Source organism: Streptomyces sp. SCSIO 75703 (assembly GCF_036607905.1).
GTDB lineage: Bacteria > Actinomycetota > Actinomycetes > Streptomycetales > Streptomycetaceae > Streptomyces.
Genome location: NZ_CP144555.1, coordinates 57,672 through 114,300, shown reverse-complemented (window position 1 = coordinate 114,300; position 56,629 = coordinate 57,672). Strand labels below are relative to the sequence as shown.

The window sequence follows — 56,629 nt, the reverse complement described above, 5'->3', positions numbered from 1 at the left end:
CGGTGCCCAGGTCACCACCGTCACCGGCGAGCGCGGCTCCACGGACTTCGTGCTGGTGCGCGTCCCGGGCCGCCACGGGCGCGCGAGCGGCGGCACCGCCCGCACCCTCGGCGTGGTCGGCCGCCTCGGCGGCATCGGGGCCCGCCCGGAGGCGGTCGGTCTGGTCTCCGACGCCGACGGCGCCGTCGCGGCGCTCGCCACCGCCGCCAAGCTGCTCGACATGCGCCGGCGCGGCGACGTCCTGGACGGCGACGTGGTCGTCGCCACGCACATCTGCCCGGACGCCCCCACCGCGCCGCACGACCCGGTGCCCTTCATGGACTCCCCGGTCGACATCGCCACCATGAACCGGCACGAGGTCACCGCCGACATGGAGGCGGTGCTCTCCATCGACACCACCAAGGGCAACCGGATCATCAACCACAAGGGCCTCGCCCTGTCGCCCACCGTCAAGGAGGGCTGGGTGCTCAAGGTCAGCGAGCGGCTGGGGGAGCTGCTCGCCGTGGTGACCGGTGAGCCGTTGGTCACGTACCCGGTGACCACCCAGGACATCACCCCGTACGGTAACGGTGTACACCACATCAATTCGATCCTCCAGCCGGCCACGGCGACCGCGTCACCGGTCGTCGGCCTCGCGATCACCTCAGCGGCGGCGGTCCCCGGCTGTCAGACGGGCGCGAGCCACGAGACGGACATCGCGGCGGCGGCCCGGTTCGCCGTCGAGACCGCCAAGGCGTACGGCGGCGGGCTCCTCGACTTCCACGACGCCGTGGAGTTCGACGCGCTCGTGAGCCGCTACGGCTCACTGGCCCACCTGCAGACCTTCGGCCGCGCCCCCAAGGAGTCGTGATCGTGGCCCAGCACAAGAACACCACCGCGGCCGAGGGCGGCGCGAGAGCCGTCGGCAGCGACGACTACGCCCTCTCCCGGGTCCCGCGCGACCAGCGCCTCGGCTTCTGGACCATGCTGCTGCAGTGGCTCGCCCAGTCCGGCTCGATCTCCCAGTTCACCCTGGGCGCCACCATCGGCGTCGGCATGTCCTTCGGGGACGCCTTCCTCGCCTTCACCCTCGGCGCGGTGATCCTCGAGGTCGTGATCTTCGCCATCGGCCTGGCCGGTATGCGCGAGGGCCTGGCGACCCCGCTGCTCACCCGCTGGGTCGGCTTCGGCCGCAACGGATCGGCCCTGGTCAGCCTGGTCATCGCCATCAGCCTCGTCGGCTGGTTCGGTGTCCAGAACACGATCTTCGGGGACAGCGTCTCCGCGCTGGTCGGCGGCCCGTCCTGGATGTGGTGCGCCATCGCGGGCTTCGGCATCACGGTCCTGGTCATCTTCGGCTTCCGCTACATGGCCGTCTTCGCCAAGATCGTCACCCCGCTGTTCTTCGCCATGGTCGCCTGGTCGGTCACCGACGCGCTGAGCGACCACTCGCTGTCCGAGCTGATCCACTCCCCGGCCCCCGGCCAGGCCATCCCGCTCTCGGTCGCCGCCACCGCCATCGCCGGCGGCTACATGACCGGCGCGATCGTCTCCCCGGAGATGACCCGCTACAACAGCAAGAGCAGCCACGTCTTCCTGCAGAGCGCCTCGTCGATGATCCTCTCCGAGTACATCGTCGGCCTCACCGGCGTCCTGCTCGGCCACATGGTCGGCAGCGGCCAGGTCTCCCAGATCGTCCTGTCCACCTCCGGCGTCTTCGGCGTCCTCGTCGTCCTGATGTCCACCGCGAAGATCAACGACTGGAACCTGTACGGCTCCTCCCTCGGCGTCGTCAACTTCTTCCAGGTCGTCTTCCGCAAGCGGCTGCACCGCGGCGCCGTCACCATCGTCCTCGGCATCGCCGGCACCCTGCTCTCCGCGGTCGGCATCATGACCCACTTCACCGACTTCCTGTCGGTGCTGGGCGTCGCCATCCCGCCGATCGGCGGCATCATCGTCGCCGAGTACTGGGTGGTGCGCCGCATGCGCGCCCCGCTGGACGCCACCCGAGAGGCCGGCACCCTGCCCGCCACCTCGCCGACCTGGGTGCCGATGTCCCTGGTCATCTGGGCCGCCGCCTTCTGCGTCGGCAAGTTCTACGACGGCGGCATCCCGGCCCTGAACTCCCTGCTGACCGCCTTCGTCCTCTACTGCGTCCTCGGTCTCACGGGCCTGGTCAAGACCTACGGCACCTCGACCCTCGACGACGACGGCACGGTCGGCCCGGACCCGGCCGCCGCCCCCGGCACGGCCACCGTAGGAGCATCATGAGCACCACCGCCCCCGCCCCCGTCGCCGCCTCCGAGGAGGCACAGCGCGAGGTCGTCGACCTGTGCGCCGAACTGATCCGCTTCGACACCTCCAACCCCACCAGCGACGAGCGGGCCTGCGCCGACTGGGTCGTGGCCCGCCTCGCCGAGGCCGGTATCGCCTCCGAACTGGTCGAGAGCGCCCCCGGCCGCGCCAACGTCGTCGCCCGCATCGCGGGCGCCGACCCGGACCGCGGCGCCCTGCTGGTCCACGGCCACCTCGACGTGGTCCCCGCCGACGCCGCCGAATGGCGGGTCCCGCCCTTCTCCGGCGAGATCCGCGACGGCTACCTCTGGGGCAGGGGCGCCATCGACATGAAGGACACGGTGGCCGTCATGCTGGCCACCGCCCGCCACTTCGCCCGCACCGGCACCCGGCCCACGCGCGACCTCGTCCTCGCCTTCCTCGCCGACGAGGAGGCGGGCGGCGCGTACGGCGCCCACTGGCTGGTCGAGCACCGGCCCGACCTCTTCGCCGGGGTCACCGAGGCCATCGGCGAGGGCGGCGGCTTCAGCTACGCCCTCGACGACAGCCGCCGCCTCTACCCCATCGAGAACGCCCAGCGCGGGATGGCCTGGATGGAGCTGACGGCCACCGGCCGGGCCGGGCACGGCTCCTCCCCGAACGACGAGAACGCCGTCACCGACCTCGCCGAGTCCCTCACCCGCATCGGCCGCCACACCTTCCCCGTCCGCCTGATCGCACCCGTACGCGCCCTGCTCACGGAGGCCGCCCGCCTCCAGGGCGTCGACCTCGACCTGGACACCGAGGACCCCGACGCCCTCGACGCCGAACTGGCCAAGCTCGGCCACGTCGCCGACTTCATGCAGGTCGTGCTGCGCAACTCGGCCAACCCGACCATGTTCTCGGCCGGCTACCAGACCAACGTCATCCCCGGCAAGGCCACCGCCCGCGTCGACGGCCGCTTCCTGCCCGGACACGAGCAGGAGCTGACCGACACGATCGACGCCCTGCTCGCCCCCTCCGTCACCCGCCGCTGGGTCAACCACGACATCGCCATGGAGACCGCCTTCGAGGGCCCCCTCGTCGACGCCATGTGCGACGCGGTGCGCGCCGAGGACCCGGACGGGCACCCGGTGCCCTACTGCAACCCGGGCGGCACCGACGCCAAGGCGTTCACCAAGCTCGGCATCCGCTGCTTCGGCTTCAAGGGCCTCAAGCTCCCGCACGACCTGGACTACGGCCGGCTCTTCCACGGTGTCGACGAGCGGGTCCCGCTGGAGGGACTGCGCTTCGGCGTACGGGTCATGACCAGGCTCTGGCAGAGTTGCTGACCAGGGACGGCGGTCCGCCCCGGCCCGGGAATGCGGGACCGGCCGCCGGTGTTGACCACCCCGTCCGGCCCGCGCGGACCGGCACCCGGGTCCCGCGCACCGGGCGGGAAGGAGTACCCGTGGCCCGCAGCACCGCACGCCCGGTGGTCCGGCTGAGGTCGACCGCCGGGACCGGCGTCACCTACGTGACGCGCAAGAACCGGCTCACCCACCCCGACCGGCTGATCCTCACCAAGTACGACCCGGTGGCCGACGCGCACGTCCCGTTCCGCGAGGAACGCTGACCCGCGCCGCCCGCCCCGCGCACCGGCCCGGCCCCGTGACCCCGGGGCCGGGCCGGCGCCGTCCGCGGGGACCCGCGCCCCGGACCGGGGGCGCGGCCTGGCACACTGCTCGGGCGCACCGCACCCCGGAGCAGGAGGCACCGCCATGTCCGAGCAGTTCGCGGCCCGCGCCGCCGGGTACGAGCGGCACTTCCGCGCGGTCTTCGAGGAGTTCTTCGCCACCCTCGGCACCACCCTGGAGGCGCCCGCCTTCAGCCGCTTCACCCCGGAGTGCCTGGAGCTGCTGCGCGACCTCTCCCTGCGCGGCGGCAAGCGGATGCGCGTCGTCCTGCTGCACGAGGCCGCCCGCCTGGTCACCGACGCCCCCGTCGACGGGCTCGACGCCGCCGCGCTCAGCATCGAACTGCTCCAGACCCACGGCCTCGTCCACGACGACCTCATCGACGACGGCGCCACCCGACGCGGCGGCCCCTCCACCTACCACGCCTACCGCGCCCGCCACCCCGACCACCCCCGCGCCGCGCTGGGCCTCACCGTCCTCGCCGGGGACCTCGCCCTCGCCCTCTCCCTGCGCGTCCTCCTCGACGCCGATCTGCCCGCCGCACTGCGCCGGGCCATGGCCGAGGTGCAGACCCGCGCCGCCGCCGACACCTTCGTCGGCCAGATCACCGACCTCGAACGGGACTTCGCCGGCCCCGTCGACGAGGAGGTCCTGCACCAGGTGGCCGACCACAAGACCGCCCGCTACTCCGTCCTCGCCCCGCTGCGCCTCGGCCTCCTCGCCGCGGGCACCGACCCGGCCCCCCACGACGGGGAACTGCGGGCCTACGCGCGCCTGGTCGGCATCTGCGGCCAGATGCGCGACGACCACCTCGACCTCTTCGGGGACGCGGCCCGGCTCGGCAAACCGACCGGCGCCGACCTCCGCGAGGGCCGGCGCAGCTACACCGTCGTCCGCCTCCTGGAGGCCGCGCGCGGCACCGAACGCCGGGTGGTCGAGGACGCCCTCGGCGACCCGCACTGCACCCCGGAGACGGTCGCCGCCGTCCGCGAGATCGGCGAACGCCTCGGGGTCGACGCCGCGATGGAACGGGAGATGCGCCGCCACGCCGAGCGGGCCCGCGCCCTCGCCGCCGGCTGGCGCCCGCGCTGGCGCGCGGACGCCGTCGCCTTCTTCGAGGACGTCCCGCTGTGGAGCGTCGAACGCACCCGCTGACCCGGTGCCTCACCCGGCGGCGGCCGGTACGGGCGCGTCCGCGCCGGTGAGCAGGGCCGCCGCCCCCTCCAGCCGCCGCCGCAGGTCCGCCGTGTCCGGCGCGAGGGCACCCACCAGCACCCCGCCGCCGAGGTCCATCACGGCGGTGCCCGGACCGGCGAGCGCGCCGCGCGCCCGCTCCGCGGACACCGCGCCCGGGTCGACGACCAGCAGGGTCCCGGCCGTACGGTGACCGCCGGTGACCGCCGGCCCGTCCCAGCCCGGCGCCCCGGGACCCACCGCCAGTTCCTGGTCGTGGAGCGGTCCGGCCGGGGTCTCCACCCGGATCCGCTGCCGGAAGCGGCCCGGCGTCTCCCCGTGCCGGCCGAACAGCACCTCCTCGCGCATCACCAGCCGGGCGTCCCGCGCCAGCGTGATCCGCACGTCGGTGCGGTGCCGGCAGTCCCGTCCGGCGATCACCAGCTCGGGCAGCCAGGCCAGGCACCCCCCGGCGTCGACCCGCACCCGCACGTCGAGCCGGGACTCCTCCCCGTACGTCCCCGGCAGCAGCAGGGTCGGCGCGATCTCGCCCAGCACCAGCGCGCTGCCCTCGCCGACCCGCACCTCCAGGCGGAGCAGGTCGCCGCCGAGCGGGCCGGCCGCCCCGGCCGCCAGATGGACCCGGGCCGGCTCGGCGGACCGGCCGGCCCAGTCGGTGACCGGCGTGGGGGCGAGCGCGGCCGTGCTGCGCAGCATCAGCGGCCAGCCCGAGCGCAGCACGCAGACGCGGGTGGCCGCCCGGCCCGACGCCGGGCCGGGGGCGCGTTCGGTGGCCAGCAGGGCCGTCGCGGCGGTCACGGCCGTCCCCTCAGCCGCCCTCGGCCAGGCGTTCCCGCACCCAGGAGGTGACCTCCCGCGCGGCGGGGTCCTCGACGAGGGAGAGGAAGCGCACGGGCCGCTCGCCCCGCTTCTCCTTGGCGTCCCGCGCCATCACCGACAGGTCGGCGCCCACCTGCCCGGCGAGGTCGGTCTTGTTGACGACGAGCAGATCGGAGGCGGTGACACCGGGGCCGCCCTTGCGGGGCACCTTGTCGCCCCCGGAGACGTCCACCACGAAGATCTGGTGGTGCACCAGCCCGTGGCTGAAGGTGGCGGTGAGGTTGTCGCCGCCGCTCTCCACCAGCACCAGGTCCAGCGGCGGCAGGCTCCGCTCCAGGTCCTCCACGGCCTCCAGGTTGGCGGAGATGTCGTCGCGGATCGCGGTGTGCGGACAGCAGCCGGTCTCCACCGCCCGGACCCGCTCGGCGGGCAGCACGCCGTTGCGCAGCAGGAAGTCGGCGTCCTCGGTGGTGTAGATGTCGTTGGTGACCACGGCCAGTTCGGCCTCGCCGGCCAGGGACCGGCACAGCGCCGCCACCAGCGCGGTCTTGCCGGAGCCGACCGGCCCGCCCAGGCCGATGCGCAGCGGGCGCCCCGGGGTCCGCGGCAGCCGGCCGGCGGCGGTGGGCTCCGAGTGGTCGTGCGGGGGCCCGCCGGCGGCGGACACTCCCTCGCTCTCGTGCGGGTCAGGACGCAAAGAGACGCACCTCCCAGGTGGCGTGCAGTTCGGCGGCGATGTCGAGCAGTGGAGCGCCGTACGAGGGGAGCCGCCCGGCGGGCGTGTCCGCCTCGCCGGCGGCCCGGACGGCGAGCCGGTCCAGTTCCGGCGCCAGCCGGGCGAGGACCGCGTGCACGGCGAACGGGTCGAGGCCCAGCAGGCGGACCGCCGCCGTCGCGGGGCCCGTCGCCGCGTCGTGCAGGGCGGCCGAGGCCGCCTCGCCCGGCCCGAGTCCGAGGGCGCGGGCCGCCGCGCCGAGCGCGACCGGCTGGTGCCAGCCGCCGGGCAGCGCGTCGGCGAGCGCGGTGAGTCCCGGGTGCGGACGGACCGCGCGGGCGGCGCGCAGCATCTGGCGGCCGAGCCGGCGGGAGGTCTCGCGCAGCGCGGGCGAGGGGGTACGGGCCTCGAACTCCCGGTCCAGTGCCGCGATCCGGCCGCGCCCGCCCCCCGCCGGATCGTCGCCGCCCTTCACCGGGCCGTCACCGGCCCCCGCCGGATCGTCGCCGCCCCGCTCCGCGCCGTCGTCGAACGCGGCGCACGCGGCGGCGGCGAAGGCGGCCGTGGTGGCCCCGGTGGTGGCGACCCTGCCCCGCAGGAACGCCTCCAGACCGCCCGTGTCCCGCACCCGGCCGGCCGCCACGGCCGCCTCCAGGCCGCCGGAGTGGGCGTGGCCGCCCGCCGGGAAACGGCCGTCCGCCAGCATCAGGAGCCCCGCCGCGCCGACGGCCGGGGGCCGGGTGCCGCTCAAAAGAGGAAGTACCGGTGGTTCATGGGCAGTTCGGTGGCCGGCTCGTGGTCGACGACCTCCCCGTCGATGCGGACGGTGTACGTGTCGGGGTCGACCTCGATGTGCGGCAGCGCGTCGTTCTCCGGCAGATCCGCCTTGGTCCGCCCGCGCACGCTCTCCACCGGCACCAGCCGCCGTTCGATGCCCAGCCGGTCGGCGAGCCCGTCCTCGATCGCGGCGGGCGCGACGAACGCCACGCTGGTCGCCGCGGCGGCCTTGGTGTGCACGTTGTAGCCGAGCCTCGGCAGCACCGGCTGCGGCGTGGGCACGGCCGCGTTGGGGTCGCCGAGGAGGGCCATCGCCGCCATGCCCGACTTGTAGACCGCCGTCGGACGCACCCCGAACAGCGCGGGCTCCCACAGCACCAGGTCGGCGAGCTTGCCCGGCTCCACCGAGCCGATCTCGCGCTCCAGGCCGTGGATCGTGGCGGGGACGATCGTGTACTTGGCGACGTAGCGGCGGGCCCGCCGGTTGTCCGCCGGACCGTCGCCGGGCAGGGAACCGCGCAGCCGCTTCATCACGTGCGCGGTCTGCCAGGTGCGCCGCACCACCTCGCCGAGCCGGCCCATCGCCTGGGCGTCGGAGGTCATCGCGGAGATCGCGCCCATGTCCTGGAGGATGTCCTCCGCCGCCATCGTCGAGGCCCGCACCCGGCTCTCCGCGAAGGCCAGTTCGGCGGGCACGTGCGGATTGAGGTGATGGGCGATCAGGCAGATGTCGAGCTGCTCGTCGGCCGTGTTGACGGTGAACGGGCGGGTCGGCGTCGTCGACGACGGCAGGACGCACGGTTCGCCCGCGATCCGGATGATGTCGGGGGCGTGCCCGCCGCCCGCGCCCTCGGTGTGGAAGGCGTGGAAGGTACGGCCGCCGACGGTGCGCAGCAGGTCCTCCACGAACCCGGCCTCGTTCAGGGTGTCGCTGTGGATCGCCACCTGCACCCCGGCCGCGTCCGCGACCCGCAGCGCCGTGTCGATGACGGCCGGGGTGGCGCCCCAGTCCTCGTGGCACTTGAAACCGCCCATGCCGGAGCGCAGTTGCTCCCACAAGGACTCCTCGGAGACGGTGCTGCCGCGGCCGAGGAAGAGCAGGTTGACCGGCCAGGGCTCGAACCCCTCCAGCATCCGCTCCATCCACCAGCCGCCCGGTGTGGCAAGCGCCGCCTTCGACCCGTCGGTGGGCCCGGTGCCGCCGCCGACCAGGGTGGTGGTGCCGGCCTCCAGCGCCACCACCGACATGTCGGGGGAGACGAAGTGCACATGGGTGTCCACGGTGCCGGCTGTCATGATCAGCCCGCTGCCGTTGACCATCTCCGTGGACGGGCCGATCACCAGGTCCGGGTGGACACCGTCCATGATGTCGGGGTTGCCGCACTTGCCGAGCGCCACGATGCGCCCGTCGCGGATGCCCACGTCGGCCTTGACCACACCCCAGTGGTCCAGCACCACCACCCCGCCGATCACGAGGTCGGGGGTCCCCTCGGCGCGGGTGGCGTGGGACTGGCCCTGCGACTCCCGTCCCGACTTGCCGCCGCCGAAGACCGTCTCGTCCCCGCCGGCGCACCGGTCCTCCTCCACCTCGATCAGGATGTCGGTGTCCGCGAGCCGGATCCGGTCGCCCGTGGTCGGGCCCAGCGAGGCCACGTAGGTGCGGCGGTCGATCTCAGCCATCGAGCGGCCCCCCGCACTCGCCGCGCAGTCCGCGCACGACGCGCCGTCCGCCGAGCGGGACGAGTTCGATCTCCACGGTGGCGCCCGGGTCGAAGCGCACCATGCCGCCGGCCAGGATGTTCAGCCGCTGTCCCCAGGCCCGCTCCCGGTCGAACCGCAGCGCCGGGTTGACCTCGGCGAAGTGGTAGTGCGAGCCGACGCTGACCGGGCGGTCCGCGGTGTTGACCACCGAGAGCCGGGTCACCGGCCGCCCCGCGTTGATGGTGACCGTGCCGCTGCCGTGGATGATCTGCCCCGGGGAACCGGGCAGCACCGTCGAGTCGGCGCCGGGCTGCACCAGCCCGGTCGCCTCGCCCTTGCCCGAGCCGGGCACCAGTGACCTGCCGCTCCCCGGCCGCTGCTGGCGCTCGCTCACTGGATCGGCCCCTGCACCGCGATGAGCTTAGTCCCGTCCAGGAAGGTGGCCTCGACCTGCACCTGCGAGAGCATGTCGGCGACCCCGTCCATCACCTCGTCCCGGCGCAGCACCCCGCGTCCGGCGTCCTGGAGGTCGGCCTTGGTGCGCCCGTCGCGGGCCCCTTCGAGGAGGAAGGCAGAGATGAGCGCCGTGGCCTCCGGAAGGTTGAGTTTCAGGCCGCGCTCCCGGCGCTCCTGGGCGAGTCTGGCCGCCGTGTAGATCATCAGGCGCTCGCGCTCCTGAAGGCTGAGCAGCATCGCTGTCTCCCCGCTCTCTCCGGGGCCGGTCGGCGCTGACCGGCCGCATTCCGGTGTCCGGGTCTCACCGTGGCACGCGGTGCGTGCTGCCGCTCGTGCTGTTGCGCCACACGGGGGGCGTGGTGCCGGGCACAGGGGCGTGCCCCGGGACGCGGGGTCCCGGGGCACGGGGGAGCGGGTACGGGGTGTGCCTGCCGTCAGTGGGTCAGGGCACGAGCTTGAGCAGCCGGTTGGGCGATCCGGTGCCGGGGTTCGTCACCTTGCCGGCGGTCGATCCGTTCACGAGGGCGGTGGCGACCTGAGCCGGGGTGGCGGAGGTGTGGTTGGCGAGGTAGACGGCGGCGGCTCCGGCGACGTGCGGGGTCGCCATCGAGGTGCCGGAGATGGTGTTGGTCGCCGTGTCGCTGGTGTGCCAGCCGGCCTTGATGGAGGAGCCCGGGGCGAACAGGTCCAGGACGGTCCCGTAGTTCGAGTAGCTCGCCCGCGCGTCCGTGCTGGTGGTGGCGCCGACGGTGAGGGCCTCGGTGACCCGGGCGGGGGAGTAGGAGGAGGCGTTGGCGTTGCTGTTGCCGGCGGCGACGGCGTAGGTCACGCCGCTGGCGATGGATTTGCGCACGGCGTTGTCCAGGGTGGTGGACGCGCCGCCGCCGAGCGAGAGGTTGGCGACCGAGGGGCCGGAGTGGTTGGCGGTCACCCAGTCGATGCCCGCGATGACTCCGGAGGTGGTGCCCGAGCCGTTGTTGTCGAGCACGCGCACGGCCACGACCTTGGCCTTCTTGGCGACGCCGTAGGTCGAACCCGCGATGGTGGTGGCCACGTGGGTGCCGTGGCCGTTGCCGTCGGAGGCGATGGTGTCGCCGTCGACGGCGTCGTACCCGTACGAGGCACGGCCGCTGATCTGCTGGTGGGTGATGCGCACACCGGTGTCGATGACGTACGCCGTCACGCCGCCGCCGGCACTGTCCGGGTAGGTGTAGGTACCGGACAGCGGCAGGGAGGTCTGGTCGATGCGGTCCAGCCCCCAGGGGGCGTTGGACTGGGTGGTGTCGGCGAGGCGGACACGCTGGTCCTGCTCGACGGAGGCCACGGCCGGGTCGGCGGCGAGCCGCCGGGCCTCGGTCGCGGAGAGGGTGGCGGTGTAGCCGTTGAGCGCGCTGCCGAACGCCTTGCGCACCGTGCCGCCGTACCGCTCGACCAGATGCCGGCCGGCCGTCGACGACGCCTTCAGCCCGGCGTCCGAGCGGAGCGTGACGATGTAGCTGTCCTTGACCGCCGTGGGCGAGTCGGCGGCGAGGACGGTGCCCTCGGCGGGGGCGGCGTGGGCGGGCAGGGCGGTGAGCCCGCCGCCGAGGGCCAGGACGGCCGCGCCGGCGAGGGTGCCGAGCCGGAATCTCTTGCTGCGCAGTGGTGCCATGACGAGGGGTCCTCCTCCTGGCGGCGCGCGCCGGGGTGGGGCGCGCGACTGTGGGGATGTGCGCGGGGCCCGCGCACACGGCCGCGGACGCCTTTGCGTCCGCGGTCGTGGACCAGCGTCAGGGCAAATGTCGTGTCAGACAAGGGAGTTGAATGGCCGTCAACAAGTATGACATGAACACGCAATCAACGGGTGGGGGGCCAGGGTGATGTGCGGTGGTTTGCCCCGGGAAGGGCCGGTACGCGGTGGCGCGCAGACGGCGGCGTCCGGTGTCCGCGGCCGTCGCGGCACGCCGTGCCGACGGCCGGATGTGCGTCCTTGCGTTCCCCGGCCGGCCGGGTGTGCGAGGAGGCGGGCCGTGCCGCGCGGGGCCACGGCCGGGGCGCCCCGGCCGGCCGGGGGCGGCGGGGCCGTCCCGGAGGGGCCGTTCCCGCCGGTCGCCCCGCCGTCCGTCCGCCGGACCGGTGGGCCCTACGCCCGTCCGCCGCCGCGGTCGTCCGCTCGCTCGGTGGCGGCGAGGGCGCGGTTGCGGCGTACGGAGGACCAGAAGGACCAGCCGATGAGGACGACGCCGACCAGGCCGGTGATGATCTCGTTGATCTGGTACTGGATGGTGACCAGGAGGATCACGGCGAGGGCGCCGATCGCGTAGTGGGCGCCGTGCTCCAGGTAGACGTAGTCGTCCAGGGTGCCCTGGCGGACCAGGTAGACCGTGAGCGACCGCACGTACATCGCGCCGACGCCCAGGCCGAGCGCCATCAGGACGATGTCGTTGGTGATGGCGAAGGCGCCGATCACGCCGTCGAAGGAGAACGAGGCGTCCAGCACCTCCAGGTACAGGAACATGAAGAAGGCCGCCTTGCCGGCCAGGGCCGTCGCCGAGCGCGGCCTGCCCGCGCGCTCGGCCGCCTCCTCGGCCTCGTGCTCGCGTTCCTCCTCCTCTTCGAGCTTGTCCTCGAAGTACCCGGAGAGCCCGCCGACGATCATGTAGGTGATCAGGCCGGCCACCCCCGCGATCAGGACGGTCTCGGCCTTGTCGACCGTGGCCCCGCCGTGCTGGTGGGCGTGGGTGGCGAAGGTCATCGCCGAGACCAGCAGCACGACCAGCGCCACGCAGACCGACAGCATGTCGACCTTGCCCAGCCTGGCCAGCGGACGCTCCAGCCAGGACAGCCACGTGATGTCCCGGTCCTCGAAGACGAAGTCCAGGAAGATCATCAGCAGGAACATGCCGCCGAACGCCGCGATCGCCGGATGCGCGTCGGTCACCAGCTCCTGGTAGCGGTCCTTGTCGGTCAGCGCGAGGTGCACCGCCTCCCAGGGGCCGAGCCGGGCCGTGACCGCCACGATGACGACCGGGAAGACCAGCCGCATGCCGAAGACGGCGATCAGGATGCCGACGGTGAGGAAGATCTGCTGCCAGAAGGCGTTCATCTTCTTCAGGATCCCGGCGTTGACCACCGCGTTGTCGAACGACAGCGAGATCTCCAGTACGGAGAGGATCGCCACCACGCCGAGCGCGGTCCACCCCCCGTAGAAGACCGCAGCGACCAGACCGAGCGCGGTGACGGCGAAGGCCCAGCGGAACGTCCTCAGCAGCACGGGCAGCCCCATCCTGTCGTCACGTCGGCCGCGCGAGCCCTCGGGCGGGGGCCCACCACCGTTGTCTATCACGCCCGTACGGCCGGGCCGCACCCTCGCGCGGCGCTTTCCGGACGCGTGCCGGAGCCCCGCGCGGGTAACCGGGACCCGGGCAGGATGGTACGGCGGCCGGCGGCGCGGCACGGGACGGCCGCGCCGCCGGCCGCCCCCGTCCGGCCCGCCCGACGGGGGCGGCCGGCGGGGCCCGTTTGTCAGTGGCGGGTGCCAGAGTGCGGGACATGGATGAGGAGGAGTTCATGCGGGGGCGCGTCTACGGCGCCGACCACGAGGACCCGGGCCCGCGTGCCGGGCGCGTCTACGCGCAGTTGGTCGGCGGACCACTGGACGGCCTGCTCCTGGACCTCGGCGGCGACGGGCCCGCCCGGGGCCCCGGGCGGGGGGTGGCCCTGGCGACGGAACTGGGCCGTTACGGGCCCGGCGGCTCCGCGCTCTACGCGCCCCGGCCGGGCGACGCCCACCGCTTCGACTGGCGCGGCGACCTCCCGTAGCACCCGTCGTCCTGCGCGGCGTCACCCCGCCCCCTTCCCAGGCGCCCCGCCCCCTTCCCGGCGCCCCGGCCGCTTCCCCGGTGGCCGGCAGGCGGCCGGGAGGGGTCGGAAGGGCGCCCGCCGGGTAACCGCAGGACGGCGGACCCGGCGGGCCGGGAGTGGTCCGGCTCACATGGCGTACCGGGGACACCACCGACACCATGGTCTTCGTCACCGGCAGGGCTGAAGGGATCAATCAATGTTCCGCAAGGTGCTCGTCGCCAACCGCGGCGAGATCGCGATCCGGGCGTTCCGGGCGGGTTACGAACTCGGCGCCCGAACCGTCGCCGTCTTCCCGCACGAGGACCGCAACTCGCTGCACCGGCTCAAGGCCGACGAGGCGTACGAGATCGGCGAACCCGGGCACCCCGTGCGCGCCTACCTCTCGGTGGACGAGATCATCGCGGCGGCCCGGCGCGCGGGAGCGGACGCCGTCTACCCCGGCTACGGATTCCTCTCCGAGAACCCCGAACTGGCGCGCGCCTGCGAGGCGGCCGGCATCACCTTCGTCGGCCCCAGCGCCCAGATCCTGGAACTGACCGGCAACAAGGCCCGTGCCGTCGCCGCCGCCCGCGAGGCCGGCGTCCCCGTCCTCGGCTCCTCGGCGCCCTCCACCGACGTCGACGAACTCGTCCGCGCCGCCGACGACATCGGCTTCCCCGTCTTCGTCAAGGCGGTCGCGGGCGGCGGCGGGCGCGGCATGCGCCGCGTCGAGGAGCCCGCCCAGCTCCGGGAGGCCGTCGAGGCCGCGTCGAGGGAGGCGGCGTCCGCCTTCGGCGACCCGACCGTCTTCCTGGAGAAGGCCGTCGTCGAGCCCCGCCACATCGAGGTGCAGATCCTCGCCGACGGCCAGGGCGACGTGATCCACCTCTACGAGCGGGACTGCTCGGTGCAGCGCCGGCACCAGAAGGTGATCGAGCTGGCGCCCGCCCCCAACCTCGACCCGGAGCTGCGCGACCGGATCTGCGCCGACGCGGTCCGCTTCGCCCGGCAGATCGGCTACCGCAACGCCGGCACCGTCGAGTTCCTCGTCGACCGCTCGGGCCGGCACGTCTTCATCGAGATGAACCCCCGCATCCAGGTCGAGCACACGGTCACCGAGGAGGTCACCGACGTCGACCTCGTCCAGGCCCAACTGCGCATCGCCGCCGGGGAGAGCCTCGCGGACCTCGGCCTCGTCCAGGAGAACATCACCCTGCGCGGCGCCGCCCTCCAGTGCCGCATCACCACCGAGGACCCCGCCAACGGCTTCCGCCCCGACACCGGCCGCATCAGCGCCTACCGCTCCCCGGGCGGCTCCGGCATCCGGCTGGACGGCGGCACCACCCACGCCGGCACCGAGATCAGCGCCCACTTCGACTCGATGCTGGTCAAGCTCACCTGCCGGGGCCGGGACTTCGCCACCGCGGTGGGCCGCGCCCGGCGCGCGGTCGCCGAGTTCCGCATCCGCGGCGTCGCCACCAACATCCCGTTCCTCCAGGCCGTGCTGGACGACCCCGACTTCCGGGCCGGCCAGGTCACCACCTCGTTCATCGAGCGGCGCCCGCACCTGCTGACCGCCCGGCACTCCGCCGACCGCGGCACCAAGCTCCTGACCTACCTCGCCGACGTCACCGTCAACAAGCCGCACGGCGAGCGGCCCGCGCTGCTCGACCCGCTGACCAAGCTGGCCGCCCCGCCGGAGGGCGCCCCGCCCGCCGGCTCCCGGCAGCGGCTGGCCGAACTCGGCCCCGAGGGCTTCGCCCGCCTGCTGCGCGAGTCGCCGGCCATCGGCGTCACCGACACCACCTTCCGCGACGCCCACCAGTCGCTGCTCGCCACCCGGGTGCGCACCAAGGACCTGCTCGCCGTCGCCCCCACGGTCGCCCACACCCTGCCCCAGCTCCTCTCACTGGAGTGCTGGGGCGGCGCCACCTACGACGTCGCCCTGCGCTTCCTCGCGGAGGACCCGTGGGAGCGGCTGGCCGCCCTGCGTGAGGCGGTGCCCAACATCTGCCTCCAGATGCTGCTGCGCGGCCGGAACACCGTGGGCTACACCCCCTACCCCACCGAGGTCACCGACGCCTTCGTCGAGGAGGCGGCGGCCACCGGTATCGACATCTTCCGCATCTTCGACGCCCTCAACGACGTCGACCAGATGCGGCCCGCCATCGACGCCGTACGGCAGACCGGGACCGCCGTCGCCGAGGTGGCCCTGTGCTACACGGCCGACCTCTCCGACCCCGGCGAGCGGCTCTACACCCTCGACTACTACCTGCGCCTGGCCGAGCGGATCGTCGAGGCGGGCGCGCACGTCCTCGCCGTGAAGGACATGGCCGGCCTGCTGCGGGCACCGGCCGCCGCGACGCTCGTGTCGGCGCTGCGCCGCGAGTTCGACCTCCCGGTGCACCTGCACACCCACGACACCACCGGCGGACAGCTCGCCACCTACCTCGCCGCCGTGCAGGCCGGCGCGGACGCCGTCGACGGTGCCGTCGCCTCCATGGCGGGCACCACCTCCCAGCCGTCCCTGTCGGCGATCGTGGCCGCCACCGACCACACCGACCGGCCCACCGGGCTCGACCTCCAGGCCGTCGGCGACCTGGAGCCCTACTGGGAGAGCGTCCGCAAGGTCTACGCCCCCTTCGAGGCCGGACTCGCCTCGCCCACCGGCCGCGTCTACCACCACGAGATCCCCGGCGGTCAGCTCTCCAACCTGCGCACCCAGGCGATCGCCCTCGGCCTCGGCGACCGCTTCGAGGAGATCGAGGCGATGTACGCCGCCGCCGACCGCATGCTCGGCCGGCTGGTCAAGGTCACGCCCTCCTCGAAGGTCGTCGGCGACCTCGCGCTGCACCTGGTCGGCGCCGGCGTGGCGCCCGCGGACTTCGAGGAGTCGCCGGACCGGTTCGACGTCCCGGACTCGGTGGTCGGCTTCCTCCGCGGCGAACTGGGCACCCCGCCGGGCGGCTGGCCCGAGCCGTTCCGCACCAAGGCGCTGCGCGGGCGCGGGGAGGCCAAGCCGGTGCGGGAGCTGAGCGCCGACGACCGCGCCGGGCTCGCCAAGGACCGCCGGGCCACCCTCAACCGGCTGCTCTTCCCCGGCCCGGCCCGCGAGTTCGAGTCCCACCGGGGCAGCTACGGCGACACCAGCGTCCTGGACAGCAAGGACTTCTTCTACGGACTGCGCCCCGGCACCGAGTACACCGTCGACCTCGAGCAGGGCGTGCGGCTGCTGATCGAACTGCAGGCCGTCGGCGACGCCGACGAGCGCGGCATGCGCACGGTGATGTCGTCCCTGAACGGCCAACTGCGGCCCATCCAGGTCCGCGACCGGGCGGCGGCCTCCGAGGTGCCGGCCACCGAGAAGGCGGACCGGTCCGACCCCGGACAGGTCGCGGCGCCCTTCGCGGGCGTGGTCACCCTCGCCGTCGCCGAGGGCGACCGGGTCGAGGCGGGCGCCACGGTGGCCACCATCGAGGCGATGAAGATGGAGGCCGCGATCACCGCGCCCAAGGCCGGCACGGTGGCCCGGCTCGCCATCAACCGCGTCCAGCAGGTGGAGGGCGGCGACCTCCTGGTCCGGCTCGACTAGGCCCTCGCGTTTCGATCACGCCGGGCTCGCGGCGTCCGGCCTGATCCAAACGGAAGACCCCGGCACGCGCGCGGCGGCCCGGCCGGACACGGGCGGCGGCCGGGCGGTCGCCGGGCCCGGCCCGGCCGCCGCGCACAGACGGCCCGGCCGAGCCCGGCCGGGCACGGAGGTGCGGGGAGGGGCGCTCCTCCCCGCACCGTCCGCCCGGGTCCGGGCCGGGCTCCGCTCAGCCCGCCGCCGGGCCCGCCTGCTGCACGACCTCGAAGGACCACAGCGTCGATCCGCTCGCCGCCGGCTTCGGCCGCTCGGCGCCCTCGTCGCCGCCCTGGTGCGAGGACCGCATCGGGCCCTCCATCCACGCGGTGAAGGACTCCTCGTCGCGCCAGCGGGTGTAGACGAGGTAGGTGTCGGTGCCCTCCAGCGGGCGCAGCAGCTCGAACCACTCGAAGCCGTCGGAGTTCTCCACCGCGTGGGCGCGGGAGGCGAAGCGCTTCTCCAGCGTCTCGCGCTGCTCGGCCGGAACGGTCAGTACGTTGATCTTGACTACGCTCATGCGCCCATCCTGCCCCACCGCCCGCGGCGGCCCGCCCGCGCCCCGCGCTCAGCACGGCTCGCGCCACACCCCCAGCTCCGGTTCCTTCACCATGGAGGAGAGCCGCAGCCGCCGCGACTGGGCGCAGAAGTCGGCGGTGCGCTCGCTGTACTCCACGTGGAAGACCGCCTTGCCGGCCTCGACGAACGGGGTGAGCAGTTCGCACTCGCCGAACTCGGCGCACTGCTCGTTGACGGCGAAGTCGAAGTCGGCGACCAGCTCGGGGATCTGCGGCAGGTCGTTCTTGAGGCCCACCGCGAGCCCCCGCTCGTGCGCGATCCGGGCGATCATCCGGTTGTAGACGAGCTGGTCGCCGGCGGTCAGCGGGAAGCCGGTGTCCTCGTCGTAGGCGTCCACGAGGTCCGGTTCCACCGCGTCGAAGCCCTTGTCCCGGCACATGTCGAAACGCCGCTCCATGATCGGCCGCAGGACGTCGGTCCGGCGGATGTCGAGCCAGCGCTCCCCGTCCCAGCCGTTGGGCCGGCCCAGCACCGCGCGGGGGAAGTCGTCCCGGTCCGGCCGGAACTCCTCCCAGGCGCCGACGTTGACGTAGCAGATGACCTTGCGGCCGTCGCGGTGCAGCCGGGCCACGTCCGCCGCGCTGTTCTCGAAGCCGTCGATGTCGTAGACCGGCACGTCGGCGGAGGGGTCGACCCTGCCGTCGAGCTGCCACTGCCACGCCGAGCCGGGACGGGGCCGCCACCGCCCCTCGTCGCCGCCGGCGCCCGCCTCCCGCGCACCGTCGCCGGGGCCCGAGCACCCGGCCGCCACCACGGCCGCCACCACGGCCGCCACCACGGCCGCCACCACGGCCGCCGCGGCCCACCTCGCGCGCGCCATCACCGCTCCCCGGCCAGCGCGGGGGACAGGGCCGCCCACGGATTGGGCGGCTCACCGGTCACCGGGCCCGACACCGCGGCGCCCCGCTCGCGCGCCGTGCGCACCGCGAGCGGGGTCAGCGCCGCGGGCACCCCGTACACCAGGTGGCAGAACCGCTCCGGCGGATGACGCAGGGTCCACGCCGGTCTGCTGAACGCCGACACGTACGCGGACCACGGGCCCTCGAAGGTGACGAGGAGGTCGGCGATCCGGGCGTACCCCGGCGCGGGATGCACGCCCGGGTTCAGCACCACGGGCGCCGCGCCCCGCCGGCGCAGCGCCCGCACCAGCGCCCGGCACGCGGGCAGTCCGGCCGCCGCGGCGCTGACCCGGTCCAGGAAGCAGCCGTCGGCCGCGTACCAGTCCCGGTGCCGGCGGGCGTCCTCCGCGATGTCCGCCGCCGGGCGGGTGCCGTAGTCCGTGTCGACGTAGCCGAGCAGCCGGGCGCCGGCCGAGCGCAGCGCCCCGGCCGCCGCGGCGAACGCCGGATCGGGCCGCGGACCGGGTCCGCTCGCCGGGTTGAGCACCACGGCGTAGGTGCGGTCGGCGGCCCGGATCAGCCGGTGCCAGGCGCCGGGGTCCTCGGCCGGGTGGACGTAGAGCGGGATCAGCAGGCTCACGGCGCGGCCTCGCTTCGGGGCGCGGGGGTCGGTTCGGGCGGGCCGGCGGCCCACAGGGCGGCCAGCGAGTCGTGCAGTCCGTACGCGGGCCGCCAGCCGAGGGCGTCCCGGGCGGCCCGGATGTCGGAGCACTGCCAGGAGACCCGCTCCGAACGGGCGGAGCCGGACGCGCTCTCCTCGACGCGCCCGGCGAAGCCCGCGGTGTCCGCCAGCGCCCGGACCAGGGTGCGCACCCGTACGGCCCGCCCGCCGCCGACGTTGAGGACGGGCGGCAGCGGGCGGGGCGCCGTCACCGCGGCCTCCACCGCGCGGGCCACGTCCCGTACGTCGACGAAGTCCCGGTACGCGGACAGGTCGCCGAGCCGCACCACCGCGTCCGGCCCGTCGCCCGCCTCCCGCAGCAGCGCCGCGACCCGGCCCGGCAGCCCGGTGCGCGGGGCGCCCGGCCCCACCGGGTTGCCCACCCGCAGGACGACGGCGTCCAGGCCCGAGGAGGTCACCGCGACCGTCCCGGCCAGCTTCGTCGCCCCGTACGGGGCGAGCGGGCGGGTGGGCGCCGACTCGGGGGTGCGGTCCCCCGGGGCGCCCGGACCGTACTCGGCGGCGGACCCGAGGTGCACCAGCCGGGCCGCGGGCAGCGCCCGGCCGAGGGCCGCGCACAGCGCGGCCGGGCCGCGGGCGTTGGCCTCCGCGAGCGTCACCGGGTCGCCGCCCGTGGCGCCCGCGCAGTTGACGACGGCGTCCGGCGCCGCCGTCGCCAGCGCCCGCGCGAGCCGGTCCGGGGAGTCGGCCGCGAGGTCGGCGCGGACGTCGCAGCCCGCGGAGCGGCCCCCGGTGAGGACCCGGGTGCCCGGCAGGGAGCCGAGCCGCGCGGCGACGTGGCCGCCGAGATGGCCGCCGGCGCCCAGGACGAGGATGCGCATACCGGCTCAGGCTCCCTTGAGCAGCAGGGACTTGCGGCTGGTGAACTCGGCGTTGGCCCGGTCGTAGTCGTCGGGCCGGCCGATGTCGAGCCAGTACCCGTCGAAGGCGTAGGCGTACGGCGGATCACCCGCGCGCAGCAGGTCCAGCACGAGTTCGTCGAAGCCGAGCGGGAGCCCGGCGGTGTACCCCTCCAGGGTCGCCCGGGACAGCCCGTAGACGCCCATCGAGACCCGGTAGTCCAGGCTGGGCTTCTCGGTGAAGTCCACCACCCGGTTCGCGTCGGTGGTGAGCACCCCGAAGTCGATGTCCACCCGGCGCGCGTAGGTGGCGATGGTCAGCGGGGCGCCGACCGCCCGGTGCCGGCGCAGCACGTCGGCGTAGTCGAGGTCGGTGAGGATGTCGCCGTTCATCACCAGGAAGGACTCCGGCAGCCGCTCGCGCATCGTCAGCAGCGGCCCCATCGTGCCGAGCGGGCTCTCCTCCGTGGCGTAGTCGACGTGCAGCCCCCACTGGGAGCCGTCGCCGACGTAGGCGCGGATGATCTCCCCGAGATGGCCGATGGCGAGCGTGCAGCCGGTGAATCCGGCCCCGGCGAGCTGGCGCAGCACGATCTCCAGGATCGCGTGCTGGTCGCCGATGGGCACCAGCGGCTTGGGCAGCGCGGTGGTGTAGGGCCGCAGCCGGACGCCCTTGCCTCCGGCCAGGATCACTGCGTGCATGGGTTTCCCCTCGGTGGACGTGCCGGTCGTGGTCAGATGTTGTAGATGCCGGTCTTGTACCGGGCGAGGTGGGCCGGGTCGCGGAAGAACTCCACCGTGTGGGCGAGGCCCTCCTCCAGATCGTGCTCCGGACGCCACCCGGTCGCCTCCCGCAGCCGGCTCGCGTCCGCGACCAGCCGCATCACCTCGGAGGCGGCGGGCCGCAGCCGTTCCGGGTCCTCCCGGACGTCGAGCGCGGTGCCCATCACCTTGCCGATCAGCGCCACCAGGTCCCCGACGGAGATCTCGCCGCCGGTCCCGGCGTTGAAGGCGCGGCCCACCACCCGCTCGGCCGGCGCGGTGCCGACCGCGAGGAACGCCCGCACGGTGTCGGCGGCGTAGGTGAAGTCGCGGGTGGGGCGCAGGTCCCCCAGGGTCAGGACCCGTTCCCCGGCGGCGACCTGCCCGATCACGGTGGGGATCACGGCCCGCATCGACTGCCGGGGGCCGTAGGTGTTGAAGGGGCGCAGCGTCACCACGGGGGTGCCGAAGCTGGCGTGGTAGGAGTCGGCGAGCCGGTCCCCGCCCGCCTTGGACGCCGCGTACGGCGACTGGGTCTGGACCGGGTGCTCCTCGGTGATCGGCACGGTCCGCGCGGTGCCGTAGGTCTCGCTGGTCGAGGTGTGCACCAGCCGGGGCGTGCCGAGGGCGCGCACGGCCTCCAGCACGTTCAGCGTGCCGGTGACGTTCGTGTCCACGTAGCTGTGCGGGGCCCGGTAGGAGTACGGGATGGCGATGAGGGCGGCCAGGTGGTAGACGCAGTCGGCGCCCTCGGCGAACCGCCGGACCGACCCGGCGTCGCGGACGTCCCCGAGGACGATCTCGACCTGGTCCAGGACGTCGCCGGGGAGCGTCTCCAGCCAGCCGTAGGAGGAGAAGGAGTTGTACTGGGCCATGGCCCTCACCCGGTGCCCCGAGGCGACCAGCGCCTCGGTGAGGTGGGAGCCGATGAAGCCCTCGGCTCCGGTGACGGCGGCGAGCGGTGCGGTGGTCACGCGGGGGTCCTTCCGGTCGGGTGCGCGGCGGTCCGCGCGGGACGGTGACGGGTCGCCGGACGGCCGGCGCCGGCGGGGTCAGGCATGGGCGGCGGGCCGCCCCAGCAGCCACAGCGCGCCCCCGGTGAGGCAGAGCGCGGCCACCGCGCAGCCGGCGGCGAGCGCGTGCGGACCGGGGCCCGTCGGGGCGGCGGCGCCGGCCGCCGCCAGGCAGAGCAGGGCCGGCGGCCAGGCCACGCCGAACGCCTGGAGCAGCAGCGCGGTCCACAGGGTCGCCGCGAGCGCCGCCGACAGGAGCGGATCGGCGCCGGTCAGCAGCGCGGCCGGCACCAGCGGGCCGACGTAGCAGAGCAGGCAGCCGGCGAGGACGGCGCCCGCGCGCAGCCGGAACCCGGCGACGGTCCGGGCGGCCCGCAACGCGGCCACGGTCAGTCCCCGGCACCGGTACAGCAGCCACTCGGCCGGGCCCATGCTCACCGTCAGGACCACCACCCACCAGGGCTGGTGACGCCCCGCCAGCAGCACCAGCACCCCGGCGGCCAGCCCGAACAGCCCGTACGGCAGCGACGTCAGCGGACGCGGCCGGTCCGCACCCGGCACCGGCGGCGCCGCGAGCGCGCCGCGCAGCGCCCGGCCCGCGGCGGCCACCGCCCCGGCCAGCGACAGCAGCGGCAGCCCCGCCCGCACCGGGTCCCCCGGCTCCCACCAGGGCAGGGCGGCGGCACCGGCCGCCACCGGGAGCAGCGCCGCCAGCAGCAGCCGCTCCCGGCCCAGCACCAGCAGCACCCCGGCCGCCGCGAGGTACGCCGACTGGACCGCCACCGCCCCCGCGACCCGTCCCGGCCCGGCGAGCAGGGCCCCGGCGGAACAGGCCGCGGCGGCACCGAGCGGCGCCCCCTTCAGCAGCGTGCGGCCCGCCTCCCGGCTCCCGGCCGCCAGACGCAGGTACGCGCGGTGGCCCAGTGCCTGGTTCCACGCCCAGGAGACGAGCCCGGCCACCACCAGCGCCCGCAGCGCGCCGTCGGAGGGCAGCAGCCGGCCCGCCAGCGCGTAGGCCAGTCCGGGGAGCGCGAACAGCGCGCCGCGCAGCGCGCAGCGCACGTGGTCGGGCCGCCACGGGTCGGCGGGGCGCGGCGGCTCGGGGTGGGCGCGCGGCACGGAGGCGAAGAGCGCCGCGGCGAGGGAGAAGAGGTCGGGGTGACCGTAGCGGTCCCGGACCGTCTCCCCGGTCAGCCCCTCCGACTCCAGCAGCGCGGCCACCTCGTAGGGGTGAACGGCGGGCGCGATCCGGTCGGACAGCTCGGCGGCCAGCCGGTCCACCGCCTCGCGTCGCGGACCGCCGCCGGGCAGCGCCAGGGTGAGGGTGCGCGCGTCGGCGAGCCGCGGCGAGAGGGCGTCCTCCCGGGTGCCGCCGGGCCCGCCGGGCCCGCCGGGCTCCAGGGCCATGGGTCCGCTCATCCGGCCGCGCTCCCCACCCGCGTGCCGCCCGCCGACCGTACGCCGGGCACCCGCGCGCCCGGGGCGGCCGGCGGGGCGGGGGCCGACAGCTCCAGGTAGACGGCGCGGAAGGTGTCGATGGTGTGGCGCAGCGTGAACTGCTCGATGACCCGCAGCCGGGCCGCCTCGCCCATCGCCCGGCGCCGCCCGGCGTCGCGCAGCACTTCCAGCGCCGCCGCGGCCATCGCTGCCGGATCGCGCGGCGGCACCACCAGCCCGGTGTCGCCGACCGCCTCGCGGACCCCGCCCACGTCCGTGGAGACGGTCGCCCGGCCGCAGGACATGGCCTCGATCAGGGTGAAGGGGAAGCCCTCGCTGATGCTGGAGAGCACCACCACGCGGCCGGCGGCGTAGGCGTCCCGGATGTCCTCCACGCGGCCCTCGAAGACGACCGCGTCGCCGTGCCCCAGCTCCGCCGCCAGCGCCTCGCACCGCTCCCGGTACGCCTCCCCGCCGCGCGGGGTACCGCCGAACAACCGCAGCCGGGCCGCGGGGAGTTCGGCCCGGACCAGGGCGAAGGCGCGGATCAGGGTCTCCAGGTCCTTGATCGGGTCGACCCGTCCGGCCCAGCTCAGCACCGGCGCGTCCGGTTCGGGCCCGGCGGGCGGGAACGCGGCCGGGTCCACCCCGTTGTAGACGGTGCGGATCGCCTCCGGGGCCGCGCCGCCGCGCTCCTCCCACAGCCGGTTGTAGCGGTTGCCCGGGGTGATGAGGGCGGCCCGCCGGTAGGTCTCCTCGGCCAGCAGCCGGAAGAAGCCCAGCATCAGCGCCTTCACCGGCCAGCGGTAGGCGGCCGTGCGGTAGCCGAGGTAGCGCTCGCGCAGGTAGACGCCGTGCTCGGTGAGGAGCAGCGGCACCCCGTACCGCTCCCGGGCCACCAGCCCCGGCAGGGCCGCGAGCCCGCCGCTGACCGCGTGCGCGACGCCGTCGCGGGGACCCGGCGCGGCCAGCGGGCGCAGGGCGTGTTCCAGCAGCCCGGTCGCGGTGACCGCGTCGTGCAGGGTGGGCCGGGCCTCGCGGACCGGGCCGGGCCGGTTCCACACCGAGGTCAGGACGGTGATCGCCCGGTCCCCGCGCAGGAACGGACCGAGCCGGCCGTCCGCCGCGGCGTGCGCCAGCCGGTACAGCGCCGGTGCGAACCCGTCCTCGGCGCGCGGATCGAGCAGGGCCGCGAGGAAACGCTCGTAGGCCGCGGCGAGCCGGCGCCGCTCGCGGCCCCGGGGCGCACGGCCCTGCGGCGCGGGCCCCCACAGCGGCACCGTGGTGACGTGGGAGACGTGCGGCGGAAGGTCCCAGGCGAGGGGCTCGCGGCCGGTACCGGTGACCGCGAGCACGGAGAAGCCGACGTCGGGCATGCCGCGCACGAGCTGGTCGCACCAGACGCTGACGCCGCCGTGACTGTGCGGATAGGTGCCTTCGGTGAGCAGGGTGACACGCGGCGCGTCGCGGTGCCGCGCGCCGTGGGGAGGGTGCATCGATGGGCTCCACGGCCGAGGGAGGGGTGGCCGGACCCCGACGGGCCCGGCCGGTGTGCGGGATCGCCGGGGCGGCTCAGCCCGCCGGGCCGTACGGCACCGGGGCGCTCACCGCACGCGGGACGCGGGTGCGCGGCGCGGGGAGCGCCGGCGTGTCCGCAGCGCCCGGCGCGGCCGTCTCCGGCGCCGGGGCCGGAGCGGGCAGCGCCAGCGTGAGCGGCGTGCCGCCCGCCGTGCTCCAGCCGGTGCGGGCGCCCGCGTAGGCGCTCCCGAAAGCGGTGCCGCCGTGCAGGGTGCCCGTGGGCACGGTCGCCGGGACGGCGAGGCCACCGGGCGCCTCGACGGTGACCGAGGCGCCGGTCCGGTACGCGGTGACCTGCCCGGCGTCGAGCGCGGTGCGCCAGGCGGCGCGGCGGCTCAGCTCGGTGCCGATGTCGGCCATGCGCAGGTTCACCACGGGGGTGTCGGCGGCGAACAGTTCCTCGTAGGAGTCGAGGACGCCGTCGAGGACCGGGTAGGCGATGCGCTCCTCGGCCAGGTTCGACTGGTGGATGAAGTGGGGCCGCGGATCGTTGGAGAGCACGTGCCCGAGCGCGATGCGGGTCTCCAGCGGCACGATGTGCTCCGCGTAGCCGGTCGCGGTGTCCAGCGGCTCGGGCAGGCAGGTGGTGGTGGCCGGGTTGTCCTCGCAGATGCCGCTGCCGCCCTGGGCACGGCTGGTGTAGATCCAGTTGTACTCGTCGACCTGCTCGGCGGCGCGCCCGGCGTTGTAGAAGACGTTCATCGGATAGCGGGAGACCGTGGTGGCGCTGCCGACCCGGCGCTGGGCGGGGTCGCGCGAGTGGTCCGAGGCGAGCCAGGCGATGCCGTTGCCGGTGAGGGCGGGACCCAGGTGGGGGTTGTCCTCGGGCTGCTGCGGGGAGACCCGCAGACCGGAGTGCTCGCCGGTGACCAGTTCGTCGTCGCGCAGGGGCAGCCGGGCCGCCTCGCCCCAGGCGAGGTTGGCGGTGATCTCCTCGGAGATCTCGTCCTCGCCGACCCAGTCGGTGCCGCCGCCGGGGAGGGTCGCGCAGGTCCACGGGATCACGCTGGTGTCCTGGCGGCAGCCGAGGAAGGCGTGCGTGTAGGTGTGGTTGATCCAGCGGAACCGGTCGCGTGCGGCGACGAACCGGTCGGCGAGCGCGTCCGCGCCGCCGTTCGCCTCCTGGTGGTCGACGCTGCCGAAGGCGTTGTAGGCCAGGTCCAGGGTGAAACCGCGCCGGTCCTGCCAGCCGACGGCGTGGTCGACGTCGGCCGGGACCATGCGGATCGGGTCCGGCGTGCCCTCGCCCGGCGGGCAGTCCACGTCGCCGGGGGTGCAGTTCAGCTCGGTGTCCCAGCGGTCGTCGGCGGCGAGGACGTCGTCGACGTGCACCGCGAAGTGGTTGCGGTCCGTCCCCAGGTGCACCCCGTCGGTCATCCACTCCACGATGCCGCGGGCCAGCAGCCGGAACTGCTGCTGGTGCCGGTTGTAGACGAAGGTGACCACGAGTTCGCGGCGGCCGTCGTGCCGGTACTCGCCCACCAGCGAGCCCTTCGACGACCGCCCGGGTATGGACGCCTCCACGTACGGCACGAAGTCGGCGCCCGGCGCGGGCGCCGACAGGTAGGCGTAGGACTCGTCCACGGTGGGGGAGTTGTCCTCGAAGGGGACCTCCCCGGCCAGGTAGCCGAAGGGGCCCGCGAGCCCGGCCGGCGTCACCTCGGCGCGCACGCCGTCCACGCTGCCGGCCCAGCCGGCGCCGACCGCGTACTGGAGCCCGACCTCGGGACGGGCGTACGTGTAGGCGTCGACCTGCGGCACCGCGAAGGTCCGTTCGTAGTCGGCGAGGGCCGCCATCTCGGCGGAGCCCGCCGGGAACGGGTTGTCGTCGGGCAGGACGACGGCCTGGAACCGGGCGTGCGGCCGGCCCTCCGTCGTGCCGGCGAGGAATCCGGCGTCGATCACGGGCCGTCGGGCGTCCGCCAGGTCGACCCGCGTGTAGGGCGTACCCGCGGTCTCCAGCTCGGCGGCGATCGCCGCCGTGGCGGGCCCGCCGTCGCTCACGACCAGGACCCGCAGGTCGACGCGGGGCTCCGGGACGTCGGCGTGGGCCGTTCCGGCCGGCGCCGCGAGCGTGGTGAGCAGGGCGGCGGCGGTGAGCGCCGCGGTGCGCATGGTCCGCTTCATGCGGTCGGATTCCTCCCCCAGGGCAGGGGTGGACCGGCCCCCCTGGGAGCCCACCCCCTCGCCGGCCCCGCCGCCCCCCAAAGACGCGCGGCCGCCGACGAATTCGTCGTGTCACATGGTGAGGTCTGTGTGGAGCTTTCGTGTGCCTGCTGCGGAACTTGACGAAAAAGCACAGGTGTCCGGCCGGGCCCGAAGCGCACCGTTCCGGTCGGCCGCGGACCACGGGTGTACGCGGGCGGAAACCGCCGGTACGCCCGTGTCCTGCGGAGGTCTGCCGGCGCGGCGCGCGGAACTCCGCGGTCCGCACGGGGACCCGCCCGCGCGGACCGCTTCGCCCGCGCGCCCGGCCCCGGCGCGAGATCAGGTCACCGGGGCCGCCCCGGGGGGCGGGGCGGGGCCGTCAGGCGCAGGCCACGCGGATCTCGGGCGTGTGCACCGGCCCGGCGCCCACACTCGTGCCGTCACTGAACTCGGCGTAGTAGTACGAGTAGAAGCCGATGCTCCCGTTGCAGCCGGAGTCCTCGGCGACCTCCAGTGTCAGGGTCACGGTGCGGCTCTGGCCGGGCGGGACCGTGGTGCCGTAGTTGGCCCCGAGGTCGGCGGGCCCGGTGCCCGAGCACGGGACGGCGCCGCCGGCCGTGGTCAGCGCGCACCCGGTGAACGCGTAGGACAGATCGGGGCGCTGGGCGGTCAGCCAGGTCGGGTCGATCGTCTGGTACACGAACCAGACGTCGTAGGTGTGGTGGTTGGTCAGCGTCATCGACAGGTTCACCGTGCCGCCCGGCCGCGTCGTGGCCGTGTCGGTGGCGAAGGTCAGCTCGGCCCGCTCCGGGTCGGCGGCGCTCGCGGAGGGCGCCAGGCCGAACAGGGCGAGGGCGAGCGCGATGAGCGTGGCGAGACCGAGACGTCTCGTTCGTGAGGATCGCATGGCCCGGGAGACTAGGCACGCCCCCGGCACCCCGTCTGCACCGCCGGGCGGGGCCGGAGAACGGTTCGGCCGGAAGTGCCCGCCCTGTGGAGGAAGTGTGACCGGGTGTTCACGAACCGGTGCGTGGGGCTCGTTCCCGCACCGCAGGGCGCGGGTGCGCCGCCACGGCCGCCGGACCGCGGTGCCCCGCCGCACGGCCGGTGCGCCCCGGGCGGCAATGGCGGATTCCGCCCGCGTGCGCCCGGGGAGGCGCCGTGGGCCCGGGAGGTCCGTGGACCGTCCGGGGCGCACGCGGCCGTGGTGCCCGTCCGGCGGCCGGGGGCGTGGCGCGGGCCCGCTACCGCCGGACGGACAGGTCAGGGGAAGCGGGTGACCTTGGACGGGATGGTGTCCGGCCCCGAGGTGGGGGCGCCCGTGTCGTTGATCACGTGCGCGTACTGGCCCATGCCGCCCAGGGAGATCACCATCAGGTGGCGCATGGTGATCCCCGGTCTCACCGGCACCTGGAAGCCGTGGTGCTGGACGATCGACGGGTCCGAGGTGAAGTTGCAGTAGCTGCCCAGCGCCCACGCCTCGTGCCGCTGCACCGAGTCGGCGACCTTGTAGGCCGCGTACCCGACGATGCCGTCGTGGGTGACGGCGGCGGCGTTCGGGACGTCGTAGGCCTTCTCGTTCTGGAAGAAGATGGTCCGCCCGCGCTCGCCGCTCCACACCACGTCGTACTTGTTGAAGTGCTCCACGAACAGCCCCGTGACGAGCACGTCGTCGCCCTTGACGAGCATCCCGTAGTCGGCCCGGTTGGTGTCCCAGCCGACGCCCGCGCCGTGGTCCGCGCGCCAGATCCAGGTGTGGTCGACGAGCACGTCGTCGCTCTCGATCACGACGGAGTGGGTGGCGCGGCCGGGGCCCGCGCCGCCGATCCGGACGAACACGTCCTGCATGCTCGTCGGGTTGGCCGAGTGGTCGGCGCTCGCGCCGGGCGTGCCGATGCGCAGCAGGGTGTCGGAGTTGACCGGTCCGGCGTCGATGAGGAAGCCGGCCAGCCGCACGCCGTCGACGTCGGCCACGTGCATGGCGTCGACGCCGCCGTCCGGGACGATCGTCGCCAGCCCCAGACCGAGGACGACCGTGTCGGCCCGGTTCACCTCGATGGTGCGGTCCAGGTGGTAGACGCCCGGGGTGAAGAGCAGGTGCAGGCCCTGGGCGAGCGCCGCGTTGATGGTGGTCGCCGTCGCGCCCGGCTTGACCACGTAGAACTGGCTGAGCGGCAGCGAGTGGCCGCCCGCGTTGGCGGGCCAGGACACGCCCCGCGCGTGGGTCCGCTTGGCGGGCACGAACACCTTGTACTCGCTGCCGTCCAGGTACAGGAACGGCTTCTCGCGCGAGATCGGCGTGGTGTCGAGGGTGGTGTACGGGCCGGTGTCGAAGTCGGTCGCGGGCGCCCCCTGGACCCCGGTGAAGGTCATGTTCCAGACGCCGTTGGTCCAGCCGCCGACCGCACTGTCGCGCGTGTACCACTGCTGTTGCGAGTACGGGCCCACGGTGCCGTCGATCTTCGAGTCGGCGATGTAGCCGCCGGAGGCCCAGCCGTAGCCGTCGGGCGCCAGGTTGAGGCCGCCCTGGACGTGCATGCGGCGGAAGGGCGCGGCCTGCGCCACCGCCCAGCGGTCGGTGCCGTTGACCGGCCGGATGGCGAGGTTCTCGGCCGAACGCCAGAAGTTCTGGGTCGCGTTGCCGTTGAACCAGCCCGCGTCCACCGTGATGTCACCGTTGATCTGCGTGTCGTCCGGGTTGAGCCCGAGGCCCGAGACGGAGGTGTAGAAGCCGAGTTGGGCGTTGATGTCGTGGTAGGTTCCCGGCTTCAGCAGGAACTGGTAGCGCCCGGAGCCGAAGTGGGCCGCCTCCTGCCGGGCGAAGACCTGGTCGAACTTCTGCTGGAGTCCCGGCGTCGAGGGGTCCACCACGATGACGTTCGGCCCCAGGTCGCCGCCGCCCTGCACCGGGGGAGTCCCGGTGGTTCCGGTGCGGACGGCCATCTCCCAGAGCGAGTAGCCGTAGGCGGTGCCGCGCGCGGTGCCGTGGATCCGCACGTAGCGGCCCGAACCGCTCACGTCGTAGGAGGCCTTGCCGCCGGTGGCGCCGGTGACGGCGCGCAGGGTCTGCCAGGAGTTCCCGTCCGAGGACGCCTCGATCCGGAAGTCCTTGCCGTACGCCGCCTCCCAGTCGAGGTCCACCCGGCACAGGTCCCGTACCGAGCCGAGGTCGACGCGCAGCCACTGCGGGTCGGATGCCCGGCTGGACCAGCGGGTCGCCGGGTCGCCGTCGAAGGCGGCGGAGGCCGGGGTGCCGGCGTTCTCGGTGGAGGAGGCGGAGGCGGGCCGGCCGCGCGCGGCGTCGGCCGCGTCGCAGCCGTCGGGCGCGGTGCCGCCGAAGCTGCCGAAGACCTGGAACTCCCAGAGCGAGTAACCCCATGAGGTGGCCCGGTGGACGCCCAGCATCCGCACGTACCGGCCCTGTCCGGAGACGTCCAGGGTGTCGGTGCCGCCGTCGCCGCCGGTGACGGTGCGGGCGTCGCTCCAGGTGCTCCCGTCCGGCGAGAGCTGGATCGTGTAGTCCTTGCCGTACGCGGCCTCCCACTCCAGGACGACCCGGGTGACGGAGGCTGTCGCGCCCAGGTCGACCTGGAGCCACTGGTCGTCTAACGGGGCGGAGGACCAGCGGGTGGACAGGTCGCCGTCGACGGCGGCGGAGGCGGGGGTGCCGGCGTTCTCGGCCGACGAGGAGGTCGCCGGACGGCCCTGCGACAGCGGGGTCTCGGCGGCGGTGGCCGGGGACGGGGAGGGGAGGGCGACGAGCGCCGCCGTGGCGGCGAGCGCGACACCCAGGGCTCTGAGTCTCATGCGATGTCTCATGCGACCGGCTTTCTGCCAGGTGGGGTGGGATGATGGGGTGACGGATGATCCGAAACCCCAACGCGACTGCGGTGTGGCTTAGTTCAAGGTGTGATTTAAGTGATGAGGCTTCTTCTCGGCAAGACCTCGGACGTAGCCGGTTGTCCCTGCCGTACGGAAGAATGCCGTGACGAGAGATCATTCCCGGGCGGACCGGGTAGGTGCTCTCATGTCCCTGTCCCTGGAAAGGCCCCGCTGATGCCCCTCACCGCAGAGCTTCCCCCGCGTGTGTCCGGCGCGCGCCCGTACCCGCCGCTCGGTCCGGTCGCCACCGCCGTGTTGCAGATAGTCGCCGACCGCCGCACCCCGGTCTTCGCCACCGTCCACACCAGTGGCCGGCGGCGGTACGGGTACTGGCGCCCCCTGGACTCGGCCACCGGCCGGGGCGGCTGCTACGTCGCCCTGCCCACCGCCGAGTGCGACGCGCTGTACGCCACCGGGCGGATAGAGCTGGGCGAACCGGTCACCGATCCCTCCAGGACGACCTACCGGGTGCGGGCCACCGAGATACCCACGGCGGCGTCCGCGCGCGCGGCCCAGCGGTGGGCCCACGCGGCCTGAGACGCCGCCGACGGGAGCGGGCGCCACGGCGGGCGCGGGACGGACGACGACACGCCGGAAAGGGGCGGAGCGGGACGGTCGGTGCGGAGCGACGGCCTGGCCTGTACGGCCGGTTCCGGCATGTCCGGAGGACCGGCCGGTCCTCGGCGTGCCGGCGGAGGGGGCGCGGGGGGCGCAGCCCGCGGCCCGGCTCCGCCCTGCCCCGGCGCCGCCGCCGGGCACCGCGCGGGCGCGGGGAGCGTACCGGCTCACGGCGCGGGCGGGAGCACGGGGCCCGGTCGGACCTCCGCGCGGCGCCCGCGCCGCTCAGCCCGTGTCGTCCCTCGCGCGGCCCACGGGCAGCAACTCGCGGATGTCGGTGGGCAGGGCCCCGGCCACCTTCTCCATCAACTCCGGGGAGACCGCGGCGTCGAGTACCTCCAGGACGGCGGCGGACTCGCGCACGGCCGCGTCCTCGTCCGTGCCGGCCCGGCCGGCCACCCGTCCGGCGAACGTGGTCAGCCCGAACCGGCCCGAGGCGGGCCGATCGTGCCCGTCGCCGGGGGAGTCCGCCGCCTGCCGCATCGGCGCGGCCAGTTCCGGCGGCAGTTGAGCCGCCACGTGACCGGCGAGCCCCGAGGGGAGCCGCTCCGAGAGTGTCGTCAGCACGGCCAGTGTTGCCCGTTCGGCCGGGCCCCGGCCCGGCAGCCGGGCCAGCGACTGGACCTTCCCGATCATCTCGTCGTGCCGCATGGGGACATCGTCCTTCCTCGGGGGAGCGGTGCGCCGGCCGTCAGTCCGCCATGTCGCCGGGAGCGCCGTCCCCGCTCGGCGGCCGGGCCGTCTCCTCGTCGGGCCCGAAGTGGCGCGCGGGGGTGCCGGGGGTGCACAGGGCACAGGCGGCCAGCGCCAGGGCCGCGGCGACCACGTCCTCGACGGCGGCGGCCACCGGAGCGGCCGAGCGCCGGCGCCGGGGACCCGTGGTGCGCCAGCGGGCTCCCGCCAGCGCCGCCGCCAGCGCCGCGCCCGCCCCCACCGCCCCGGCGACCGGGGACAGCGGCGGCTCCGGGTCCGTCGGGGTCGCCGGCGGGCCGTGCCGCAGGGCGACGGCGGCCCCGGTGAGTGCCCCGAAGACGAGGCGCGGGACCAGCCCGGCGGGTTGGAGGCGGCTCGGGGTGGCAGGGTTCTTGTCCGCCACGAACTCGCCCGCCGCGGCGGCCAGCAGCAGCCCCCGCGCTGCGGGCCGCGCGAGCCAGGGCGGTTCCCCCGGCGGCCCGGCGGCGGCCCCGGCCGTCCAGGAGAGGGCCGCCGCACCCCACGTACTGCGCAGACCTCCCGCGGCTCCGATCAGCGCGGCGCCGGACAGCGCGCGCACCGGGCGGCTCACGACGCACGCTCCCGGTCCGCGTCGGCCGCGACGACACCATAGGTGACCAGCCCGTAGGCGAGGTGCGGGAGTGCGTCGGAGACCCAGTCGGCCGGCGACCAGGAACGGGGGTCGCTGACCCCGAGACGGGCCATGGGCGCGTCGGTCGCGGCCATGGCGAGGAGACCGGTGACGGCGGCGCCCAGCCACAGGGGCATCCGCACCCCCGTCCGGCGCAGCAGCGACACGGCGACGCCCGTGCCGGTCCCGACGGCGATGCCGGACAGCGCCCCGAGCCCGGAGAGCCGGTTGTCGCGGTCCTCCGTGTACGGGAGGGGGCGCCCGGTCCGCTCGGTGAGGGTGTCCACCACGGTCTCGGGGGCGCTGCTGGCGGATCTGCCCCGCAGCGCCATGTCGGCGTAGGTCATGGCGTTCAGCGCGGTCGTACCGGCGGCCCCCGCCGCGCAGCCGCGCAGGAAGCTACGGATCATGTCGCGCCGAGTGCCCGTGGCACCCCCCGGGCAAACCGCCACGGACCGGACGCGGGCTTCCCGGGCCCGCGCACGGTCGCGGGCGCGGTCGTACGGAAGGACGAGTGAGGTCCCCCGACCGGGTGAGCTTGGGACGGACGCGCGGGGCCCGCGGGGGCCCGAGGGCTGGCAGGCGGGGGATTACTTCGATAGCTTGCCTGCGTGGCCCCGCGTTCTCCCCCGTGCGCGGGGCCACACCAGTGCGGTCCTCGGGCGCCGGGGCGAGGCGGGCCGGCAGCCGTGATCACGCGGCTGGTAGCGTCGCCTGGCCGCGAGGTGCGGCGCGAGAGAGGTGTCGGAGCGTTGGGCGGACGTCAGGACCGTGACTGGGTGGCGATGACACCGGGCGACTTCGACCGGGAGGCCCCGCTGCGGCTGAACGTGGGGACCGGCCCGACCGCCGTCCCCGCCGAGCCCGACGAGTACGGCACCGCGCCCCTGTTCGGGGACACGACCCCCGCCCGGCCGGCGCCGCGCCGTGACCGCAGGCCCCGGGTGAGCGCCCCCACGACGGCCCAGCAGCGGCTTTTCTGACCAGGCGTCACCGGGTCACGGCGTCATCGGGTCACGGCGTCATCGGGTCACGGCGTGACCGGTCACGGTGTCCGCCGTCGCTCACGGGCGCCGGTGACGGGCACGACCGGCCCTCGGAGCGCGCTTCGCCGCCCCGCCCGGCCGGCGGTGCGGTGTCGCCCCGGTGCCCCGTCGTGCGCCTCCCGAACCCTTTCCGGAACCGCGCCCGAGCCTTCCACGGCGGGGACGTGACCGCACTGCCGCCCGCCGACCGGGAGCCGGTACCGGGGCTCGGCGGCCTCGCCCCGGCCACCCTCCTGGCCGGGGTGCTCCTCCCGCCGTGGCGCACCCGGTCGTGGGGGCCTCCCCTCTTCGTCGCCGCCCTGGCGCCGGCCGCCGCGCGCGGCCGGCGGCCCGGCACGCGCCCGGAGGCGGGGACGGACCGCCGGGTGCCGGCCGGGGTAGGAGACGCCTCCCCGGACCCTGGGGGAGCGCCGGACGCGGGGTGCCGCAGCGGCGGCCGACCGGGTGCCGGGACCGCGGGCGCCCCGGGCTCAGCTCGCCAGCACCGGCTGCGGACCCATCACCACCACCGGGGACCGCTCCGGGTCCAGCGCCAGCAGCAGTTCGCGCATGTGCTCCCCGCGCAGGGAGACACAGGCGTTGGTGGGCCCCTCGTGGTCGACGTGCAGCCACACCCCGCCGCCCAGTTCCTCGCCCATCGGCCGGGTGTTGTCGAGCGGGGTGGTGCCGGGCACCCGGTTGTAGTCGATCGCCACCACGTAGTCGAAGGAGCCCGCCAGGTCCTCGCCGAGGTGCCCGGTGCCCGTCGCCTCGAAGTCCGGGTCCTGGTCGTAGGGCATCCGGGTTCCCGGGTCGGGCAGCCGCCCGCCCGCGTCGCTCAGCCCGAACACCCCGACGGGCGTGCGCAGATCACCCGCCCGGTGGTCGTCCGACCAGCCCCGCAGCCCGTTGTGCGCGGGCCAGGGCCCGGCCACGGCCCGCCAGCCCTCCTCGGGGGACCGCTCGTAGAGCACCGCCCGCGCCCGGAACGTGTTCTCGCCCGGGCCCGTCACCACCAGGGCCTGCCGGGACTCGTCCGGCACCCGGGCCCGGGTGACCGGGCCCAGCCCCGGAAGCGGAGCCGGCGCCGCCGAGGGCCCCGGACGCGCGGACGCCACCGACGACGACGGCGGCGCGGCGGCCGGCTGCCCCGGGGCGCAACCGGTGCCGAGCGCGCCGGCGCACACCACGGCGCCGATCGCCAGGGCCAGGGCCTTGCTGACGGTCATCTCATCCTCCGGCTCGCTGCGTCGACTACTCATTGCTTGACCGCTTCCGGAACCGCTTGTGCGCCGCCCGGCACCTCTCGCCCGGATGGCGCAGAAGGGGGCGGTCACGACGGCGCGCGGGCGCCCGGAAAGGCGCGTATTCGGGTGTCCGTGCGTTCGCCCGGTCGCAACACCGTTCCCATCGACACCCCTTACTCACTGGTGGGGTGCGGTGATGCCGTGTAGCGTCAGCGGCAGATGTCGTGGTTCGACCGGACCCGCCCGCGCCGTGGTGCGGGCGGTTCCGCTGTGCACTGCCTGAGGACCAGGACGACCACCTCCGGACCCGCACGGTGCGGGTCCGACTACGGCTGAAAGGCAAAAGGCATGGCCAGCGGAACCGTGAAGTGGTTCAACTCGGAAAAGGGCTTCGGCTTCATCGCGCAGGACGGCGGCGGTCCGGACGTCTTCGCGCACTACTCCAACATCAACGCCAGCGGTTACCGCGAGCTCCAGGAAGGCCAGGCCGTCACGTTCGACGTCACGCAGGGCCAGAAGGGCCCGCAGGCGGAGAACATCACCCCCGCCTGACCCGGCGATCCGCCGAACGCGGCACGGTGCCCGCGGAAGCAACGCTTCCCGGACACCGTGCCGTGGTGCGTTTCCGGCACCGACGGGCGGCCATCACTGCCGGAAAGCGGCAGTGCGCCGCCGGGCCCTCTTCCTGCAGTCTGTACGTGCGTGCGGTGCCGCGGGGAGCGGCACCCGGCCCGCCACCCCGGTACCGCCGGCACGTCGGCGGCAGGACACGAGGAAGAGGCGGGGGCGCGATGCCGACGGCGAGGGCCGGCGAGAGACGACGTCTGGTGCGCAGGGAGCGCCGGGCACGCAGGCAGGAACTGGCCGCCGTACTGGACGCGCCGCAGGCCCCCCTGACCTGGCGGGCCGGATGGCGCGGCAAGGCGCTCGGGGCCGTGCTGTGCCTCGTCTTCGTCACCCTGCTGGAATACCCCGACGGCGCGAGCCTCGCCCACCCGCGGCCCAGCGCCCTGGTCTTCGCGCTGTGGACGCCCCTCGCCCTCGCCTGGTACTGCTGCCGCGTGGGCGTCTGGCGGATCACCGCGGACCGCGACGGGGTCCACGTGCGGCGGATGTGGCGCACCCGGTTCCTGGCGTGGTCCGTGATCCGGCACGTGGAACTGCGGCACGACGGCAGCCTGGAGTTCTTCGGCCCGAGCAGCCCGGAGCCGATGGCGGGCTCCTTCGCCCCGGCCTGGCTGGTCCGCCGCACCGGGCGGGGCACCGGCGCGGACGCCGCCGACCTGCTCACCGTCATGGCCGAACACCCTCACCTGCGCCCCGCCGAACAGGCCCCGACCGTACCCGGGTTCGCCCGCTGGGCGGTCCCGCTGGCCGTCGCGCTCTTCCTCATCGGGCAGTTCCGGACCTGGTGACCGGCCCTGGCGTGCCCCGCCGGCCGGCTCAGACGGGCAGCGGGGCGAAGGGCAGCAGGGCGTCGCCCTCCGGCCGGACGATGCCGCAACTGCCCTCCGGCACCTCGTTCCACACGCCGGGCAGATCACCCAGCGGCTCCGAGACGACGAGCCGGGTCCGGGCCGACGCCTCCCGCAGGAACGCCGTGCCGGGGTGCAGCGCCCGCAGCGTCTCCACCCGGCTGCTGTAGTACAGCGAACGCGAGGCGCCCCGGCTGGAGTAGCGGAACGTCCACAGCCGCACCCCGTCCGTCACCGCCACGGTCATCTGCAGCGGATGACGCACCCCGCGCTCCCGCCCGGCCCGCTCCACCAGCCACGCCATCCGCGCCACGGCCCCCGGCGGGTCCTCCTCCAGCCCGAAGGTGAGGGCCAGGAAGAACATCAGCTCCGAGTCGGTCGACCCCTCGATGCGGGTGAAGAGCGCGGGATCGACCGCCAGCGCCAGATCCCGCCGGACCCGGTCGAAGTCCTCCACGGCCCCGTTGTGCATCCACATCCAGCGGCCGTGCCGGAAGGGGTGGCAGTTGGTCTGCTGCACGGCGCTGCCCGTCGAGGCGCGGATGTGCGCGAAGAAGAGCGGCGAGCGGACGTGCCCGGCGATCTCGCGCAGCGAACGGTTGCTCCACGCCGGGCCGATCTCCCGGACCACCGCGGGCGTGCGCATCTCCGGCCCGAACCAGCCGACGCCGAACCCGTCCCCGTTGGTCGTCTCCACGCCCATCCTGGCGTGCAGGCTCTGGTCGATCAGCGAGTGCTCCGGCTCGTAGAGCAGCGATTCCAGGAGGACCGGTGTCCCCGAGTAGGCAAGCCATCGGCACATCGTCCGCCGCCTCCCCGGCCCCACGCCGGGCGGCGCGGGGCGTTGCGTGTCAGTCGACCGGCCAGGTGTGGACCGGGGCGTTCAGGTGCATGTACTCCATGTACTGCTGCGTCATCCGCCGCAGGCACTCGTGCCGTCCCGCGTGCGTCGTCGCGTCGATGTGGTGGAACATCTCCTTCTGCCACACCGCGCCGTTGCGGCCCGTGACGCAGCGCTGCTCGATGACACCGAGCAGGGGTTCCCGCCAGGCCGCGTCCATCCCGGACAGTTCCAGCCCCCGGTGGGCCAGCGGCAGCAGCCGCCGCAGCACCAGCTCGGCCACCGGCACCTCGCCCACGCCGGGCCAGTACAGCCGCGCCTCGATGCCGTGCCGGGCCGCCGTGTGCAGGTTGTCCTCGGCCACCGAGAACGACATCCGCGACCACACCGGCCGGTCCTCCTCCACCAGGGCGCGGGTGAGCCCGTAGTAGAAGGCGCCGTTGGCGAGGGTGTCGGCCACCGTGGGGCCGGCGGGCAGCACCCGGTTCTCCACCCGCACGTGCGGCTTGTCGTGGGAGACGGCGTACACCGGCCGGTTCCAGCGGTAGATCGTCCCGTTGTGCAGGGTGAGTTCGCCGAGGTCGGGGATGTCGCCGCGGTCCAGGGTCTCGGCCGGGTCCTGCTCGTCGCAGAGCGGCAGCAGCGCCGGGAAGTAGCGCAGGTTCTCCTCGAAGAGATCGAAGACGCTGTTGATCCACCGCTCCCCGAACCACACCCGGGGACGCACCCCCTGCGCCTTGATCTCCTGCGGCCGGGTGTCCGTGGCCTGCTCGAACAGCGGCACCCGGCTCTCGTGCCACAACTCCTTGCCCAGCACGAAGGGCGCGTTGGCGGCCAGCGCCACCTGCACCCCGGCGATCGCCTGCGCCGCGTTCCAGTACCCGGCGAAGTCCTCCGGCGACACCTGGAGGTGGAACTGCGTGCTGGTGCACGCCGCCTCCGGGGTGATGGTGTCCGCGTAGGTCCGCAGCCGGTCCACGCCGTCCACCTCGATGCGCAGGTCCTCGCCCCGCGCCGCGAACACCTGGTCGTTGAGGAGCCGGTAGCGGGGGTTCTCCGACAGTCCGGCCTCGTCGACGTCGGCCCGGCGCAGCGTGGGCAGGATGCCGATCATGATCAGGTGGGCGCCGACCGAGCGGGCGCGGTCCTCCGCGTGGTTCAGCGCGGCGCGGATCTCGCTCTCCCAGGCGTCGGGGCCGCCCGCGGTCAGCCGCCGCGGCGGGATGTCGATCTCCAGGTTGAAACGGCCCAGCTCGGTGGACCAGGCCGGATCGGCGATGGCCTCCAGGGCGTCCGCGTTGCGCATGGCCGGCTCGGCCCGCCCGTCGACCAGGTTGAGTTCGATCTCCATGCCCACCTGGGGACGCTCGGTCTCGAAGCGGGACTCGCGCAGCATCTGGGCGAACGCGTCGAGGCACTCCTGCATCTTGATCCGGTACCGGCGCCGGTCCTCGCGGGTGAAGACCAGCTCCGGGACGTCTCGTCCCATCGGCCCTCCCGGGGTCTGCCTCCGCGGCCACACTCCCTCCCAGCGTCGCACCACCGGGCGCGGGCGACCAGGCGGGACGGGACGGGCCCGCGCGGGCGGACACGGCGGCGGGCGCCGACGGGCGCCGGAGCGGCACCGCCGGCGCCCGCTGCGCCATCGGGGTGATGCGGGGTGACACGGGCCGGGACGGGCCGCGGCCGGTCAGCCGGCCGCGAGCAGCTCCAGGGTGTCGATCACCCGGTGCGAGAAGCCCCACTCGTTGTCGTACCAGGCGACGACCTTGACGTGCCGGCCGTCGACCCGGGTGAGTGCCGCGTCGAAGACCGACGAGGCCGGGTTGCCGGTGATGTCCGAGGAGACCAGGGGGTCCTCCGAGTACTCCAGGACACCGGCGAGCGGGCCCTCGGCCGCGGCCCGGTAGGCGGCCAGCACGTCCTCGCGGGTCACGTCCCGCTCGACCGTCGTGTTCAGCTCGACGATCGAGCCCACCGGCACCGGTACGCGGATCGAGTCGCCGGAGAGCCGGCCGTCCAGGCGCGGCAGCACCAGGCCGATCGCCTTGGCGGCGCCCGTGGTGGTCGGCACGATGTTCACCGCGGCGGCGCGGGCGCGGCGGGCGTCGCGGTGCGGGCCGTCCTGGAGGTTCTGCTCCTGGGTGTAGGCGTGCACCGTGGTCATGAAGCCGTGCTCGATGCCGGCCAGGTCGTCCAGGACCGAGGCCAGCGGCGCCAGGGCGTTCGTCGTGCACGAGGCGTTCGAGACGATCGTGTGCGCGGCCGGGTCGTAGGCGGCGGTGTTCACGCCGTAGGCCAAGGTGACGTCCGCGCCGTCGGAGGGCGCGCTGACCAGGACCTTCTTGGCGCCCGCGTCCAGGTGGACGGCGGCGGCCCTGGCGGCGGTGAACCGGCCGGTCGCCTCCAGGACGATGTCGACCTCCAACTCGGCCCACGGCAGCCGGGCCGGCTCGCGCTCGGCGAGCACCCGGATGCGGCGGCCGTCGACGATCAGGGTGTCCCCGTCGACGGTCACCGGGCGGCCGAGACGGCCGGCGGTCGTGTCGTAGGCGAGCAGCCGCGCGAGGGTGGCGGGCTCCGTGAGGTCGTTGACGGCGACGACCTCCAGTTCGCTGTCGCGCTCCAGCAGGGCGCGCAGCACGTTGCGTCCGATGCGGCCGAATCCGTTGACGGCGATGCGAGTCATGAGTGGTGTCCCTTCGGTTCGCCACCAGGCTCCCGCGTCCCGTACGCGGGCGGCAGCGGCGCGAGTGCCACGGTTCGCAAGGATCACGCCACGCGCGCGCCGGCTTCTTCGCCCGGCCCGCGCCGGGCGCGCTACTCGCCCCGAGCGAAGGTGCGCCGGTACTCGCTCGGCGTGGTGCCCAGGATGCGCTGGAAGTGCAGCCGCAGGTTCGCGCCGGTGCCGAGACCCACGTCGGCGGCGATCTGCTCGACGCCGCGACCGGAGCGCTCCAGCATTTCGCGGGCCACGTCGACCCGGGCGCGCATCACCCACTGCATCGGCGTGTACCCGGTGTCCTCCACGAACCGCCGGGACAGGGTGCGCGGCGACACCGCGGCGTGCCGGGCCAGGACCTCCAGGGTGAGGTGTTCGCCGAGCCGGTGCAGCGCCCACTCGCGGGTCGCCGCGAACCGTTCGCCCAGTGGCTCCGGCACGCTGCGCGGCACGTACTGGGCCTGGCCGCCGCTGCGGTAGGGGGCGGCGACCAGTCGCCGGGCGGCGTGGTTGGAGGCGGCCACACCGAGGTCGCCGCGCAGGATGTGCAGGCACAGGTCGATGCCCGAGGCCGCGCCCGCCGACGTCAGCACCCCGCCCTCGTCGACGAAGAGCACGTTCTCGTCGACCCGCACCCGCGGGTGACGCGCCGCCAGCGCGCGGGCGTAGTGCCAGTGCGTGGTGGCCCGCCGCCCGTCGAGCAGGCCCGTGGCCGCCAGCGCGAACGCCCCCGTCGAGATGGCCGCGAGCCGCGCGCCCCGGCTCCGGGCGGCGACCAGCGCCGCGACCACGCCGGCCGGCGGGCTCTCCCGGTCCGGGAAGCGGTAGCCGGGCACGAAGACCAGATCGGCCCAGTCGAGCGCGTCCAGCCCGTGGGCCACGTGGTACGAGAGCCCGTCACCCCCCGTCACCAGTCCGGGGGACGACCCGCACATCCGCACCTCGTACGGCATGCTCGCCCGGGTGGTGAACACCTGTGCGGGGATGCCCACGTCCAGGGGCTTGGCGCCCTCCAGGACGAGGACGGCGACCCGGCGCGGTCGGGGGCCCGCCGAAGCGGGCGCGGAAGGCTCGGACGACACCCGCCCAGCCTACGTGCGCCCCCGACGCGCCCGGCGGCGCCCCGGCCGGCCGCGCCCACGCCGGTGACCAGCGCGGACACCGTCTGCGCGGGCCCGCCGGAACCGGCGCGCGGGCCTCGCGAACCGGCCCCGGCGGCGACCGGGGGTGCCCGGTTTCTCACTGGTCGAGAAAGCCTGGTGATCGTCGGTCGCTTGTGGTTACCTGAGGTCATGATTGTTCTCGTGACCCGTCGCCACGTGGACTACCTGCGTGTCACGACCATGGGGTGTCCCGCCGCCCGCTGACCCGGCGCCACGGTCCCGGCCCTCCTCGCGCGCTCCGGCGCGCGCCGCGCCGGCCCGCCCCGTCCGCCGACGGGACGCTCCGGCCCCCAGGACCCCGCCCGCTGCGCGACGACCGCGGCGTACCCGCTCCCCGGGAGCCAGCCGTACGCCGCTTTTCCACGCCCGCTCACCGGACCACCCCACCCGCCCCACCCGGGCAACGCACGCGTACCAAGGAGAAGCATGAGCCAGCCGATCGACGCCGTCACCGCCGGCCACACCCCCGAGGACGAGGGCGCCGCGCCCGACACCTCGGCCTGGTCCTTCGAGACGAAGCAGCTCCACGCCGGCAGCGCTCCCGACACGGCCACCGGCGCGCGGGCGGTGCCGATCTACCAGACCACCTCGTTCGTCTTCCGCGACACCCAGCACGCCGCCGACCTCTTCTCGCTGGCCGAGCCCGGGAACATCTACACCCGCATCCACAACCCCACCCAGGACGCCTTCGAGCAGCGCGTCGCCGCCCTGGAGGGCGGTGTGGCCGCCGTCGCCCTGGCCTCCGGACAGGCCGCCGAGACCCTCGCCCTGCTCACCGTGGCGAGCGCCGGCGACCACATCGTCTCCAGCTCCTCCCTGTACGGCGGCACGTACAACCTGCTGCGCCACACCCTGCCGAAGTTCGGCCTGGAGGTGACCTTCGTCGACGACCCGGACGACCTGGACGCCTGGCGGGCCGCCGTCCGGCCGAACACCAAGGCCCTGTTCGCCGAGACCCTCGGCAACCCGCGCGGCAACGTCCTCGACATCCGCTCCATCGCCGACGTCGCCCACGAGGCCGGCGTCCCGCTGATCGTCGACAACACCGTGCCCACCCCGTACCTGCTGCGGCCCATCGAGCACGGCGCGGACGTCGTCGTCCACTCGGCGACCAAGTTCCTCGGCGGCCACGGCACCACCCTGGGCGGTGTCGTCGTGGACGCGGGCACCTTCGACTTCGGCGCCCACCCCGAGCGGTTCCCCGACTTCAGCGAGCCCGACCCCAGCTACCACGGCCTGCGCTACTGGCCGGCGCTCGGCCCCGGCGCGTACGCCGTCAAGCTGCGCGTGCAGCTCCTGCGCGACCTCGGCCCCGCCATCTCGCCCAACTCCGCCTTCCTGCTCCTCCAGGGCGTGGAGACGCTGAGCCTGCGCATGGAGCGGCACTCCGCCAACGCCCAGGCCCTCGCCGAGTGGCTGGAGCAGCGCGACGAGGTCGCCGCCGTGCACTACCCGGGGCTGCCCTCCAACCGCTGGCACGAGGCCGGGCGCCGCTACCTGCCCCGCGGCGCCGGCGCGGTGCTCTCCTTCGAACTGCGCGGCGGCGCCGAGGCCGGCAAGCGCTTCGTGGACGCGGTGGAGCTGTTCAGCCACCTGGCCAACATCGGCGACGTGCGCAGCCTCATCATCCACCCGGCCTCCACCACCCACAGCCAGCTCGACGAGGAGCAGCTCGCCGCCACCGGCGCCTCCCCGGGCATGGTGCGGCTCTCCGTCGGCATCGAGAACCTGGCCGACCTCAAGGCGGACCTCGAGGCCGGCTTCCGCGCGGCTAAGGAGGCGTCCTGAACATCACCGGAGCGCCCACTCCGGAGGCTCTCCTCCCTCCCGCCACCGGTGCGTGGCGGGAGGGGGACCCCCCAGGGCGCCGGCTCTGGTACCACCAGGCCGGCGCCCTGCCGATGGAGGCGGGCGGAACACTCCCGGACGTGCGGATCGCGTACGAGACCTGGGGGCGCCTGGCGCCCGACGGCTCCAACGCGGTCCTCGTCCTGCACGCCCTGACCGGCGACAGCCACGTCGCCGGTCCGGCCGCTCCCGGGCACCCCACCGCCGGCTGGTGGGACGCGCTGATCGGGCCCGGCCGCGCCCTGGACACCGACCGCTGGTTCGTGGTCGCGCCGAACGTGCTCGGCGGCTGCCAGGGCAGTACGGGACCGGCCTCGCCGCGTCCCGACGGCCGTTTCTGGGGTGGATCGTTTCCGCGGCTGACCCAGCGCGACCAGGTGCGCGCGGAGGCGGGGCTCGCCGACGCGCTCGGCATCGACCGCTGGGCGCTGGTGGTCGGGGGTTCCATGGGCGGGATGCGCGCCCTGGAGTGGGCCGTGTCCCTCCCGGACCGGGTGGAGGCGCTGCTGCTGCTCGCCTGTCCGGCCGCGGCGAGCGCGGACCAGATCGCCTGGGCCACGGCGCAGATCCACGCGATCCGCGCCGACCCGAACTGGCGCGGCGGCGACTACCACGACGCCGGGCCGGGCCAGGGGCCCCACGCCGGGCTCGGCATCGCCCGCCGCATGGCCCACATCACCTACCGGGGCGCCGAGGAGCTGGAGACCCGCTTCGGCAACCGCCCCCAGGAGGGCGAGGACCCCTGGCGGGGCGGCCGCTACCAGGTCGAGTCGTACCTCGACCACCACGCGGCCAAGCTGATCCGGCGCTTCGACGCGGCGAGCTACGTGGTCCTCGCCCAGGCGATGAACGCCCACGACGTCGGCCGGGGCCGCGGTGGCATCCGCGCCGCCCTGGGCCGGGTGCGCGCCCGGACGCTGGTCGCGGGCATCGACACCGACCGCCTCTACCCGCCCGAGCAGCAGCGGGAGCTGGCCGCCGGCATCCCCACCGCCGACGCGGCGCGCATGATCGCCTCGCCGTTCGGGCACGACGGGTTCCTCGTCGAGACCGGCGAGGTCTCCGCGCTGGTGCGCGAGCTGCTGGACGGGGTCCCGCAGCGGGTGACCGCCGGGGCCGGCTGACGCCCGACGGGACGCCGCACGGCGCACGCCCGGCCGGCGTCCTCGCCCGGCCGGGCCCCGTCCGCCGCGGCCCGGCGACGGCGCTCCCCAACAGGGCGCGGGCCGGAGGGCATTGCACGCTTAGGTAAGGCTTGCTTTACTGGCGTCGCTGTCCGTCCGAGGCCGTCCGCCCCGAGGAGGAACCCGTATGCGGGTCGTCATGTTCGGTTACCAGACCTGGGGTCACCGCACCCTGCGGGCCCTGCTGGACTCCGAACACGACGTGGTGCTGGTCGTGACCCACCCCGGAAGCGACCACGCCTACGAGAAGATCTGGGACGACTCGGTCGCCGGCCTCGCCGAGGAACACGGCATCCCCGTCCTGCTGCGCCGGCGCCCCGACGACGAGGAGCTGTTCGCCCGGCTCACCGAGGCCGACCCGGACATCATCGTGGCCAACAACTGGCGCACCTGGATCCCGCCGCGCGTCTTCCGCCTGCCGCGCCACGGCACGCTCAACGTGCACGACTCCCTGCTGCCGAAGTACGCCGGCTTCTCCCCCCTGATCTGGGCGCTCATCAACGGCGAGAGCGAGGTGGGCGTCACCGCCCACCTGATGAACGACGAGCTGGACGCCGGGGACATCGTCCGTCAGGAGGCGGTGCCCGTCGGCCCGTCGGACACCGCCACCGACCTCTTCCACAAGACCGTCGACCTCATCGCCCCGGTCACCCTCGGCGCCCTCGGCCTCATCGCCGCCGGCCGCAGCGAGTTCACCCGGCAGGACCGCTCCCGGGCGAGCTTCTTCCACAAGCGGTCCGACGAGGACAGCCGCATCGACTGGAACTGGCCCGCCGCCGACCTCGAACGCCTGGTCCGCGCCCAGTCCGAGCCCTACCCCAGCGCCTACACCCACCACCGTGGCAAACGGCTGGAGGTCCTCGCCGCCCGCGTCTCCGAGGGCCGCTACGGCGGCACCCCCGGCCGCGTCTTCTACCGCGAGGGCGACGGCGTCGTCATCGTCGCCGGGGCCGACGCCCGCACCGGCCGCAACCACGGCCTCGCCCTCACCCGGGTCCGCACCGAGGACGGCCGTGAGTTGGCCGCCGCCGACTACTTCACCACCATGGGCGGCTACCTCACCCAGCACCCCTGAACCGTCCGCACCCCCGCGCGCCCCGCCCCGGAGACCGGGGCGGCGGCCCGCCCCCACCCCCCGCCCATGGCGGGCCCGCCCGTCGCGGGCCCGCCGAGCCGACCGAGGAGGCCCCGTGACCAACCCCTTCGAGGACGAGGACGGCGTCTACCTGGTCCTCGCCAACGACGAGGACCAGCACTCCCTGTGGCCCGCCTTCGCGGACGTCCCCGCCGGATGGACCGTCGTCCACGGCGAGGACACCCGCGCCGCCTGCCTGGAGTACGTCGAGAGGAACTGGACCGACCTGCGTCCCCGCAGCCTGCGCGAGAGCGCCGCCGCCGACCCCGCCTGAGACCCGGCCCGCCGCCGGGCGGCCCGCGCCGGGCCGGCCGCGGCGGGCCCGCGGGGCGCTCCGCCGGGCGGGGACCGCCGGGGCTTCGTCCGGGCCCCCGGCGCGGCGGGTCCGGTGCGCGCGGAGCCGTTGAGTCCGGACGCGGGGGGTGGCAGGGTACTGCGCCGTGCGGGCATCCCGCCCCGCGCGCCCTGGGAGGAGCGAACCTGATGACGTACGGCTGCATCGCGTCGATGAAGACCAAGCCCGGTTCCCGCGACGAGGTGGCCACCCTGCTCCTGGACGCCGCCGACGGCCTGAGCGCGGCCGGCTGCGACCTCTACCTCGTGGGCCTCGCCGACGATGACGACGTGACCATCTGGGTGACCGAGGTGTGGCGGTCCAAGGAACACCACGACGCCTCGCTGACCCGTACCGACGCCAGGACCGCCATCGGCCGGGCGATGCCGATGCTGACGGGGGACTTCACCAAACAGGAGCTGTCGGTCGCGGGCGGCCTCGGGCTGCGTCCTCATCCGGCGCCCCAGTCCCACGTGTCGAAGTAGGCGGCCACGCCGGTGCGGCGGGCGTCCGCGATCGCGCGGAGCCGGGCGAAGTCCCGCGCAGGCATCAGCGGCCGCCACTCCTCCACGGCGAGGACGCGGACCTCGTCGTGCTCCTCCGGGTCCAGGACGATGTCCCGGATCCGGTCCTCGCCGAGCCGGCCCCCGTCGAACACCAGCCCCATGGTGCTGTACGGCCACTCGTCGCCGGGCAGTCCGTACACCGCCGCCAGCAGCCGGGGCGGGCCGGCGACCGTGATGCCGGTCTCCTCGCGGCACTCCCGGACCGCGGTCTGCCAGGGCCGCTCGCCGGGCTCCATGGTTCCGCCCGCCGGCTGCCACGGGTGCGCCGGGCTGTAGACCGAGTGGAGTTGCAGCGGGCGGTCCCGTTCGTCGGTGAAGTAGACACAGGCGAAGCCGGTGGCCTTCATCAGGGTTTCGGCGTACTCCTCGGGCGGCAGCCAGCCGTCCTCGTGTCCCTTCCCTGTGGCCGGTGGAGGGCAGGCGGGCCCGGCCGGGCGGGGGAGCGGGCCCGCGCGCAGCGGCCGGGCGCCCGTCACCGGCTCTCCTCGCGCCGGGGCCCCGCGCCGCGGCGCGGGGACGGGATGCCGTCCGCGGCCGGTCCGGCCAGCCCGTACTGTGCCGCCTGGGCCTCGAACATCTCCCGGTACAGCCCGCCGGGGCGCGCCATGAGCTGCGTGTGGTCGCCCTCCTCGACGATGCTCCCGCCGTCGAGGACGTAGATGTGGTCGGCCTTCGCGGTCGCCGCGAGCCGGTGGGTGACGAGGACGACGGCGTGGTCCTCGGCGGCGAGGGCCCACAGCCCGTCGAACGCCTCGATCTCGGCGCGCGGATCGAGGGCGGAGGTGGGTTCGTCCACGAGGAAGAAGGGCGCGTCGCGGTAGCGGCTGCGGGCGTTGCCCAGTTTCTGCCACTGTCCGCCGCTGAGCTGGACGCCCCGCTCGTACCCCTTGAAGACGATCGAGTCCCAGGCGTGCGGCAGCCCTTCGACGAGGGTGCGCACGTCGGCCGCCTCGGCGGCGGCCTTGACCCGGTCCATGTCGCGGGGGCGGTCGCCGGCGCCGATCGCCACGTTGGTCGCGGCGGTCATCTCCCAGTGCGGGAAGTCCTGGGAGAGCAGCCCCACGCAGCCGAACACCTGGGCGCGGTCGGCCTCCCGCAGTTCCACCCGCTCGCCGCCGGCCCCCTGCCACCACACCCGTCCCCCGGTCGGCAGCAGCAGTCCGGCGAGGACCTTGGTGAGGGTGGTCTTGCCCGAGCCGTTGGCACCGACCAGGGCGGTCACCTCGCCGCGGCGCACCCGGAGGCTGACGCCCTTCAGTGAGGGGGAGACGGCGCCGGGGTAGGTGAAGGACACGTCCTCGACGACGACGGAGCGCACCGCTTCGGGCAGGTCCCGTCCGGTGCGGGGGATGGCGTGCCGTGCCGCCAGGTCGGTCGCGTTCCTCGTGTCGGTGAGGAACAGCATCTCCTCGTACAGCCGGTTGACCTGCTGGACCAGGGAGGTGAGCCGGGCGGTGGAGGTGCGGATGGCGATGACGGCCGTGCCGCCGACGGCGAGCGGCAGCCCGCCGGTGGTCAGCAGCCACCACAGCATGCCGTAGCAGCCGAGCGAGGCGATTCCGGAGAAGGCGCCGGCGACCAGGTCGGTGTGGGCCTGCGCCCGCGCGAGGCGGCGCTGCTCGCCTTCCATCTGGCGGGACATCTCCTCGTAGCCGCGCAGGAGTTTCGCCCCGGCGCCGTGCGCCCGGATCTCCCCGGCGGCGTGCGGCCGGGTGAGGTACGCGAGCAGTGAGGCGACCGCGCGCCGGTGGTCGACCCAGTGCAGCCGCGAGGAGTACTCGCGGCGGGCCGAGCGGACCGCGCCCCAGCCCTTGGGCAGCGCGATGGTCAGCAGCATCGGCAGCAACGTCCAGTGCAGGGTGGCGAGCACCACGGCGGCGGCGACCATGCCGATCAGGACGTTGCCCACGCCCACCGACAGCCGCAGCATGTGCCGGGCCGAGTCGGTGCCGAACTTCCCGGCCTCCAGGACGCGCTGGACCTCCGGGCGTTCGGTCGCGGCCACCTCCACGCGGGTGACGGCCTCGTAGTAGCGGGCGGAGATGGCGCGCTCCACCTGCGGTTCCAGCCGGCCGGACATCGCCGTGGACCAGGCCGCCAGGACGGCCGCCGCCACCGACACCGCCGCCAGGACGGTCAGGGAGGGCAGCGCCTCCCGCAGTTTGTCGGCGGTGGGGCCGTCGGCGAACAGGCGGGTCAGGATGCCGTTGACCGCGACCAGGCCCCAGGCCGCGGTGACGCCCTGCCCGATCTGCGCGAGCACGACCCCCGTGAGCGCCCGCGGGTCGGCCTGCCATCCGGTGCGCAGCACCATGTTCGCCATCCGGGGCAGGGCGGCGGCCATCTGCCCGAACCCCATCCGGGTCAGTGCCCCGGCGTGGTGCACGAAGGACTGGTCCCAGCGCAGCCGGCCCCCGTACAGCTCCTGTTCGGCCTGGGAGACGGCGCCCTCCGGCTCCTGGCGCCTCCCGCGCGGCCTCACGGGCGACACCGCCCCGGCGCCGTGTGCTCGGCGCGGTCGTACGGGTCGTGCGCGGCGGGGCACGGCGCGGGGGCGGTACGGGAGCGGTCCCGGCGCCGGCGGGACGGGGGGCGGGTGCGGGTCAGCGGGGCGCGCGGTGCGCCGGGGGGTCGCTTCACAGTGGTGTCCTTCCTGGCACGAGAGCCCGCGGCGGCCCGGGGGTCCGCGGCGGCCTGGGGCCGTCCGGTCCGGGAGACGGTCCGATCCGGTCCGAGGTCCGAGGGGACTCCCGCGGGGCGGGGCTCCTTCTCCTTCGTGCGGCTCAACGAGCCGTGCCAGGTTTCGAACACATGTGTTTCGGCCGTGTGCCGATCCCCGGGACAGAGCGCATCGCGCGGACCGCGGCCGAGTCGGCCCTTGTGCCCCACAGGCGTCGTCATGTCCCGGCATGGCCGAAACGCCGACGATGTGCCCCGGAGCGCCCCACCTGGTCGCTGGGGCGGCCGGCCCGTCCGGGCCGGACCGGTGGAGGGGACGCGTCAGACGGCGGTGACGACGGCGACGCCCGCCTCGCCTCGCTCGGTCAGGACGAGCAGGTCCGGGAGGGTGACCGGCCCCGCATCGTGGTCCAGCACGAGCACCGGTAGCCGCCCGCCGTCCCGTCCGGCGGGGTGGAAGCCGGGCGGCAGCGCTCGGCGGAGCAGGACGACCCGGTCCTCCGGTGTGGCCGCGGCCGTCAGGGCACGCGCAGGGCGAGGACCGCGATGTCGTCGTGCTGGTCGTCGCTGAACCGGTTCAGCAACTCGTCGCGGAAGACGGCCAGCGGCTGCCGGGCCAGCGAGGCGGCCTGCTGCCGCAGCCGGGTCAGCCCCCGCCCGATGTCCTCGCCGGGCCGCTCGATCAGCCCGTCCGTGTAGAACAGCAGCGTCGACCCGGCCGGCAGCGTCACGCACGCCGTCGTCCGGCCGAGAGCGGGGTCGACGCCCAGGACGGGCGCGTGCCCCTCCTCCAGCAGGAGGGTCCGTCCGTTCGGCTGGGCCAGCAGGGGAGGCAGGTGGCCCGCGTTGGTCCAGCGCAGCCGCCAGGGCCCGGTCCCGGGCGTCTCCAGCCGGGCGATGACCGCGGTGACCAGTTCGATGGTGGTCAAGCCCTGCATCACGTTGTCCAGGCGGCTCATCACCCCGGCCGGGTCGTCTCCGCTGTCGTAGGCGAGGGCGCGCAGCATGTTCCGCAACTGGCCCATGCGGACGGCCGCCGCCAGATCGTGCCCGATCACGTCCCCGATGGCCAGGATCGCCGAACCGTCCGGCAGCGGGAACGCGTCGTACCAGTCGCCGCCCACCTCGGCCCGCTCCCGCGCCGCCACGTAGCTCGCGGCGAGCTGGAGGTGACCCAAGCCGGTCATGTCCGGCAGCAGCGAGAGCTGGAGCTGTTCCGCCGTGTACTGCTGGAGCGCGTACAGCCGCGCGTTGTCCAGCGCGAGGCCCGCCCGGTGCCCCAGGTCGGCGGCGAGCGCCTGTTCCTGCTCGTCGAAGGGCGCCGCCGGGGCGTGCCGCACGAAGGTGAGCGCGCCGAGCGTCTGCTGCCGCACGCGCATGGGCACGATCAGCGCGGACCCGGCGCCCAGCGTGCGGTACAGCGCCCACTGCGCGGCCTGGAGCGAGTCGGCCGGATCGGGGGCGGGGAAGTCGCTCACCACGAGCGGCCCCCCGCCCCGCAGCACCCGCGCCAGCGGGGCGGAGGAGTCGTCCGGGCCGGGGAGGAAGCCGCCCGGCAGCACGCGCAGCGCCCGCTCCGGATCGCGGTCCGTGACGGTGAGCCGCCGCAGTCCGTCGCCCTCGATGACGTCGACGACGCAGGCGTCGGCCAGGTGCGGTACGACCAGGCGGGCCAGCCGGCGCAGCGACTGAGCCGCGTCCAGGCTCGACGCGAGCGCCCGGGTCGCCTCGGCGAGCAGGCGCAGACGGGCCGCGGCGACCTCCGGCGAGGACGGTGACACCGGCCCCTCCGGCTGCCCGGACTCCCTCTTCGTCATACGTCGTCCTCGCCCTACGTGTCGCCGCGTCGCCCGGTGCCGGGGAACCCGCGTCGGCGTCGACGCCGGGCCGGGCCCTCTCGGCCGCGCCGCGGCGTCCACCCGACCAGGCACACCCGGGACGGTCTCCCGGGCCGCGCGCCACGCCGACCGCCGTACGGCACCGCACCACGGACTCGCCCGGCGTGTCCCGCGGCGTGTCGCCCGGTTCGGTCGACGCCGGTGAGGGCACCGCCCGCGTGTCGCGCGGTCCGCGCGGTGTGTCCCGGCGAGCCGCGGCACCGCCGTACGCCCATTGTTCCCCGGTGCGCGACACGTGCAATCCCGGGCGGCGTGCCGCCGTCCGGGCACGCGCCCGGGACCGGGGCCGGGGACGGTCACCCACACCGGTACGGGCTACACCCTCGCCGTGTGCGTCGCCGACCGCGCCCGGAACCCGGCCACCGGGCCCGGCCGCACCGGCGGCGGTCACTCCGGGCGGCCGGTCAGCCGCTCGTAGGCGTCCCGGGCCTCGTCGAGGAACTCCTCGGCCGCCACCGGGCCCTCGCAGTGCGCCACCCGCCAATGGTGGTCGGGGTCCAGCCGGTGCAGGACGACGGCGAGGGTCTCCTCGTCCGCGTGCCACTCGCGCAGCGCCACCGGACCGGTCAGCTCGGCGAAGTTGGGATCGTGCGCAGGCACGCACATCACCTCGGCCCGCGGCCGTCCGTCCACCAGGGCGTGGACCAGCGCGACCGGCCGGGCGCGCACCGTGCGGCCCGGCAGCGCGGGCTCCTCCATCAGCACCAGGGCGGCCGTCGGCTCGCCGTCCTCGGTGAGCGTGTCGTCTATGTGGCCGGCGCCGACCGGGTACCCCGTCACCCGGGTCGATCCCGCCGACACCTGGGTGTAGCCGTCCGATCCGTCCGCCGGGGCGAAGGGCGCTCCGACCGTCGCCCCCACCACCACCGTCACCTCCACCGCGGGCACCTCCCGTGGTCGTCCGTCATCCACGCAGAGGCCATCAGCACGGTGCCGTCTCGCTCGTGCGGTCGCGGCGGGCCCCATCGCCCTCGTCACTCCCAGTGTGCCCTTCCCCGGACCGGCCCAACCACGCCGCCCGGCCCCCGGCCCCACCCGGCGCCGGCCCTGCGCCGCGCCGGGCGCCAGGGCATCCGTTCACCCGGACGGCCGAGCCGGGCCCCCGGTCGGGCCGCCGGTACGGCGGCACGGGGGCGAGACTGTGAGGGCGCCGGACGCGCCGCCGACGGAATGCCGCCACCGCGGCCCGCAGCGCCGGTCCCCGGCGCGGCCGACGCGACCGGACGAGGAGCACACGGTGGAGTTCGACGTGATCGTGGAGATCCCCCAGGGGTCCCGCAACAAGTACGAGATGGACCACACCCGGCACCGCATCCGGCTGGACCGGATGCTCTTCACGTCCACCCAGTACCCGGCGGACTACGGCTACGTCGACGGCACCCTCGGCCGCGACGGCGAACCCCTGGACGCGATGGTGCTGACCGGCGAGCCGACCTTTCCCGGCTGCGTCATCCGGTGCAGGGCGGTCGGCATGTACCTCATGCGCGACGAGAACGGCCCGGACGAGAAGGTGCTGTGCGTGCCCGCGGGCGACCCGCGTCACGCGGCCGTGCAGGACATCGACGACATCCCGGACTTCGACCGTCTGGAGATCACGCACTTCTTCGACGTCTACAAGGACCTCGAACCCGGCAAGTCCGTCGAGGGCTCCCACTGGGAGGGCCGCGACGGGGCGTACGCGGAGATCGAGGCGTCCCGGGCCCGCGCGCGGAAGCCCGCCCCACATGGCTGAACCAGGGGCCGCCCCCTGTCGTCACCGCCCCTGCCCGCGTCGCCGGAGGGACCGGCGACAAGGGGCCGGCGAGACGGGCCCGGCGGCACCGGCCCGCCGGGCCCCGCACCCCTGCCCCACCCCGCCCAGAACCCCGCCAGGCATCCTGCGCCGGCCGACCGCCCGAGGCGCGGCCGACCCCCCGGGAGCGGTCGCATGTTCCGCAAGCACCCCGTACAAGAAGCCGACGAGCTGCTGGCCAGGCTCGCCTCGCTGACGGCCGAGGCGCGCGAGCTGGCGGAGCTGCAACGGACCCAGGTGGAGCTGGCCATCGCCCTGCAACGCGGCATGCTCCCCGCCGCCCTGCCCTGCGTGCCCGGCTTCCGGCTGGCCGCCCGCTACTCGCCCGCCTGCGCCGGCCTCAACGTCGGCGGCGACTGGTACGACGCCTTCACCCTGGCCGACGGCTCCCTCGGGCTCTCCGTCGGCGACGTCCAGGGGCACACCATCGACGCCGCCGCCTTCATGGGGCAGATCCGGGTCGGCCTGCGCGCCCTCGCCTCGGTCACCAGCGAGCCCGGCGACCTCCTCGCCCGCACCAACGACCTGCTGCTCGCCCTCGGCGGTGACTTGTTCGCCACCTGCACCTTCCTGCGCTTCGACCCCGCCACCGGCATCCTGCACGGCGCCCGTGCCGGACACGTCCCCTGTGTCTGGGCCACCGCCGACGGCGCGGCCGGCGTCTCCGGCGACGAGGGCGGGCCTCCCCTCGGCGTCATGGAAGGCGCCGAGTACCCCGTGACACGGCACCGGCTGACCACCGGCGGCGTCATCGTCCTGCTCACCGACGGCGTGGTCGAGGGACCGTCACTGAACATCGACGACGGCCTCGACCGCGTCGTGCGGCTCGCCGGCGCCGCCGCCGTCGCCGGCGTGGAGGCGGGCACCCTCGCGTCCTCCGTCATCGAGAACGCCACGACGGTCGGTCACGAGGACGACGCCGCCGTCCTCGTCATCGGCCACGACGGCCACGACGGCGGCGACTGCCGCCACCCGGCCCCTGCCGGCCAGGGGCCGTCAGGCCCCTCCGCGCCCGCCCGCCGGCCGGACGGCACCGCACCGGACGACACCGCTTCGGGGGACGCGCAGTAGCCCGGAGGGCGGCCCGCATCCCTTCTCGCGTGGCCGACCGGACCGTACCGGTGTCTCATGGCTGCTGTGGTGCGCATACACGGTTGGCCGCGGCCGGTCGCTCTCCTCGTGGAGACGCTGCTCGTCGCGGGCTGCTACTACGGGGCGGGACGCCTCGGCCTGTTGCTCCGGCTCGTCGTGGAGGGGGCCGTGGTCACCCCGCTGTGGCCGCCCACCGGCGTCGCCGTCGCCTGCCTGCTCCTGCGCGGCCCCCGCTGCCTGCCCGGCATCGCCCTCGGCTCCCTCCTGGTCGTCATGTCCCTCACCACACTGCGCCCCACGGCCGTCGGCATCGTCGCCGGGAACACGGCCGCCCCCGCCTGCGCCTACGTCCTGCTGCGCGCCGTCGGCTTCCGGCTCGACCTCAGCCGCGTCCGCGACGGACTGGCCCTGGTCTTCCTCGGTGCGCTCACCGCCATGGTGATCAGCTCCGCCGTCGGCGTCGGCGTCATCCACTCCACCGACCACCTCGACACCGCCCACTTCTGGACCGTGTGGCTCGCCTGGTGGGCGGGGGACGCCATGGGCGTCGTCATCGTCACGCCGATGCTGCTCCTGCTGTACCGGGCACGCTGGCCGCCGCCGACCCGGCGCTGGCGGGAGGCGGTCGGCCTCGCGCTCGTCCTGTGTGTCCTCATACCCCTGGTCACCCGCAGCTCCATCGGTCTGATGTTCCTGGTGTTCCCGCTGCTCATCTGGGCCGCGTTGCGCTTCGAACTCGCCGGCAGCATGCCCTGCGCCCTGCTCGCCTCCGTCCTGGTGACCGTCACCGCCAGCGACGGCGCCGGGGCCTTCGGGCGGCTCTCCCCGGACCAGGTGATGCTCAAGCTCCAGGCGTTCAACGGGGCCATCGGCCTGACGGCGCTCCTGCTCTCCGCCGTCATCACCGAACAGCACAACACCCGGCGCTCCGTCGAACGCGCCTGCCAGGAACTGGTCGAGGCACTGGAACACCTCTCCGCCGGCTCCGGGCGCCGACAGCCCGGCCAGGACGGCGACTGAACCACCGCGCGCGAGCACGCCCCGCGGGTGGCACGGCGTGCGCCCGGCGCTCCCGCCCCACATCCTGAGGACATGCTCCAAGACCAGCCCGTCGTCGTCTACCCGCCCGGCGAGGACGGAGGACGCCGCATCCGGTTCGACGGCTCCTTCGTCGGCCTGGCCTACACGCTCCTCGACATCGCCGAGTTCCTGCGCCGCGCCGGACTGGAGGACGTCGAGACCTCCGACGTCGAGTCGGCACCCTGGATCGAATGGCGTGGCGGAGGCCCGCACGAGTGGACGTACTGAGTCTCCCGCGCCTCCTCGGACCCGCGCCCCGCGCTTCCTCGGACCCGCGCCCCGCGCTTCCTCGGACCCGCGCCCCGCGCCGCGTCGGACCCGCGCCCCGCGCCGTCCCGGCCCCGCCCGGGGCGGCAGATCCCCGATCGCCTCCGCCGCGCGCCCGGCCTGTCCTAGAGTGACCTGGCCAGTGCAGAAGCCGTGGACCTGTGAGGTAATCACCCACCATGCCGACCGAAACGTTTGAGTTCCAGGTAGAGGCCCGTCAGCTCCTCCAGCTGATGATCCATTCGGTCTACTCGAACAAGGACGTCTTCCTCAGGGAGCTCGTCTCCAACGCCTCCGACGCGCTCGACAAGCTGCGTCTGGCCGTGCTCCGCGACGACACCCTCGACGCCGACACGAGCGACCTCCACATCGAGATCGACCTCGACGCCGAGGCCCGTACGCTCACCGTGCGGGACAACGGCATCGGCATGTCGCAGGAAGAGGTCAGGCGGCTCATCGGCACCATCGCCAACTCGGGCACCGCCGCCTTCCTGCGGGAACTGCGCGAGGCCGACGACGCCGCCGGGGCCGACGGGCTCATCGGCCAGTTCGGCGTCGGCTTCTACTCCGGGTTCATGGTGGCGGACGAGGTCACCCTCCTCACCCGGCGCGCGGGCGAGAGCGAGGGCACCCGCTGGTCCTCGCGCGGCGAGGGCACGTACACCCTGGAGACCGTCGCCGACGCGCCCCAGGGCACCGCCGTCACCCTGCACCTCAAGCCGGCCGACGCCGAGAACCAGCTCCACGACTACGCCGCTCCCCGGACGGTGCGGGAGATCGTCAAGCGGTACTCGGACTTCATCACCTGGCCCATCCGCCTCGTCCCCGAGCCGCGCGACGGCGAGGACACGCCCGAGCCCGAGACGCTCAACTCGATGAAGGCGCTGTGGGCCCGCCCGCGCGAGGAGGTGTCCGAGGACGAGTACCGCGAGCTGTACCAGCACATCGGGCACGACTGGCGCGAACCGCTGGAGACGATCCGCCTCCAGGCGGAGGGCACCTTCGAGTACCAGGCGCTGCTGTTCCTGCCCTCGCACGCGCCGCACGACCTCTTCACCCAGGGCCACCAGCGCGGCGTGCAGCTCTACGTCAAGCGCGTCTTGATCATGGACGACTGCGAGGAACTGCTCCCGCCCTACCTGCGCTTCGTCAAGGGCGTCGTCGACGCGCAGGACCTCTCCCTCAACGTCTCCCGCGAGATCCTCCAGCAGGACCGGCACATCCGCATGATGCGGCGGCGGCTGACGAAGAAGGTCCTCTCCACCGTCAAGGAGATGAGGGAGACCGCCCCCGAGCGCTACGCCACCTTCTGGCGCGAGTTCGGCGCGGTCCTCAAGGAGGGCCTGGTCACCGACCCGGAGAACCGCGACGCCCTGCTCGCCGCCGCCTCCTTCGCCAGTACCCACGACCTCGAGGCGCCGACCGGACTGCGCGCCTACACGGAGCGGATGAAGGAGGGCC

General features: G+C 74.8%; 52 protein-coding genes and 1 riboswitch (2 of these 53 only partly in view). Of the genes, 21 read left to right on the top strand and 31 right to left on the bottom strand.

The features are described 5' to 3' along the window. From VM636_RS00525 to VM636_RS00505, 5 genes are all read left to right on the top strand, one after another. Positions 1-850, top strand: the 3' portion of a protein-coding gene (locus VM636_RS00525; RefSeq protein WP_053912730.1) for a DUF1177 domain-containing protein. The gene continues 104 nt to the left of window position 1, outside the view; only the last 850 of its 954 coding nucleotides appear in the window; its start codon lies beyond the left edge, outside the window; its stop codon occupies positions 848-850. A gap of 2 nt (positions 851-852) precedes the next feature. Next, on the top strand, positions 853-2,250 hold the full coding sequence (locus VM636_RS00520; RefSeq protein WP_030420532.1) for a cytosine permease: 1,398 nt from the start codon (positions 853-855) through the stop codon (positions 2,248-2,250). Further along, on the top strand, positions 2,247-3,584 hold the full coding sequence (locus tag VM636_RS00515; RefSeq protein ID WP_030420533.1) for a M20/M25/M40 family metallo-hydrolase: 1,338 nt from the start codon (positions 2,247-2,249) through the stop codon (positions 3,582-3,584). Before VM636_RS00520 ends, VM636_RS00515 begins: the two co-directional genes overlap by 4 nt. Before the next feature lie 119 nt (positions 3,585-3,703). Then, complete coding sequence (gene rpmG / locus VM636_RS00510; RefSeq protein WP_030420534.1) at positions 3,704-3,868, top strand: 50S ribosomal protein L33; 165 nt, start codon at positions 3,704-3,706, stop codon at positions 3,866-3,868. 145 nt (positions 3,869-4,013) lie between these two features. Then, positions 4,014-5,084, top strand: a complete 1,071-nt coding sequence (locus VM636_RS00505; protein WP_030420535.1) for a polyprenyl synthetase family protein — start codon at positions 4,014-4,016, stop codon at positions 5,082-5,084. Between the two features lie 9 nt (positions 5,085-5,093). On the opposite strand, the gene VM636_RS00500 is transcribed toward VM636_RS00505, so the two are convergent. The 8 genes from VM636_RS00500 to VM636_RS00465 form a co-directional block, all read right to left on the bottom strand. Then, positions 5,094-5,921, bottom strand: coding sequence for an urease accessory protein UreD (locus VM636_RS00500; protein WP_037858272.1), 828 nt, complete (start codon positions 5,919-5,921; stop codon positions 5,094-5,096). A gap of 10 nt (positions 5,922-5,931) precedes the next feature. Then, entirely contained in the window at positions 5,932-6,552 is a 621-nt protein-coding gene (ureG, locus tag VM636_RS00495) for an urease accessory protein UreG (RefSeq protein WP_234312599.1), read from the bottom strand. 76 nt (positions 6,553-6,628) lie between these two features. Further along, entirely contained in the window at positions 6,629-7,363 is a 735-nt protein-coding gene (locus tag VM636_RS00490) for an urease accessory UreF family protein (RefSeq protein ID WP_030420538.1), read from the bottom strand. A gap of 41 nt (positions 7,364-7,404) precedes the next feature. Then, a complete protein-coding gene (locus VM636_RS00485; RefSeq protein ID WP_030420539.1) occupies positions 7,405-9,114 on the bottom strand; it encodes an urease subunit alpha in 1,710 nt (569 codons plus the stop codon). Beyond that, positions 9,107-9,427 carry an urease subunit beta gene (locus VM636_RS00480; RefSeq protein WP_234312601.1) on the bottom strand — a complete coding sequence of 107 codons (321 nt, stop codon included), beginning with the start codon at positions 9,425-9,427 and terminating at the stop codon, positions 9,107-9,109. Before VM636_RS00480 ends, VM636_RS00485 begins: the two co-directional genes overlap by 8 nt. 98 nt (positions 9,428-9,525) lie before the next feature. Further along, positions 9,526-9,828, bottom strand: coding sequence for an urease subunit gamma (locus VM636_RS00475; protein WP_030420541.1), 303 nt, complete (start codon positions 9,826-9,828; stop codon positions 9,526-9,528). Positions 9,829-10,033: 205 nt separating this feature from the next. Next, on the bottom strand, positions 10,034-11,242 hold the full coding sequence (locus VM636_RS00470; protein WP_030420542.1) for a S8 family peptidase: 1,209 nt from the start codon (positions 11,240-11,242) through the stop codon (positions 10,034-10,036). Between the two features lie 471 nt (positions 11,243-11,713). Next, complete coding sequence (locus VM636_RS00465; RefSeq protein ID WP_053912728.1) at positions 11,714-12,844, bottom strand: DUF475 domain-containing protein; 1,131 nt, start codon at positions 12,842-12,844, stop codon at positions 11,714-11,716. 278 nt (positions 12,845-13,122) lie between these two features. Here VM636_RS00465 and VM636_RS00460 point away from each other — a divergent pair, with 278 nt between their 5' ends. Together VM636_RS00460 and VM636_RS00455 are read left to right on the top strand one after the other, a co-directional pair. Continuing rightward, positions 13,123-13,392, top strand: coding sequence for a hypothetical protein (locus tag VM636_RS00460; RefSeq protein WP_030422766.1), 270 nt, complete (start codon positions 13,123-13,125; stop codon positions 13,390-13,392). Positions 13,393-13,630: 238 nt separating this feature from the next. Next, positions 13,631-17,005: a pyruvate carboxylase gene (locus VM636_RS00455; RefSeq protein ID WP_030422765.1), complete on the top strand. Its 3,375-nt coding sequence runs from the start codon at positions 13,631-13,633 to the stop codon at positions 17,003-17,005. 226 nt (positions 17,006-17,231) lie between these two features. Here the strand turns inward: VM636_RS00455 and VM636_RS00450 are convergent, their stop codons facing one another. The 11 genes from VM636_RS00450 to VM636_RS00400 form a co-directional block, all read right to left on the bottom strand. After that, the gene (locus tag VM636_RS00450; RefSeq protein WP_030422764.1) at positions 17,232-17,558 is read right to left on the bottom strand and encodes an antibiotic biosynthesis monooxygenase; all 327 of its coding nucleotides are present in this window, start codon (positions 17,556-17,558) and stop codon (positions 17,232-17,234) included. Between the two features lie 48 nt (positions 17,559-17,606). Further along, complete coding sequence (locus tag VM636_RS00445) at positions 17,607-18,437, bottom strand: endo alpha-1,4 polygalactosaminidase (protein ID WP_338482897.1); 831 nt, start codon at positions 18,435-18,437, stop codon at positions 17,607-17,609. Continuing rightward, the gene (locus tag VM636_RS00440) at positions 18,437-19,096 is read right to left on the bottom strand and encodes a spherulation-specific family 4 protein (protein ID WP_030422762.1); all 660 of its coding nucleotides are present in this window, start codon (positions 19,094-19,096) and stop codon (positions 18,437-18,439) included. The genes VM636_RS00445 and VM636_RS00440 overlap by 1 nt, the downstream gene beginning before the upstream one ends. Next, the gene (locus tag VM636_RS00435) at positions 19,093-20,019 is read right to left on the bottom strand and encodes an NAD-dependent epimerase/dehydratase family protein (protein WP_030422761.1); all 927 of its coding nucleotides are present in this window, start codon (positions 20,017-20,019) and stop codon (positions 19,093-19,095) included. Before VM636_RS00435 ends, VM636_RS00440 begins: the two co-directional genes overlap by 4 nt. 6 nt (positions 20,020-20,025) lie before the next feature. After that, entirely contained in the window at positions 20,026-20,739 is a 714-nt protein-coding gene (locus VM636_RS00430; protein WP_030422760.1) for a nucleotidyltransferase family protein, read from the bottom strand. A 32-nt stretch (positions 20,740-20,771) separates the two neighbouring features. Next, positions 20,772-21,773 carry an SDR family NAD(P)-dependent oxidoreductase gene (locus VM636_RS00425; RefSeq protein ID WP_338482895.1) on the bottom strand — a complete coding sequence of 334 codons (1,002 nt, stop codon included), beginning with the start codon at positions 21,771-21,773 and terminating at the stop codon, positions 20,772-20,774. A 78-nt stretch (positions 21,774-21,851) separates the two neighbouring features. Then, on the bottom strand, positions 21,852-23,231 hold the full coding sequence (locus VM636_RS00420) for a hypothetical protein (protein ID WP_053912725.1): 1,380 nt from the start codon (positions 23,229-23,231) through the stop codon (positions 21,852-21,854). Beyond that, the gene (gene pelF / locus VM636_RS00415; protein WP_053912724.1) at positions 23,228-24,745 is read right to left on the bottom strand and encodes a GT4 family glycosyltransferase PelF; all 1,518 of its coding nucleotides are present in this window, start codon (positions 24,743-24,745) and stop codon (positions 23,228-23,230) included. Before pelF ends, VM636_RS00420 begins: the two co-directional genes overlap by 4 nt. Positions 24,746-24,821: 76 nt before the next feature. Then, a complete protein-coding gene (locus VM636_RS00410) occupies positions 24,822-26,954 on the bottom strand; it encodes a hypothetical protein (RefSeq protein ID WP_053912723.1) in 2,133 nt (710 codons plus the stop codon). Between the two features lie 400 nt (positions 26,955-27,354). Further along, the gene (locus VM636_RS00405; protein WP_053912722.1) at positions 27,355-27,882 is read right to left on the bottom strand and encodes a hypothetical protein; all 528 of its coding nucleotides are present in this window, start codon (positions 27,880-27,882) and stop codon (positions 27,355-27,357) included. 356 nt (positions 27,883-28,238) lie between these two features. Continuing rightward, positions 28,239-30,782: a discoidin domain-containing protein gene (locus VM636_RS00400; RefSeq protein WP_053912721.1), complete on the bottom strand. Its 2,544-nt coding sequence runs from the start codon at positions 30,780-30,782 to the stop codon at positions 28,239-28,241. Between the two features lie 249 nt (positions 30,783-31,031). Here VM636_RS00400 and VM636_RS00395 point away from each other — a divergent pair, with 249 nt between their 5' ends. Then, on the top strand, positions 31,032-31,394 hold the full coding sequence (locus VM636_RS00395; protein ID WP_037859587.1) for a hypothetical protein: 363 nt from the start codon (positions 31,032-31,034) through the stop codon (positions 31,392-31,394). Positions 31,395-31,700: 306 nt separating this feature from the next. Here VM636_RS00395 and VM636_RS00390 read toward each other — a convergent pair whose 3' ends face one another. Genes VM636_RS00390 through VM636_RS00380 form a run of 3 tightly spaced genes read right to left on the bottom strand, consistent with a single transcriptional unit; the run spans position 31,701 to position 33,230 of the window. Further along, positions 31,701-32,126, bottom strand: a complete 426-nt coding sequence (locus VM636_RS00390) for a DUF2267 domain-containing protein (protein WP_053912720.1) — start codon at positions 32,124-32,126, stop codon at positions 31,701-31,703. A 40-nt stretch (positions 32,127-32,166) separates the two neighbouring features. Continuing rightward, positions 32,167-32,760: a DUF4126 family protein gene (locus tag VM636_RS00385; protein ID WP_051821546.1), complete on the bottom strand. Its 594-nt coding sequence runs from the start codon at positions 32,758-32,760 to the stop codon at positions 32,167-32,169. Beyond that, positions 32,757-33,230: a hypothetical protein gene (locus tag VM636_RS00380; protein WP_053912719.1), complete on the bottom strand. Its 474-nt coding sequence runs from the start codon at positions 33,228-33,230 to the stop codon at positions 32,757-32,759. The genes VM636_RS00385 and VM636_RS00380 overlap by 4 nt, the downstream gene beginning before the upstream one ends. Positions 33,231-33,572: 342 nt before the next feature. Here VM636_RS00380 and VM636_RS00375 point away from each other — a divergent pair, with 342 nt between their 5' ends. Next, positions 33,573-33,803, top strand: a complete 231-nt coding sequence (locus tag VM636_RS00375) for a hypothetical protein (RefSeq protein ID WP_030422749.1) — start codon at positions 33,573-33,575, stop codon at positions 33,801-33,803. Between the two features lie 533 nt (positions 33,804-34,336). Here the strand turns inward: VM636_RS00375 and VM636_RS00370 are convergent. Beyond that, positions 34,337-35,074: a hypothetical protein gene (locus tag VM636_RS00370; RefSeq protein WP_053912718.1), complete on the bottom strand. Its 738-nt coding sequence runs from the start codon at positions 35,072-35,074 to the stop codon at positions 34,337-34,339. A gap of 366 nt (positions 35,075-35,440) precedes the next feature. Between VM636_RS00370 and VM636_RS00365 the strand changes: the two genes are divergently transcribed. Both VM636_RS00365 and VM636_RS00360 read left to right on the top strand, forming a co-directional pair. Next, a complete protein-coding gene (locus VM636_RS00365) occupies positions 35,441-35,644 on the top strand; it encodes a cold-shock protein (RefSeq protein ID WP_030422747.1) in 204 nt (67 codons plus the stop codon). A gap of 239 nt (positions 35,645-35,883) precedes the next feature. After that, on the top strand, positions 35,884-36,507 hold the full coding sequence (locus VM636_RS00360; RefSeq protein ID WP_078856229.1) for a PH domain-containing protein: 624 nt from the start codon (positions 35,884-35,886) through the stop codon (positions 36,505-36,507). Positions 36,508-36,535: 28 nt separating this feature from the next. Here the strand turns inward: VM636_RS00360 and VM636_RS00355 are convergent, their stop codons facing one another. The 4 genes from VM636_RS00355 to VM636_RS00340 all read right to left on the bottom strand — a co-directional run bounded on the left by VM636_RS00355 (position 36,536) and on the right by VM636_RS00340 (position 41,212). Next, positions 36,536-37,369 (bottom strand): class II glutamine amidotransferase, encoded by an 834-nt coding sequence (locus VM636_RS00355; protein ID WP_030422745.1) that lies wholly within the window; start codon positions 37,367-37,369, stop codon positions 36,536-36,538. A gap of 49 nt (positions 37,370-37,418) precedes the next feature. Continuing rightward, the gene (locus tag VM636_RS00350; protein WP_030422744.1) at positions 37,419-38,897 is read right to left on the bottom strand and encodes a glutamate--cysteine ligase; all 1,479 of its coding nucleotides are present in this window, start codon (positions 38,895-38,897) and stop codon (positions 37,419-37,421) included. 201 nt (positions 38,898-39,098) lie between these two features. Next, the gene (gene gap / locus VM636_RS00345; protein WP_053912717.1) at positions 39,099-40,097 is read right to left on the bottom strand and encodes a type I glyceraldehyde-3-phosphate dehydrogenase; all 999 of its coding nucleotides are present in this window, start codon (positions 40,095-40,097) and stop codon (positions 39,099-39,101) included. Between the two features lie 131 nt (positions 40,098-40,228). Further along, the gene (locus tag VM636_RS00340; RefSeq protein ID WP_030422742.1) at positions 40,229-41,212 is read right to left on the bottom strand and encodes a helix-turn-helix domain-containing protein; all 984 of its coding nucleotides are present in this window, start codon (positions 41,210-41,212) and stop codon (positions 40,229-40,231) included. A 507-nt stretch (positions 41,213-41,719) separates the two neighbouring features. Between VM636_RS00340 and VM636_RS00335 the strand changes: the two genes are divergently transcribed. From VM636_RS00335 to VM636_RS00315, 5 genes are all read left to right on the top strand, one after another. After that, positions 41,720-43,081, top strand: a complete 1,362-nt coding sequence (locus VM636_RS00335) for a bifunctional o-acetylhomoserine/o-acetylserine sulfhydrylase (protein ID WP_078856228.1) — start codon at positions 41,720-41,722, stop codon at positions 43,079-43,081. A gap of 2 nt (positions 43,082-43,083) precedes the next feature. Beyond that, positions 43,084-44,265 carry a homoserine O-acetyltransferase gene (locus tag VM636_RS00330; protein ID WP_078856227.1) on the top strand — a complete coding sequence of 394 codons (1,182 nt, stop codon included), beginning with the start codon at positions 43,084-43,086 and terminating at the stop codon, positions 44,263-44,265. 187 nt (positions 44,266-44,452) lie between these two features. Beyond that, positions 44,453-45,400, top strand: a complete 948-nt coding sequence (locus VM636_RS00325; RefSeq protein WP_030422739.1) for a methionyl-tRNA formyltransferase — start codon at positions 44,453-44,455, stop codon at positions 45,398-45,400. A 115-nt stretch (positions 45,401-45,515) separates the two neighbouring features. Continuing rightward, positions 45,516-45,734, top strand: coding sequence for an MbtH family protein (locus tag VM636_RS00320; RefSeq protein ID WP_030421783.1), 219 nt, complete (start codon positions 45,516-45,518; stop codon positions 45,732-45,734). Positions 45,735-45,943: 209 nt separating this feature from the next. Then, on the top strand, positions 45,944-46,279 hold the full coding sequence (locus VM636_RS00315; RefSeq protein ID WP_051821460.1) for an antibiotic biosynthesis monooxygenase family protein: 336 nt from the start codon (positions 45,944-45,946) through the stop codon (positions 46,277-46,279). Here the strand turns inward: VM636_RS00315 and VM636_RS00310 are convergent. The 4 genes from VM636_RS00310 to VM636_RS00295 all read right to left on the bottom strand — a co-directional run bounded on the left by VM636_RS00310 (position 46,246) and on the right by VM636_RS00295 (position 51,816). Further along, complete coding sequence (locus VM636_RS00310; protein WP_051821465.1) at positions 46,246-46,707, bottom strand: NUDIX hydrolase; 462 nt, start codon at positions 46,705-46,707, stop codon at positions 46,246-46,248. The genes VM636_RS00315 and VM636_RS00310 overlap by 34 nt on opposite strands. 125 nt (positions 46,708-46,832) lie before the next feature. Beyond that, positions 46,833-48,719 carry an ABC transporter ATP-binding protein gene (locus VM636_RS00305; protein ID WP_234312694.1) on the bottom strand — a complete coding sequence of 629 codons (1,887 nt, stop codon included), beginning with the start codon at positions 48,717-48,719 and terminating at the stop codon, positions 46,833-46,835. 838 nt (positions 48,720-49,557) lie between these two features. Beyond that, the gene (locus VM636_RS00300; protein WP_030421779.1) at positions 49,558-50,856 is read right to left on the bottom strand and encodes a GAF domain-containing SpoIIE family protein phosphatase; all 1,299 of its coding nucleotides are present in this window, start codon (positions 50,854-50,856) and stop codon (positions 49,558-49,560) included. A 468-nt stretch (positions 50,857-51,324) separates the two neighbouring features. Beyond that, the gene (locus VM636_RS00295; RefSeq protein ID WP_030421778.1) at positions 51,325-51,816 is read right to left on the bottom strand and encodes an inorganic diphosphatase; all 492 of its coding nucleotides are present in this window, start codon (positions 51,814-51,816) and stop codon (positions 51,325-51,327) included. Positions 51,817-51,843: 27 nt separating this feature from the next. Continuing rightward, positions 51,844-51,916, bottom strand: a riboswitch (Fluoride riboswitch). A 258-nt stretch (positions 51,917-52,174) separates the two neighbouring features. On the opposite strand from VM636_RS00295, the gene VM636_RS00290 reads away from it, so the two are divergent. The 5 genes from VM636_RS00290 to htpG form a co-directional block, all read left to right on the top strand. After that, positions 52,175-52,669: an inorganic diphosphatase gene (locus VM636_RS00290; protein WP_030421777.1), complete on the top strand. Its 495-nt coding sequence runs from the start codon at positions 52,175-52,177 to the stop codon at positions 52,667-52,669. A 195-nt stretch (positions 52,670-52,864) separates the two neighbouring features. After that, positions 52,865-53,800, top strand: a complete 936-nt coding sequence (locus VM636_RS00285; protein ID WP_078962510.1) for a PP2C family protein-serine/threonine phosphatase — start codon at positions 52,865-52,867, stop codon at positions 53,798-53,800. Between the two features lie 57 nt (positions 53,801-53,857). Beyond that, positions 53,858-54,841: an MASE1 domain-containing protein gene (locus VM636_RS00280; RefSeq protein ID WP_053912716.1), complete on the top strand. Its 984-nt coding sequence runs from the start codon at positions 53,858-53,860 to the stop codon at positions 54,839-54,841. Between the two features lie 72 nt (positions 54,842-54,913). Next, a complete protein-coding gene (locus VM636_RS00275) occupies positions 54,914-55,129 on the top strand; it encodes a hypothetical protein (protein WP_030421774.1) in 216 nt (71 codons plus the stop codon). Positions 55,130-55,347: 218 nt separating this feature from the next. After that, positions 55,348-56,629, top strand: partial view of a molecular chaperone HtpG gene (gene htpG, locus VM636_RS00270; RefSeq protein WP_053912715.1) — the 5' portion only. Its footprint extends 620 nt past the window's final position; 1,282 of the gene's 1,902 nt are visible here — the first part of the coding sequence; the start codon lies at positions 55,348-55,350; its stop codon lies beyond the right edge, outside the window.

Excerpts from the sequence above, each read along its gene's own strand:
- VM636_RS00355 (WP_030422745.1), bottom strand. The coding sequence starts at position 37,369 with ATGTGCCGATGGCTTGCCTACTCGGGGACACCGGTCCTCCTGGAATCG.
- VM636_RS00305 (WP_234312694.1), bottom strand. The coding sequence starts at position 48,719 with ATGGGGTTCGGGCAGATGGCCGCCGCCCTGCCCCGGATGGCGAACATG.
- VM636_RS00420 (WP_053912725.1), bottom strand. The coding sequence starts at position 23,231 with ATGAGCGGACCCATGGCCCTGGAGCCCGGCGGGCCCGGCGGGCCCGGC.
- VM636_RS00350 (WP_030422744.1), bottom strand. The coding sequence starts at position 38,897 with ATGGGACGAGACGTCCCGGAGCTGGTCTTCACCCGCGAGGACCGGCGC.
- VM636_RS00285 (WP_078962510.1), top strand. The coding sequence starts at position 52,865 with ATGTTCCGCAAGCACCCCGTACAAGAAGCCGACGAGCTGCTGGCCAGG.
- VM636_RS00435 (WP_030422761.1), bottom strand. The coding sequence starts at position 20,019 with ATGCGCATCCTCGTCCTGGGCGCCGGCGGCCATCTCGGCGGCCACGTC.
- VM636_RS00400 (WP_053912721.1), bottom strand. The coding sequence starts at position 30,782 with ATGAGACTCAGAGCCCTGGGTGTCGCGCTCGCCGCCACGGCGGCGCTC.
- VM636_RS00450 (WP_030422764.1), bottom strand. The coding sequence starts at position 17,558 with ATGAGCGTAGTCAAGATCAACGTACTGACCGTTCCGGCCGAGCAGCGC.
- VM636_RS00380 (WP_053912719.1), bottom strand. The coding sequence starts at position 33,230 with ATGATCCGTAGCTTCCTGCGCGGCTGCGCGGCGGGGGCCGCCGGTACG.
- VM636_RS00335 (WP_078856228.1), top strand. The coding sequence starts at position 41,720 with ATGAGCCAGCCGATCGACGCCGTCACCGCCGGCCACACCCCCGAGGAC.
- VM636_RS00390 (WP_053912720.1), bottom strand. The coding sequence starts at position 32,126 with ATGCGGCACGACGAGATGATCGGGAAGGTCCAGTCGCTGGCCCGGCTG.
- VM636_RS00370 (WP_053912718.1), bottom strand. The coding sequence starts at position 35,074 with ATGACCGTCAGCAAGGCCCTGGCCCTGGCGATCGGCGCCGTGGTGTGC.
- VM636_RS00280 (WP_053912716.1), top strand. The coding sequence starts at position 53,858 with ATGGCTGCTGTGGTGCGCATACACGGTTGGCCGCGGCCGGTCGCTCTC.
- VM636_RS00460 (WP_030422766.1), top strand. The coding sequence starts at position 13,123 with ATGGATGAGGAGGAGTTCATGCGGGGGCGCGTCTACGGCGCCGACCAC.
- gap (WP_053912717.1), bottom strand. The coding sequence starts at position 40,097 with ATGACTCGCATCGCCGTCAACGGATTCGGCCGCATCGGACGCAACGTG.
- VM636_RS00455 (WP_030422765.1), top strand. The coding sequence starts at position 13,631 with ATGTTCCGCAAGGTGCTCGTCGCCAACCGCGGCGAGATCGCGATCCGG.
- VM636_RS00475 (WP_030420541.1), bottom strand. The coding sequence starts at position 9,828 with ATGCTGCTCAGCCTTCAGGAGCGCGAGCGCCTGATGATCTACACGGCG.
- VM636_RS00310 (WP_051821465.1), bottom strand. The coding sequence starts at position 46,707 with ATGAAGGCCACCGGCTTCGCCTGTGTCTACTTCACCGACGAACGGGAC.
- VM636_RS00430 (WP_030422760.1), bottom strand. The coding sequence starts at position 20,739 with ATGCACGCAGTGATCCTGGCCGGAGGCAAGGGCGTCCGGCTGCGGCCC.
- VM636_RS00405 (WP_053912722.1), bottom strand. The coding sequence starts at position 27,882 with ATGCGATCCTCACGAACGAGACGTCTCGGTCTCGCCACGCTCATCGCG.
- VM636_RS00470 (WP_030420542.1), bottom strand. The coding sequence starts at position 11,242 with ATGGCACCACTGCGCAGCAAGAGATTCCGGCTCGGCACCCTCGCCGGC.
- VM636_RS00395 (WP_037859587.1), top strand. The coding sequence starts at position 31,032 with ATGCCCCTCACCGCAGAGCTTCCCCCGCGTGTGTCCGGCGCGCGCCCG.
- VM636_RS00490 (WP_030420538.1), bottom strand. The coding sequence starts at position 7,363 with ATGCTGGCGGACGGCCGTTTCCCGGCGGGCGGCCACGCCCACTCCGGC.
- VM636_RS00300 (WP_030421779.1), bottom strand. The coding sequence starts at position 50,856 with ATGACGAAGAGGGAGTCCGGGCAGCCGGAGGGGCCGGTGTCACCGTCC.
- VM636_RS00515 (WP_030420533.1), top strand. The coding sequence starts at position 2,247 with ATGAGCACCACCGCCCCCGCCCCCGTCGCCGCCTCCGAGGAGGCACAG.
- VM636_RS00360 (WP_078856229.1), top strand. The coding sequence starts at position 35,884 with ATGCCGACGGCGAGGGCCGGCGAGAGACGACGTCTGGTGCGCAGGGAG.
- VM636_RS00275 (WP_030421774.1), top strand. The coding sequence starts at position 54,914 with ATGCTCCAAGACCAGCCCGTCGTCGTCTACCCGCCCGGCGAGGACGGA.
- pelF (WP_053912724.1), bottom strand. The coding sequence starts at position 24,745 with ATGCACCCTCCCCACGGCGCGCGGCACCGCGACGCGCCGCGTGTCACC.
- VM636_RS00445 (WP_338482897.1), bottom strand. The coding sequence starts at position 18,437 with ATGGCGCGCGCGAGGTGGGCCGCGGCGGCCGTGGTGGCGGCCGTGGTG.
- VM636_RS00315 (WP_051821460.1), top strand. The coding sequence starts at position 45,944 with ATGACGTACGGCTGCATCGCGTCGATGAAGACCAAGCCCGGTTCCCGC.
- VM636_RS00365 (WP_030422747.1), top strand. The coding sequence starts at position 35,441 with ATGGCCAGCGGAACCGTGAAGTGGTTCAACTCGGAAAAGGGCTTCGGC.
- VM636_RS00325 (WP_030422739.1), top strand. The coding sequence starts at position 44,453 with ATGCGGGTCGTCATGTTCGGTTACCAGACCTGGGGTCACCGCACCCTG.
- VM636_RS00410 (WP_053912723.1), bottom strand. The coding sequence starts at position 26,954 with ATGAAGCGGACCATGCGCACCGCGGCGCTCACCGCCGCCGCCCTGCTC.
- VM636_RS00505 (WP_030420535.1), top strand. The coding sequence starts at position 4,014 with ATGTCCGAGCAGTTCGCGGCCCGCGCCGCCGGGTACGAGCGGCACTTC.
- VM636_RS00485 (WP_030420539.1), bottom strand. The coding sequence starts at position 9,114 with ATGGCTGAGATCGACCGCCGCACCTACGTGGCCTCGCTGGGCCCGACC.